Source organism: Massilia sp. CCM 8734, assembly GCF_011682155.1.
GTDB lineage: Bacteria > Pseudomonadota > Gammaproteobacteria > Burkholderiales > Burkholderiaceae_D > Telluria_A > Telluria_A rubra.
The window spans coordinates 1-56791 of sequence record NZ_WHJI01000029.1; the positions used below are offsets into that span (position 1 = coordinate 1).

A 56791-nucleotide genomic window follows, 5' to 3' on the forward strand; every position below is an offset into this window, starting at 1 on the left:
CCGCTTCATTGAATGTCCCGTTCAATTGGGTAGGGACGCTATCGCCCGCGACATTCCGATTTAAGTTGAAAAACTCCGGCATCGGAAAAGTGACGCTGCGGCGGCGGTTTATGCAACATTCAGGCTAAGTTGTGGTCGGTTGTTTTTTCTTTGCAGAAGATCTTTCTGCCAGGGAATAGTACCTGCCATTCCCCATCAAAAAACCACCCCGGCGCGACCTTGCGGCAAAGCTTGATATGCATCTAAAGCGGTGCGCCAGGCGGCCCTGAAATGTTGCGCAATTGCCGCGCCAGAGTGGCGCGGATGGTACTGCGGGGCGACTGTTGTCGGGTGTGCTATCTTGCATGCCGGAAAACTGGCGCCGCGCCGCCGGGGAGGGCAAAGCCGGCGTCCGTCGGCGCCGGCGCGGTTTCGTCGGAATCGGTGCCGCCTGCCCGCGACCGCTTGCTATAGTCGTTTTCACTTTTCCCTGACTGGATTGCCGACCATGACGAGTTTCTTTTTTATCTTCCGGATCACCCTGGCCTGGGCGATCGCCAACACGGTGCTGGCGATCACGATCGGGCAGACCATCCTCAGTGACCGCGACAGCGGCGGCTCGCTGCTGCTGCTGGTGCTGGGCGCGATGGCGTTTGCGGCGGTGAACGCGTTTTCACACGTGCGCCGGGTGCGCCTGCTGACGGGCGAGGTCAGCAGCGCCACCTTGTCCAGCCGCCAGCGGCGCCAGATCGAGGTGCCGTTCGAAGCCGGCGAAACGTTCGACATCATCGACGCCGCCATCCGCGACTTGCCCGGCGCCGAGCAGGTCGACAGCGCGCGCGACAGCTTGCAGGTGCGCGCCAAGATCCGTTACCTGCATCCCTATCGCGGCGGCTGGCTGTCGCGGATGACGGGCCACCCCGGGCCGAGCGGCAACCAGGTCATCGTCACCGTCACGCCGAATGGCGACGCCGGCAGCGTGACCCTGATCTGCGAACCGGAACGCTGGGCCTGGACCGACTGGTTCATGGTCGACGCCGGCGCCAATGTCGAAAACGCCGACGCCATCGGCCGCGCCGTGGCGCGCCGCGTGGCCGAGCGGCGCCGCAGCGAGCAGGCTGCGGCGGCGCAGACGGCCACCGAGAAGGAACTGACCGTGGCCAAATTGAGCTTGCTGCATGCGCAGGTCGAGCCGCATTTTTTGTACAACACCCTGGCCAGCGCGCAACTGCTGACCCGCAGCGACCCGGCCCGCGCCGACGAGATGCTGGGCAACCTGATCGCTTACCTGCGCAACTCGCTGCCGCGCACCGACGATGCGCTCTCGACCCTGGGCAAGGAGCTCGAGCGCGCCCGCGCCTACCTCGACATCCTGGTGATCCGCATGGGGCCGCGCCTGCGCTTGCAGGTCGAGGTGGCCGCCGGGTTGCATGCGGCGCCGTTTCCCGCCATGATGTTGCAGACCCTGGTCGAAAACGCCATCAAGCATGGCCTGGAAGCGAAGGCGGGGGGCGGCACGGTGTGGATCATCGCGCGCGTCCACGATGGCGCGCTGGCGCTGACGGTGGCCGACGATGGGCGCGGCTTGTCGGGCGAAGGCGGCGGCACCGGCATCGGCCTGCGCAATGTGCGCGAGCGGTTGCGCCTGGCCTACGGCAGCGCGGCCGGTTTTACCATCGTATCGAATTATCCGAGCGGGGTGGCGGCGACGATCAGCGTGCCGTACACGGGCGCGGCAACGACGCAGGCGGCGGCATGACTGATTGTGTGATTGCGGAAGATGAACAGCTGCTGCGCGACGAGCTGGTGCAACTGCTCGCGGCCGCCTGGCCGGAGTTGCGCATCGTGGCCGCCTGCGACGACGGCGCCGGCGCGCTCGAAGCGATCGCCCGCTACCTGCCGCAGGTGGCCTTTCTCGATATCCGCATGCCGGGACTGAGCGGGCTGGAGGTGGCCGGCGCGCTGGCCGAGGTCAGCCCGGCCACGCAGGTGGTGTTCGTGACCGCCTACGACCAGTATGCGATCGACGCCTTCGAGCGCGGCGCGCTCGATTACCTGCTCAAGCCGGTGGCGCCTGCGCGCCTGGCGGCCACGGTGCGGCGGGTCAGGGCGCGCCTGGCCAGCGGCGTGGCGGACGCCGGCGCGCTGGCCGCCTTGCTGCGCCAGCTCGGGCAGGCGGCGCCGCCGGCGCCCAGGGCCGAGCCGCTGGTGTGGCTGACCGCCAGCGCGGGCGCGGACACGCGCCTGATCATGGTCGAGGATGTGGCCTACTTCCAGGCCGACAGCAAGTACACCGTGGTGATGACGGCGCAGGGCGAGGCGCTGCTGCGCAAACCGATCCGCGAACTGCTTGAGGTGCTCGATCCGGCCGTCTTCCGCCAGATTCACCGCTCGACCATCGTCAACGTCAAGGCCATTGCCTCGGTCGCGCGCGACGACAGCGGTCGCGGGGTGCTGCGCCTGCGCACGCGGCCGGAAACGCTGGCCGTCAGCCAGCCGTTTATGGCCCTGTTCCGCGCCATGTAGGGAGAGTCTGTACGCTGGCGCACGGACTCAATCGTTGCTTTTGTTAAACTTATGGGCGTGAGCAGCAAGCCGCGTGGCGGCCTGCGGCCCACGGTGCGCCTGCCGGGCGCGCCTACTTTCTTCGTGAGGCAAGCATGAAAAACGTGATCATCGCCGCCGTCCTGCTGGGCGCAAGTGTGGCGGGGCAGGCCCAGATCAATGTCCGCATCGATATCGGACAGCCGGGATTTTACGGACGCATCGACCCGGGCGATGTTGGCCGGCCGCAGGTGGTCTATACCCAGCCGGTGATGGTGGAGCGCCATGTGCGCGGCGCGCCCGAGCCGGTGTATCTGCGGGTGCCGCCGGGGCACATGAAAAAATGGAGCAAGCATTGCGCGCGCTACGACGCCTGCGGGCGCCAGGTGTATTTTGTGCGCGATGACTGGTACACCAACACGTATGCGCCGCGTTACCGCGACATGCGCGGCGGCGGGCGCGATCAGGGACGCGACCGCGGGCAGGATCGCCATGAGCGCCACGACCGGGATGACCGACATGAGCGCGGCCACGGCAACGGGCACGGCAAAGGCAATGGCAATGGCAATGGTCACGGCAATGGCCATGGCAATGGTCACGAGCGCGACAAGAACGGATTCCGCTGACGCGGTGCTGGCGTCGCCAACCCTGAAACCGTACAGCGTGAGCGCGATTGTCCATATCGCAGTAAACTGACGTTGTCAAAAATTCAGGGAGATTCTCTTGCGCGGCGAAATTGTGATTGTCGGAGGTGGGGCGGGCGGTTTGGAACTTGCCAGCAAATTGGGCCGCAAGCTGGGTCCGTCCAAGGTGTTTCTCGTCGATAGCCGCCTGTACCACATCTGGAAACCCTCCCTGCACGAAGTCGCCGCCGGCACCCTCGATATCCACCAGGAAGGCTTGTCCTACCAGATGCTGGCGCACGACAATGGCTTCAGCTTCGTCTACGGCGCCCTGACCGGGCTCGACGCCGCAGCTAGGCGCCTGACCATCGGCCCGATCCGCACGCCGCAGGATGAAGAAGTGCTGCCCGAACGCACGCTCGAATTCGGCTCGCTGGTGATCGCCGTCGGCAGCACCTCCAACTACTTCGGGGTGCCGGGCGCGAAGGAATACACGATTTCCCTGAACGCGACCGAAGACGCCGAGCGCTTCCGCCTGCAACTGCTCAAGTTGCTGGCCCGGGCCGATGCGCGCAAGCCAGTCGAGCCGGACGCGGGCGTCGATATCGTCATCATCGGCGGTGGCGCCACCGGGGTCGAACTGGCGGCCGAACTGCGCGAAGCGAGCGCGGTGTACACCACCTATGGCTTCCAACACCTCAAACCGCAGCAGGATGTACGCATCACGCTGCTCGAAGGCGCTCCGCGCATTCTTGCGCCGCTGCCGGAACGGGTGTCGAACGCGGCCCTGAAGCTGCTGCACGAGCGCGGCATCAAGGTGGTCAACGAGTGCCGCGTGACCGGCATCGGGCAAGACCAGGTGACTGACAAGAACGGCAACGTCTATCCATCCGACCTGTGCGTGTGGGCGGCCGGCATCCGCGCGCCGGAATTTTTGGCCACGCTCGGCTTGCCGCTGGCGAAGGGCGGGCAGATCGAGGTGGACGGCTTTCTGCGCGTTAAAGACGCGCCGGGCCTGTACGCCATGGGCGACTGCGCCGCCTGCGTCGACGCCGACGGCAAGATGGTGCCGCCGCGCGCGCAGGCCGCGCACCAGCAGGCCGATTACCTGCTGGACACCTTCCTGCGTCAGCAGCGCGGCAAGGCGGCGCCGACCAAGCCTTACGCCTACAAGGATTACGGCTCGCTGGTGTCGTTCGGCCAGACCACCACCGTCGGCAGCCTGATGGGTTCCCTGAAGGGCTTGAGCTGGTTCGTCGAAGGTTTCTTTGCGCGCATGATGTATGTCAGCCTGCACCTGATGCATCACGCGGCCGTGCTCGGCTCGGTGCGGACCGGCGTGCTGGCGCTGGCGCGCTTCCTGATCAAGCGCAGCACGCCGCAAGTGAAGCTGCACTGAGCGTCAAGCCTTTCCCCGGTTGACATCTGCTGTCTTGATGCCGGCGCGCCGATTTGAAGAGCTTCAATCTTCGCGGCCGCCCTGGGCAGCCGACCCACAGCAGGCCGTGCGCCCTGCGTGAAAAAAGATTGAACTTTTTTTGAAGCGTTGGGTCTATATCCACTTTCGGTTAACGTGCGACGCACTCCGGCGAGCAAGTCTCATCGCCGTCGTCAAAAATGTGCCGCACGAGTAAGGATCGAGCATTGACGCCGCTCAGCGGCAGTAAGGCAGCATGGCCGCCCCGGCATGCACCTTGCTCAGTGCCGGTGATGGAGGTCGGGTTGAATATCGCGCCGATACGTGTTGAAGTGATCGAGGCCCGCCGCAGCCGTAAAGGTGGCGCCATCGTGTTGGCGCGCCCTGTGCCAATGAAGGTAGCGGCGGCCTGCGGTGGCGCGATCGTGCTTGCCCTCGGGCTGTTGCTTACATTTGGCGAATACAGCAGCAAAGTGCGGGTGACTGGCCGGCTGGTCTATGCCGGCGGCGCCATCAAGGCTGTCGCCCCGCAATTTGGCCGCATCGTCGCGCGCCATGTCAGTGAGGGCGAGCCGGTCAAGGCAGGGCAGGTGCTGTTCGATCTGTCTGCCGAGCGCATTGGCGGAGCTGGCTCGATCGATGCGCGCATTAGCGCTTCGCTCGCCATGCGGCGCGAACAGATCGTACAGCGACGCGAGGCGACGCTCCAGCAACTGGCCCTGCGTGCCGCTGCCCTGGCCGATCAGGAACGCCTGGTGAAGTCCGAGATAGCCGCGCATCTTGGCGGCATCGCCATCGGGGACGAACTGGTCAAGAGCGCCCAGGCCTCCGTCGACCGCAACAGCACGCTTGCCCAGCAGGGCTTTGTGTCCGTGGCCGGGCTGGCGCAGCAAAAGAACATCCTGAACGTCGAGCGCGCCCGGCGCAATGCGCTGACGGTCAACCTGGGCAACGCACGCGCGTCATTGCTCCAGGTGCAGAACGAAAGAGCGTCACTCGCCGCGCGCGAAAAGATCGCCAGTACCGAGGCCGACCAAAGTCTTGCAGCAATAGAACAAGAGGCTGCCGAGCACGAGGGACGCAGCACGCTACGGGTCACGGCGCCCGCAGCCGGCGCCGTTACAGCGCTGGGCTATGACATTGGGCAGTCGGTGCAGGCCGGAACAGTGCTGGCCACCGTCCTTCCCATGGGCAGCGTGCTTGAGGCAAAGCTGCTGGTCCCCTCGCAAGCGAAATCGTCGGTGGCGGTGGGGCAGCAGGTCCAAATGCGCATTGACGCCTTTCCGTATCAGAAGTACGGCTTGGTGGCCGGCACGGTCAAGCAGGTGGAACGGAACCCGATCAATGACGGCGCACAGGCGCCGGACACTCCCAACGCTGCCGACATCCCGATCTACCGCGCGACCGTAGCCATGTCGACCAATTCCATGATGATGTACGGCAAGCGCAGGCCATTTGAGCCGGGGATGACGCTGGAAGCCGATATTTTCCATGATCGCCGCAAGCTGATCGAGTGGATCGTGGACCCTGTCGTCAGCGCAGCAAGGGATCGTATGCCTCCGGAGGGACGGGCGAAAAACTAACGGAAATGGAAAGAATTGGGCGCCGCGTTTTTCGACAACGCCTAACCTCCCATGTGCACGCGGAACATGGTGAAAATCTTGAAATGGAGAAAGTCATGAAAGTACTAGACAAAGAATTACTGGCCCAATTAGTCGGAGGGAAAGCCGAAACGACCCCGGGGGAGACGATCCCTGGCGGTGGCGGTGGCGGTGGCGGTGGCGGGGGTTCCGGCGGCGGCAGCGGCGGTGGTGGTGGCGATGGTGGCGGTTTCGGGACAGATCACGGGTATGCCTACGACATTAAAGCGATTGGTGTCGAAAATGGGCAAGAAGCCGTCGTCACCATTCGAGGGGCAATACCGGTGTTTGACAATCCTCCTCCAAATGCGACGATCAGCCAAGAACCAGCGGCTTGGGAAGGAAGCCTCATCGGCGTTTATGTAACAAGCGATCTCTCCTTTGAGCATCAGATACGCGACGGCATAATCGCCACAACTGCGGGCGCAGAAGCCTCCGTAGCAGGGAAAGCGTTCATTAACGGCTTCCTCAAGGGGGCCGAAATCGGGAATAAGGGCGGGACCTGGGGTAGAGCGGGCGGAATGGTCATAGGGGCATTCGTTGGCTACGGTAGCTATCTCCTGATGGAGCGCGATCATCCACAAAAAACAGAAACTCAGACCTGGGTCGATAAGGATGGCAACCGCCACTATCCCCGAGCGATTGCGCCCGATGACGATAACCATGTAGCGTCGTACTCAGGGCCGGCAGGCGGGAATGCGATGCAAATGGCACTTTAATCAAAAAATCAAAGCAGCCGCAGGATTAGCGCGGCTGCTATCAAGGAGTCTATCATGCCTGCTTCGTTTCCTTTCTCCGTCCAAATTGAATCTAAAACGTCGCCGTCATTCGTTTTTTTGCCGACAGAACGTGCGCATAGATTTTGGCGCTATCTCTGGCCGTTTTTATCCATAAAACAATTTATATTTACTCTAGCAATAAGTGTAGTGATGGTGATTTTCTGCATCGCGCTGGCACCTTTGTCATTGGGAACTATTGCCGCCAATATTATCCCGATCGGTTTGGTCTTGGCAATCATTCGCATGATCCCAGCAGAGCAATTGCCCGGGAAAATAACAATTGCATCTACGCGAGGTCCAGCCCGTCAGTTGATACCAATGCTAGAGCAGATCATGCTGAAGTGCGGCTATACAGGACCCGCAGTTTCCGTTGGCAGCAACTGTATTCAGTTTCGGCCAACAGCGAATGGCTGGCTAAGTTGGCCTGCTCCGCCCAAGCAGGATGTCGAGCTGTGCATCGTTGATGAGAACATCCTTGAAGTGCGAGGCCCCAAAGGCATTCTTAACTCAATAGAGATGGACCTGCGTTGGAAGCTGATGGATTAACGGCGTACGGCATATGCCCTGTGCGACTATGCCTGAAGATGGCGATGTTCAGGAAGGGTCTGACTGGGCATGCAAGTTGTAGTGTTATGCAGATCGTAACCTAATTTCAAAATCCGTGCGGCCGCAAGAAGTTACTGCGGCCGCATTTAAGGAGTACGTTATGTCGATTTCGCTTGATCATCCTGTAGCTGTTGAAACGGTAACTCCGCCTCCGTTTTTCTTTTTTGCTACACAACGCGCGCACAGCTTTTGGCGGGACCTTTGGCCGTTTCGATCCGTGAGGCAAACTATAGTAACTCTCGCACTGACGGCAGTCGTCATAATCATTTGCAGCGTGGTGCTGCCTGAGTCCGTGAACTTCCGCGTCAAATTGCTTATCTTTCTTTGCTTCGTCATCACCGTTGTACGCGAACTCCGCGAGCAATTGCCAGGAAAAATTACAATTGCCGTATCCAGGGGTTCAGCCCGCCAATTAATACCGGATCTACAGCGCGCCATTCTTGAGCTTGGTTATACGGATACCTCGCCCTCTGTCAAGTGTGACCGTTTTCATTTTCGCCCAAACTCTGAACTTGGCTTTTTCTTACCCAAGCACGATGTCGAACTGTCCATTGCTGACGAAAACATTATCGAAGTCCTGGGCGCCATAGGCAGTCTCAAGCAGGTGATCATGAAACTGAACTGGAAGTTGGAGACGTGAAATGGCCGCCGCGCCATTCTTTCGCGGCGCCCGCCTGCCGCTGATTCTCCAGGCGGAAGTGGCCGAGTGCGGCCTGGCTTGCCTGGCGATGGTCGCTTCCTACCTGGGCTTGCGCACCGATCTGGCGGCCCTGCGCGGACGCTTCCCCACATCGCTGAACGGCATCAGCATGCTGACGCTGACCGAGTACGCGCAACGCCTCAACCTGTCCACGCGGGCGCTGTCGCTGTCGCTGGAGGAGTTGCCCCACTTGAAAACCCCGGCCATCCTGCATTGGGGATTGAACCATTTCGTCGTGTTGCGCCGGGCCACGGCCAAGGAGGTGGTGATTCACGACCCGGCTGTCGGCGTGCGCCATCTGTCCTACGCGCAAGTGAGCCGCGACTTCACCGGCTGCGCGCTGGAATTCGATCCGACCACCGATTTCAGCCCGGCGGACGAGCGGCGCAAGGTATCGGTCCGCAAGCTCATGGGCAAGCTCGATGGCTGGTGGCAGGCATTCGGGCTGTTGTTCGCTATTTCGCTCGCGGTCGAATTACTGGTGCTGGCCATGCCCCGGTTGAATCAATTCATGATCGACGACGTGCTCATGTCCAACGACGCCAGCTTGCGCAATGTAATCCTGTTCGGCCTGCTCCTGCTGATCCTCACGCAAGGGGCGTTGCTGCACATGCGCGGCATCACCATTCTGTACTTGACAACGCACGTGAATCTGCAATGGGTAGGCGATGTATTCGGGCGCCTGGTGCGTCTTCCCATGAACTGGTTTGAGACACGCCAGCTCGGTGATGTGCTATCGCGCTTCGGCTCGGTCGGCCCGATCCAGGATCTGCTGACCACGCGGGCCGTCGGCGCCGTCCTGGACGGCATCACGGCAATCCTGACCATGATCGTGATGATCTTGTACAGTCCGCTGCTGGCAAGCGTGGTCGGCGCCACTGTCCTTCTCTACGCGATAGTGCGGGCGCTGTCGTACCGGCCGCTGCATACTGCGAACCTGGAGGGCTTGACGCTCGCGGCCAAGGAACAGACCTGTTTGATGGAAACGATCCGGGCGATTGGGCCGATCAAGCTGTTTGGGCGCGAACTCGACCGGCGTGCGCACTGGCTGGCGATAAAGACCGACACCATCAACCGTAACGTGCGCACGCAGGTGCTGGGCCTGTGGTTTAGCAACATCAATATGATCATAGGGGCTATCTCGGCGGCACTGGTACTGTGGCTTGGCGCTGGCCTGATCATGGAGGGTTCGTTCACGGTCGGCATGCTGATCGCGCTGACGGTCTACAGCGGGCTGTTCACGGCTCGCATGAGCGCCCTGATCAATGTGTTCATCGACTACAAAATGCTGTCCCTGCACTGCGAGCGGCTGGCCGACATCGTGCTGGAACCGGTCGAGCCCGACGTGGAACACGCGCGCGACGTCGACCAGCTGGAGCCGAAACTGGAACTGGTCAAGGTCAGCTACCGCTACAGCGACACCGAGCCGTGGGTGCTGCGCAATATCGATCTGACCATCGAGCCCGGCGACTCGGTGGCGATCGCCGGCCCTTCCGGCTGCGGCAAGACAACGCTGATCAAGCTGATGGTGGGCAGCCTGAAACCGACGTTCGGTGAAATTCGCTATGGAGGAATGCCGATCTCGCAGCTCGGCGTGCGCTGCTACCGCCGCGCCCTGGCGGCGGTGATGCAGGACGATGTGCTGCTGTCAGGCTCGCTCAAGGAAAACATCTGCTTCTACGACGAGCGTCCCGAGATGGACCGCATTCGCCGCTGCGCGCAGCTTGCGCAGATCGACGCCGATATCGAACGCATGCGCATGGGCTACGAAACCATCGTCGCCGACATGGGCAGCAGCCTGTCCGGCGGCCAGAAGCAGCGCGTCTTGCTTGCGCGAGCGCTGTACAAGCGGCCCAAGATCCTGATCATGGACGAGGCCACGAGCGCGCTCGATGTGGTACTGGAAAGCGAGGTCAGTAGCGCAATCGCAGAACTCAACATGACGCGAATTATGGTGGCGCACCGTCCCGAAACGATTGCAAGCGCGCGCCGCCTGGTCGCACTGCAGGGCGGCGCTATCGTTTACGATGCGCCGCTGCCAGATAAAGATGCGCCATCAGAATCATGCTAATGACGGCAGTTTTTCAATATCGGAAGTAAACACCCGCGTGACCAGGTTCGCCAACAGCGCAGTTTCCGTGCCGCAGACCTGGCTGAGGCTGGGCACGGCCCTGCAACCGTCATTTATCCTTTGGGCGCCGCCTTGGGCAAGGTCAATGTCAGCACCGTGCCGCGCTGCTGGGCCGGCAGCACCGACAGCGCCCCGCCCAGGTAGCGGGCGCGTTCGCGCAGCAGGCGCAGGCCGTGGCAGCCGGACGATTCACCGGGTTTATCGCCCGGCCCCACGCCGTTATCGCGCACCGTGAGCATGATCTCGTCGCCGCCATCGTCGAGGATGACGTCGACTTCGCTCGCCCCGGCGTGCGCGGCGACGTTGCGCAAGCCTTCTTCCAGCACCCGCAACAGGGCCACGCCGTGTTCGCGCGCGTAAGCCTCGTCTTCGTCGGGCAGGCTGCAACGCGCCACGACCTGGTGCTCCTTGCCGAAATCGCCAACCAGCTCGGCGATGGCAGATTTGATTCCCAGAAACTCCAGCTTGTCGTTCCACAGCGACAATTGCATCTCGCGGTTGGTGTTGATGATGGTCAACAGGAGCTGCTTCATCTGGGCGGTGCGGTCGTGCAGCGCTTTTTCCTGAGGCAATTGCTGGGTCAGCAGGGCCAGGTGCATGGTCAGGGCCGTCATCGACGAGCCAAGACTGTCGTGCAGCTTGCGCGCCAGTTGGCGCCGCTCATCATCCCAACATGTCGTCAGATGACCGAGCAGTTCCGCCAGGTCGGCATTGCGCTCGGCAAGCTGGCGGTCCGGTGCGGCGTCGGGCGGGGAGGAGGGCGGTAGCGTCATGCTGGGCTCAGTGAATGTTTCCCAAATCATACAACAGCTTGCGGCGGCTTGTCGCCGCGTCGCGCCGAGCTCGCTTGGTGCGGTGCGGCATCGTCGGCGCGCGGTTTTCTGGTCATTCCGGCACGTCGATTATCTGCCACTTTTTTCGCATCGGGGAAGCGATTCGCGACCCCGCCGTGCCCCGCCCTTGCCTGGCTATCCTTCGATGGTGGCGCACTGGCCGATGGCGTCGAGCAGGTGGGCGATGTCGACCGGCTTGACCAGGTGCTTGTCGAAGCCGGCTTCGAGCACGCGGCGCTGGTCGTCGGCCAGGCCGTAGCCGGTCAGGGCGATGAGCTTGATGTGGCGGGTGTCGCCATCCTGGCGCAGGCGACGCGCCACTTCGTAGCCGTCGATGCCGGGCAGGCCGATGTCGACCAGGGCGACGTCGGGCAGGAAGCTGCGCGCCATCTGCACGCCTTGCACGCCGTCGGCCGCGTGGCGCACCGCGTAACCGTAGGCGCCGAGCATGGTCGCCATCATTTCGCGGCCGTCGTCGTTGTCTTCGATCAGCAGGATGGCGGGCTTGTGCTCGCCGGCCGCGCCGGCCGGCGCCACCTCGGCCGACGGCGCCGCGGGCGCCGCGCGCGGCAGGCGGATGACGAAGGTGGAGCCGGCGCTGGCGCCGTCGCTGTGGGCCGACACTTTGCCGCCGTGCAGTTCGACCAGGCGCCGTACCAGCGCCAGGCCGATGCCCAGGCCGCCTTGTGCGCGGTCGAGCGTGATGGAGCCCTGCACGAACACGTCGAACACATGCGGCAGCAGTTCGGCCGAGATGCCCACCCCGGTGTCGCGCACTTCGAGCACGATCTCGTCGTCGTTGTCGGACACCGCGATGTTGATGGTGCCGCCAGGCGGGGTGTACTTGAGGGCGTTGTCGATCAGGTTGGTGGCGATCTGTTCGAGCCGGGTCGGGTCGCCGTCGACCCAGGCCGGCTCCATGTCGACATTGAGCAGGTAGTTGCCGGTGCGGCCGGTGGCCTTGAAGGTGTCGAGACAGGCCGATACCAGCGCGGCGACGTCGAGCGTTTGCTTGTCGAGCAAAATCTTGCCGGACATGGCGCGCGACAGGTCGAGCAGGTCGTCGACGATGCGCGACAAATGCTGGCTCTGGCGCTGGATGATCTGCTTGGCGCGGCCGACCGAGTCGGCGCCCACGCCCGCCAGCCCGATCAGCGAGGCGGCGCTGCTGATGGCGGAAAGCGGATTGCGCAGTTCATGCCCGAGCATGGCCAAAAATTCATCCTTGGCGTGGCTTTTCGCTTCGGCCGCCTGGCGCTCTTCCATTTCGCGGGTGAGGCGCTTGTTGGTGGCGGTCAGTTCGGTGGTGCGCTGGCTCAGCTTGTGGGCCTGGCGCTTGAGTTCCTCGTTCTTGGTGGCCAGCGCCACGAATACCTGCACCTTGGCGTGCAGGATCTGCGGGATGACCGGCGTGAACAGGAAATCGGCGGCGCCGCGCTGGTAGGCTTTCAGGCGGTCGATTTCATCGGCCAGGAAGGCGGTGACAAAAATGATGGGAATGTCGGCCGAACGGGCGCGCTGGTGGATCGCCTCGGCCGTTTCGAAGCCGTCCATGCCGGGCATGTTTACGTCGAGCAGGATCACGGCAAAGTCGTACAGCAGGACCTGGCGCAAGGCTTCCTGGCCGGAACGGGCGGACAGGACGGAGTAGCCCGATTCATCGGCCCATTGGTCCAGAAGACTGGTCAGTGCCAGCAGGCTGGCGGCATCGTCGTTTACGACGAGAATCTTCGGCTTGTCTAAGTTGGTCACGTCATTCCTGCGCTGCGGTGGGGGTTGAATCACTTCAAATGCATTGCTGCCGGATAGCAGAACCGGAATGCGGCACCGGAGGACAGCGAACGCGGCTGTCGTGTCCGTACGGCGCCCATCATAGCAATCGGGTAATCCAATGTCAAAATGCAAGCGAATAGGGTAGCAACGCAATGCAAGGTACGCTAACGCACATACGAGGGGGTGGGCGTATGCGATAGTGACAACAGGACAACCGCTGCCGGACGGCCCAACCGAACGGCACACGGTTCATCGCCACCATCGTGGCGTGGCACATTGAAAAGGGTAAGCCATGAATATCAACACCATCGTAGATGCCGAATTTACCGGCAAATGTTTCCGTGACCTGCGCAACGCGCCGCTGTCCGCCATGCGCGGGCTGAGTACCAAGGACGCCAAGGCCCTGCACGAAGCGTTCAATATCACCACCATCGGCGACCTGGCCAACCTGAAGTTCGTCAAGTGGGCCAGCGCGATCAATGTATTGGCCGAAGAAGAGTGCGATACCTCGGAGCAAGCCGCCAAAGAAACCTTGCTTGACGATGCGGTCGAGATGACCTTCCCGGCCAGCGATCCGATTTCGGTCGACTCGGGTATTACGCGCATTGAAGTACCGCCGGAGATGGTCAACGCCAGCACCGATCACCAGCATGCGAAGTCGATCGAGGCCAGTACCAAGCAGGGTGGCAAGGGGCGTTAACATTGGCTTTTCGCTTCGACTCCCCAAGTCCGACAGGCTGCTAGCCGATCACCGTGAAACCGTCGTTCCCGCGCAGGCGGGAATCCAAGTTCGTACCGTAGCTCGTGGCTGCGCGAATAACTTGGGTTCCCGCCTGCGCGGGAACGACGGGTTTTCGGAGCAGGGTCACAGGCGCGGCGCGCCGGAAATGGCTACCTCAACGCCGTGGCGCCACGCCCACGGCATCCTGCACCAGCGGCGTGGCCGGCGTGGCCGACGTTGCGCAGAAGCGGTTCTTGCCGCCGCGCTTGGCCTCGTACAGCGCGTAATCGGCAATGCTGATCAGCGCTTCCACCGTCTCGGCGTCATCCGGATAAATGCTGATCCCGATACTGGTCGACAGGCGCAAGGTCAGGTCGTTGATGAAAAACGGCTCCGACACCGCCTCGACCAGCTTGGCCGCCGGCCCGTGCGCGTCGACCAGGCCGGACACTTCGCCCAGCACCACCATGAATTCATCGCCGCCCAGGCGCGCCACGGTATCTTCCTTGCGCGAGGACGCCACCAGGCGCTGCGCGACAATTTTCAGCACTTCATCGCCATACGCATGGCCATAGGTATCGTTGATCGCCTTGAAGCCATCGAGGTCGAGATACATGATCGCGGCCTTGTGATGATTGCGGTTGGCGTGCTGCAAGGTCGTTTCGATGCGGTCTTCCAGCAGGCGCCGGTTCGGCAGCCCCGTCAACGGGTCGTGCAGCGCCAGTTCCTGCTGTGCCTTGCTGTATTGCGCCAGTTCCTTGTAGAGCAGGCGCACTTCCAGCATGTTATGGATGCGCTTGTGTACTTCGAGCAAATCGAAGGGCTTGCTGATGAAGTCGCGCGCGCCCGCTTCCAGCGCGGCAATCTTGAAAGTCGGCTGGGCGGTGAGCGCCAGCACCGGCAAGTAACCGCCCTGTTCGATTTCTTTCAGGCCCTTCATGACCTGGAAGCCGTTCATGCCCGGCATTTGCAGATCGAGCAGGATCAGGTCGTAACAGTGCTGGCGGTGCAGCGGGCAGACTTGTTCGGGGAGCATAGTCGAGCTGACGCAGTTGTATCCTTGTTCGCGCAATATCTCTTCCATCAGTTCGATATTGTCGGACGAATCGTCTACAACCAGTATTTTTGCGTTCAGTATGTCTTCTCGGCTTGGCATACATTGTCTCGGTCAAGGCGGAGGGGCGTGCGGCAAAGAGCGCACGCGCGATTTTAATGTGTTGCTAGTGTAACAGTGTATCGAACATTTCTTGTAGGACAGCGCCGCGTGCGCCGGTAGGACTCCCATTGTAGGCTAACGAGGACCATTTCCCGCCATTGTGGCCACTGTGGCGATCAGTTCGCTCGGCTCGACCGGCTTGGCGATATGCGCCATGAATCCCGCTTCCAGCGCGCGCAGCCGGTCTTCCGAACGCGCAAACGCGGTCAGCGCCACCGCCGGCACGTCGCCGCCGCCGGCGTGGCCGAGCGCGCGCACCCGCGCCAGCAGCTCGAAGCCATCCACATCCGGCATGCCCAGGTCGCTCACCAGCAAGTCCGGCGGCGACACAAGGAACTCGGCCAGGGCATCGGCCGCGCTGGCCGCGGTGCGCACCGTGGCGTTGCAGTCAGATAATATCCGACGTATCAGATCGCGTGCGTCCGGTTCGTCGTCAACTACCAGAATGTTCAGGTGCGACAGGTCGCGCAACAGGATGTCGGGCGTGAACGGCGCCACCGGCGGGGCGGGAGCGCGGCCGGCGCGCGCGGACGGGCTCTGGCGGTTGGCAGCCGGCAACTCGATGGTGAAGGTGGCGCCGCGCTCCTCGCCCGGGCTGTCGGCGCGCACCGTGCCGCCGTGCTGCTCGATCAGGTGCTTGACGATCGACAGGCCCAGCCCCAGCCCGCCGTGCTTGCGCGTGGTGGATGCGTCGCCCTGGCGGAAGCGCTCGAACACGTGCGCCATGAATTCGGGCTTGATCCCCACCCCCGTGTCGTGCACGGAAATTTCGACATGGCCGTCGACGGCGCGCAGTTCGATGCGCACATTGCCGTCGCGCGAGGTGAACTTGATGGCGTTCGAGAGCAGGTTCCAGATCACCTGCTGCAAGCGGGCCGGGTCGCCGGCGATCATGCCCACGCCTGGCGCGACGAATCTGTCGAGGCGGATGTTCTTGGCGTCGGCCGCCGGGCGCACCGTTTCGATGGCGGCGTCGATGAACACGGTGGGCGAAATGGTCTGCATGTCGAGCAACACCTTGCCCGAGGTGATGCGGCTCATGTCGAGCAAGTCTTCGATCAGCTGGGCCTGGGCGCGTGCATTGCGCTCGATGGTTTGCAGGCCGCGTTGCAGGTCGGCCTGGTCGCGGCTGCCGCGCCGCAGCACCTGGGCCCAGCCCAGGATCGCCGACAGCGGGGTGCGCAGCTCGTGCGACAGGGTCGCCAGGAATTCATCTTTCATCTGGCTGGTGCGTTCGGCCTCGGCGCGCGCCGAGCGTTCGCTTTCCAGCAGCACCTTGCGCTCGTCGGCCGCGTGCTGGGCCGCTTCGTACAGGCGCGTGTTGTCGATCGCCACCGCCGCCTGGGCCGCGATGCCGCCCACGATGCGCTCGGTGCGCTCGCTGAAGATGGCCGTTTCGGGGTGGCTGAAGAACAGGCTGCCGAGCACCTCGCCGGAACGGGCGATCACCGGCACCGCCAGGTAGCTGCGCACGCCGGCTTGCTCGTCGGCAAGGTCGGCCTGGGCTTGGAATGCCGCATGGCGCGGGTCGGTCCGGATGTCGTCCGAGCGCAACACCTCTTCGCCGCGCAGACTCGGCCCGAACAGCGCGCTGGTGCGTACGTCGCCGTCGTTCTCGAATTCGGGCGGGGGCACGCCGGCCACCGTGTGCAGGGTGAACAGGTCGCCGTCGCTATCCTTTCCATGGTAAAAGAACACGCCGAAGCGGGCGCCGCTGATGCCGGTGGCGGCGTCGGTCACGGTTTGCAGCAGCGAGCGCAGGTCGCGCTGGGAAGCGAGCGCGCTGCCGGTGCTGTTGAGCAGTTCGAGCACGTTCGATTCGTCGCGCAGGGCTTGCTGCACGCGCTTGACCTGGTCGACGTCGGTATTCGTGCCGAACCAGCGCACCACGTGGCCGAGGCGGTCGCGCACGGCGTTTACGCGCGTTAAGAACCAGCGGTATTGGCCGTCGGCGCCGCGGATCGGGAATTCCATCTCGAACGGATTGCCGGTGCGGATCGATTCGTGCCAGCGCTGCAGCATTTGCGGCAGCACATCGGGGTCGTGCGTCGATTGCCAGCCCCAGCCCACCATCTGGTCGGACGTGGTGCCGGTGTATTCGTACCAGCGCTTGTTGAACCAGACGATGGCGCCGTCGGCCTGGGCCATCCAGGCCAGCTGGGGAATCGAATTGGCCAGCGCGCGCAGCACTTCTTCGCTTTCGCGCAGGGTGTCTTCGGCGCTCTTGCGGGTGCTGATGTCCTGCACCACGCCGGTCATGCCCAGCACGATGCCGTCGCGGTCGTAGTCGGCCCGCCCGACCACCGCGATCCAGCATTGGTCGCCGTCGGGGCGGTCGACCCGGCACTCCATGTTCAGGTCGGTATGCTGGGCGAAGGCTTGCAAGAATTCGGTGCGCGCCATGTCCTTGTCGCCGTCGTGCAGGCGTTCGCGCAGGCTGTTCCAGGGCAGCGCTGTTTCCGCCGGCAGGCCGAAGATGTCGGCGGCGCGCGCGCCCAGGGTCACGCGGTCGGCGCCGGCGTCCCAGCGCCAGTCGCCCAGCCGTCCGGCCGACAAGGCCACCTGCAGGCGGCTGCTGCCGTCGAGCAGGGCCTGTTCATCGGCCTTGCGCTTGGTGATGTCCTGGAAGTACACGGTCAGGCCATCGTCGGACGGATAGGCGCGCAGGTCGAACCAGCTGCCCAGGCTAGTGTAAAAGAATTCGAAGCTGACGGTTTCCTGGGAATCCATGGCGCGCCGGTACTGCGCTTCCACGCCGCTGTCGCGCAGCTCGGGGAACTCGTCCCAGATGACCCGGCCCAGCAGGGCCTCGCGCGGCTTGCCGCGCGCCGACAGCAGTTGCAGCGCGCGCGCGTTGATGTAGGTGATGCGCCAGCTGCGGTCGACCGCGCAAAAACCATCGGTCAGGCTTTCGAGCATGTTTTCCATGCGCGTGTTGGCCTGGCGCAGGGCGTCCTTGGTTTCGATCAGCTCTTGCTGGGCACGTTGGCGCGCGGCCAGCACGCTGTTGGCGTTGCGCAATGCCACCGAGCGCATCAGTTCGGTTTCGTCGCGATCGTCGGTCACAGGCGCTCCCGCAGGATGGCGCACGCCAGCGCGGTGCCGGCCACGCGCGCGGCGATCTTGGCAAAGGCCGTCTCGCGGCTGGTGGAACGGTCGTCGCAGAAGGGCGAAAAGCCGCAGTCGTCGGTGCTGCCGAGCTGGGAAGGGGCAATGAACTGGGCTGCCTGCAAGATGCGCTGGCACACCAGTTCGGGCGTTTCGATGCGTGGATCGATCGGGTCGATCACGCCGATGAAGACGCGCTGGCCGGGCTTGATGTACTGGGCGATGATCTTGAGCACGCGCACCGGGTCTGGCTCGCGCGCCATGGCGATGTAGAAATTGCCGACTTTCAGCTCAAACAGGCTGGGCAGGAGTTCGGCGTAGTCGACGTCCGCGCTGTGGGTCGAGTCGCGGTCGGCGCCGGGGCAGGTGTGCACCCCGATCAGGGCTTGCTCGGCAGTCGAAAAACGGTTCAGCGCCAGGTTGTTCAGGTCGATGAAGCTCGACAGCAGCTCGCCGCTCGGATCGAGCTTCATGGCCAGCCGGCCTTCGGTGAAATCGACCTGCACCTTGTGCGCGCCCTGCTCGAGGCAGCGCCGGATTTCGGTCTCGTGCTCGCCCAGCAGGTCGTCGATGAACTGGTCGCGCGAGTAGCCGGGCAAGCCTTCGGGCGGGTACATCAGCGACAGGGCCGAGGGCGAAATGACGGCCTGCTTGACTGCCACCGTGGCGTAGCGCTGCGCCAGCGCGAGGTAACTGTCGGCGTAGCGTTCGTAGTGGAACGGGGCGCGCATCAGGCGCGGCATGCGGCGCGTGTGGCCGTCCGCGAACGGGATCGGGAAGCCGTCCGGCGCGGTGTTGGGCGAGCCATGCACGCAGTAGGTCAGGAAATTGTGGTATTTGCGCTGCTCGCCATCGCTGATGACGGTCGAGCCGGTCGCTTCCATGCGGGCGATGGTGTCGCGCACGGCGTCCTCGTACAGCGCGTCGAGTTCGCTCTCGCTGAGCGTGCCGCTGTCGACCGCGTCGATCAGGGCCGCTGGCCGAGGTATGCTGCCGATTGGCTCGGTGGGAATCATCATCTGTCTGTCGGCAATCGTGAAGAAATGGGCGGGGGCGGCCCCCGCAACGTCTCCTGCTTACTGCATCGGGTGGCGCCTTGCGATTCTAGCCGACCGGCGCCGTGGCGCACCACACACTAAGTACCTTGGTCCGATCATACTCCGGCGGGCCGGCGCTGGGCGATTGTTGCCAATGCCGCTTGCAGCTGTTCGAGTTCGTAGGGCTTTTGCAGCGACTGGTGCGCGAACTCGACGTGGCGCAGCAGGGCGTCGCCGTAGCCGGAGGCGAAGATCACGTTCAGGCCGGGGTACAGGCGCACCGCCTCGCGCGCCATGTCGACCCCGGACATGCCGGGCAGGCTGACATCCGAGAACAGCACGTTGTAGCGGCTGTGCGCCATCAGCGCCAGCGCGTTTTCGGCGTCGCCCACGCCTTCGGCTTCGTGGCCGAAAGCCTTGAGCATTTCGACCACCAGGTATTGCGAATCGAGGTTGTCTTCGACCACCAGGATGCGCAGGCCGTCGGCCGGGGCGGGCACGCTGGCCAGCGGCGCGCTCGGGGTTACCGCGCACAGCACGCCGCCGACCGCCTCGCCATCGCGCACCGGGGTGAAGTAGAGATCGTAGTCGGCCGATGCGAGCGCGCCGTCGCGCACGAAACCGAGCTGCTGGCGTGCGAGCTGGCGGACCTCGCCGGCGAGGGCGAGGTCCAGGGTGGCCGGGCTGGCGGCGAGCGGGGCCGGCCAGACCGCGGGCACCCGCCCGCCCGGCGCACGCGGATGGCGCGGACCGGCCAGCTCGGCGTAGGCATGGTTGAACACGATGATGCGGCGCGGACCCCACACCAGCAGCATCGGCAGCGGCGTGTTGAGGACGATGTCGACCGCCAGGCGCAGGGTGGCGGGCCAGGACTGCGGTTCGCCCAGGTCGGTGGTGCTCCAGTCGGCGCTGGCGACTCCGGCGCTGTTACCAGGTGCGTGCATGAGAAGCCTGTTTCATGAAAAAGGGGAAGGTTGCAGTTGTAGAAACGAAAACATGAGCGAATCGTACACCAAAAGGGGTGAATCGGCCTTTTTGCTGCGGGGTGGGATGGGCGCGGGCGTGCGGTGCAACGCTGATCGGATGGCTGGGCGTAAACGCGCGAGGCCGCAGCTTTGTTCAAGCGACGGCCCTCAAAAAATACTCCTCCGATCGGTCAGCGATGAACCAGTCGGTCGCCGACGCAAGCAAGCGCTATCGCCGCTTCGCGCAGATCGATGGTCAGGCTCAGGTCATCATCCGGGGAATTTGCCGAGTCAATGACGACACCTTTGACTCTCATCGGGATGCGCTGCGTGCCGTGCACAAGGTGAACCACCGAGCCGATTGCTACCGATCCCTCAATGAGCTTCCCATCCAGCACTGCAGCCTTTTCCCGAGGAAATTTGCTGATGCCAGTGATTTCAAACGCAAACGGCACGAAGTGCGTCGCATCGTCATGAGGCGCCAGCATCGCGCGCGGACATCTCCGCAACGCGGCCTTCACGGATGGCCCGCCGGATTTGCTCGTCAGTGCGCTTGGGCGTGATCGCCAGATCTTCGACAAGGACAATTTTGCCACGACGACTGCAAAAGATATCGCGCAGAAATGCTATCTCAGGAGCGATGCCGGACCTTTTCAAGAATGCGTCAATGTTCATGACAGAAGTCCCTTTCGAGAGGCGATGTAGGCATTCAAAGTGTACCATGAGGGACTTCCGTCCGCGAGGTCGAAAGTCATTTCCTATCCGTCCCCATATTGCTTCCACCAGTTGAGGTCGGTCTGGATAACTTCAGACACCGTCGTGGCGGTGGAAAGCAACGGGTGAGTTTGGAGTTGTTGACGTATTGTCTCTTGTAGCGGGGCGTTGAAACCAAGCCGTGGCCAATATTCGTAGCCCCAAAAGTGTTCGGACCAACTGCGGCCCTTCGCACCGGTCCCGCCCGCTGCCAGAAGTTCAGTGCGCACCAATCCAAGGGTTTTGGCAAGCTGCGCCATCCGCAGGAACGTGATTGCTCCGAACCCGCAAGGGGCATTGGTGAACCAGATATAGTCCAGGTAAAGGACGTGGCCATCCCGTGCCTTACGGATTTCGATGATATTCCATTGTCGAATGAACTGTGCATGCGTCACCACCATTCGAATATCGCTGCGCATGGTGATCAGACGAACCAAGCCACCACCTGGGCAGCCGGACAGGATTTGGCTTTGTTTGCGGGTAAGTACCCGGCCGCCAATCTCAACACGTTTGCCGCCGAGTAAGACCCGCGCCCGGCGGTTCAAGCTGGCGTCAACCTGACTGGGCGGATTTCTTTTCCAGGGAAGCCCAAGGTAGTAGCACAGCGATTCAAGTAGATGCATCGACCGATGGTTGTGCGTATCAGGGTGCGCGTTGAGTGAAACGAGAGCGCGGTTTGATCGCAATCAATTCTGCGGGATGCACCTGGGGCCGTGGCGGAAGCGGCTGCCGCTGGCTTATGTGAGCGCTGAACGCGCAGGCAAAAAAAAGCCCGCTCAGAGAGCGGGCTGAATCTATTTTCTTGGAGGAGAATAGAGGAGACAGAGGCAGTATGCTGCGTTGCGGAAAATAAATCTAATTGATGTTTGTGATGTCAGTTATCCGTTCTGTTTATAGCTCAAATACAAACAAGGGGTGATTCATGGCAAGTATCGTCAAGCACAGGAAAGTCAACATCGTCGTGCTCGGGCCGGATGAGCCGATCGGCGAGCACTGCAAGCCGGGCGACATCGCCATCTCGGCCGCCGCCGACGGCTGGTGGACCAGTTTCATCGGCGACGATGGCGCCATCGACAGTTACGACATTCCCTACCCAAGCTACCAGGAAGCCTTGTGGGCGGCCAAGGCGGCGGCCGAGTTTGGCGTGTGAAGCGGCGCCGACGCCGCTTTGTTGCAAGCCGACTGCTGCGACAGGCAAGAAACCAACGGTAACGAATAGCTGTTAACGTGCTCTGCTTTGTGCATGACAGAAAATGTTCTACGATAGCAAGCATGCGTAGACTGCCATTCCTGACCATTTCCATCGCATGCGCCGGCTTGTTGCATGCAGCCGGCGCGCGCGCGGAAGTGGAGCAGTTGTCCCTGCTCGATTTTTCGCTGGAGCAGCTCTCGGACATCGTGGTCAGTTCGGTGTCGCGCCAGCCGGCACGCCTGGCCGACGCCCCCATTTCGCTGTACGTGATCGCCGGCAGCGATATCGAGCGCGCCGGCGCGCGCAGCCTGCCCGAGGCGCTGCGCCTGGCGCCCAACCTGCAGGTGGCGCGCAGCGACGGCGGCAATTACGCGATCACCGCGCGCGGCTTTTCCAGCACCATCGAAAACAAACTGCTGGTGCTGATCGACGGGCGCAGCGTGTATTCGCCCCTGTTTTCCGGCGTGTTCTGGGACTCCCAGGATGTGGTGATGGAAGACATCGAGCGTATTGAAGTCATCAGCGGTCCGGGCGCGACCATCTGGGGTGCCAACGCGGTCAACGGCGTGATCAACATCATCACGCGCAACGCCGCCGGCAGCCAGGGCGCGCTGCTGTCGATGGACGCCGGCCGCCGCGAGCGCGGCGCCACCGTGCGCCAGGGTGGCCGGCTCGACGACGGCGGCGCGTACCGCGTGTACGCCAAGGCCATCGACATCGACGATTACCCGGATGCGCCCGGCGTGGAGGCGCCCGGCGGCGGCATGGAGCGCCGCCAGGCCGGCTTTCGCAGCGACTGGAAACACGCCAGCGTCAGCGCCGACCTGTACCGCACCAGCGTATACCGGCGCGGCGGGGCCGAGATGCGTGGCAGCGGCGCCAATCTGCTGGGACGGGCCAGCGGCGCCCTGGGCGATGGCGGCGACTGGCGCGTCCAGGCCTCGCTCGACCATACCGAACGGGTGCAGGACGGCACCGGCGCCCAGCGCCTCGACACCATCGACCTCGAATTCCAGCACGGCACCCTCCTGGGCCGGCGCCACAACGTGCTGTGGGGCGGTGGCTACCGGCATGCCTGGGACCGGGTCAAGGGCGGCACCGTGCTGGAATTTTTCCCCGCGGACAAGGATCTGCGCTGGGCGAATGTGTTCGCGCAGGATAAGATAGAACTGAGCAGTACCCTGCGGATGAGCATTGGAGTGAAACTGGAACACAATACGTACACCGGCATGGAAACGCTGCCCAGCATGCGCATGGCCTGGAACGCCAGTCCCACCAGCGTGGTGTGGGCGGCCCTCTCGCGCAATGTGCGCGCGCCGTCGCGCTTCGACCGCGATTTCTACCTGCGCAACGCCAGCGGCGGCTACAGCGTCGCCGGCGGACCGGCGTTTGTCGCCGAAACGGTGCGCGTGGCCGAAATCGGCTACCGCGCCCAGCCGCTGCCCAGCCTGTCGTATTCGCTGACCGCCTACGTCGGCGCGTACGACCGCCTGCGCACCCTGGAGCCGCGCCCGTCCGCCCAGGGCGCCCAGTTCGCCAACCTGGGCGAAGCCAACACGCGCGGCCTGGAATTCTGGAGCCGCTGGCAGGCCGCGCCGCGCTGGCGCCTGGTGGCCGGCCTGGTGCTGCAGGATATCGACGCCAGCGCCGACCCGGCCAGCGACGACAGATCGGCCGCGTTCGGCGTGGCCACCAACGACCCGGGCAGCTACTGGTCGCTGCGCTCCTCGCACGAACTGTCCGACACGCTGCAGGCCGAACTGGCGCTGCGCCGGGTCGGCCAATTGCCGCAGCCGATGGTGCCGGCCTACTACGAACTCGACGTGCGCATGGCCTGGCAGCCGCGCCCGCGCCTGGAGCTGGCGCTGTCGGGCCGGAACCTGTTGCATGCCTCGCACGCCGAGTTCGGCGCGCCGGCCACGCGCCGCATGATCGAGCGCGCCGTGTCGCTCCAGCTGAGCGCGCGGTTTTGAGCGCGCTGTTCGCCATGCCGCCCCGCGCCTCGAGCACCCCGCGCCGCCCGCCGCCGCGCCTGGCCGCATGCGCCATGCCGCTGCTGCTGGGACTGGCCATGGCGCTGGCGCTGCCCGCGCCGCTGGTGCGCGCGGCGCTGCCGGCCGGCGGCGCCGTGCTGCCCGAACGCAGCATCAAGGCCGCGTTCCTGTATAAGTTCCTGGGCTACGCCGAGTTTCCGGCCTCGGCCTTTGCCGACGCGAACGCGCCGCTGGTGATCGGCGTGGCCGGCGCCGACGAGCTGGCGGCCGACCTGGCGCGCATCGTCGCCGGACGCGCGGTGCAGGGCAGGGCGGTGCTGGTGCGCCCGCTGCGCGAGCACGATCCGCTGGCCGGGGTGCACCTGCTGTTCATCGGCGGCGACGATCCGGCGCGCCTGCGCACGGCGCTGCGCGCGATCGGCGCCATGCCGACCCTGGTCGTGACCGAATCGCAACAAGGACTGCAACAAGGCAGTGTCATTAACTTCAGGATCGTCGAAGAGCGCGTGCGCTTCGATGTCTCGCTGGAAGCGGCCGACCGGAACAGCGTCAAGCTCAGTTCGCGCCTGCTGACAGTGGCCAATCACGTTCACAAGGGAGCACCGTGATGCAACACGACAGCGGCTCCGTCCGTAGCAAACTCATCCTCATGGCCGTCTCGACCACCTTCGTGGCCCTGCTGGCGGCCTCGATCGCCATGCTGCTGTACGACCTGCGCACCTTCCAGCAATACTGGGTCGACGACCTGATGACCCAGGCCGACATCATCGCCAGCGTCAGCGCCCCGGCGCTGGCCTTCAACGATGCCAGGAGCGCGCAGCAAAACCTGGCTGTGCTGCGGGTGCGCCCGCAAATCCTGTCGGCCGCGGTCTACACCAGCGCCGGGGTGCGCTTCGCGTCCTACACCCAGGGCTCGCTCGAGCCCTCGTATCCGGTCAAGCCGGGGCGGCCCGGCTACACCATCGACCATGGCGAGCTGGTGGTGTACCACAACATTGTCGACAATGGCGAAGTGCTCGGCACGGTGTACCTGCGCGCGCGCTTCGGCCTGGTCGAGCGCCTGCTCAACTACGCGGCCATCCTCGGCATCGTGCTCCTGGTCTCGCTGGTGATCGCGGCGCTGGTGGCGTCCCGCCTGCAGCAGGGCATCACACGGCCGCTGCTGGCGGTGACCAACGTGGCGCGCGAAGTGATGCAGCGGCGCGACTTCAGCCTGCGCGTGCCGGGCAATAACAGCGGCGAAATCGGGGTGCTGGTGGCGGCCTTTAACGACATGCTGGCCGAAATCGGGCGCCGCGCGCACGCGCTGCAGGAAGCGAACCTGACCCTGGAGCACGAAATGCAGGTGCGCCACCGCGCCGAGGAAGCGCTGCTGGTGGCCGACCGCCGCAAGGACGAGTTCCTGGCCACCCTGGCGCACGAGTTGCGCAATCCGCTCGCGCCGATCCGCACCGGGCTCGACATCCTGCGCATCCGCAGCGGCGACGCCCAGGCCACCCAGCGCGCCACCGACATCATGGAACGCCAGCTGCGCCAGATGGTGCGGCTGGTGGACGACCTGCTGGACGTGTCGCGCATCAATACCGGCAAGTTCGCCATCAAGATGGGCCGCGTCGAGTTGAAAGCCGTGGTCAACGATGCGCTGGAAGTGGTGCGCTCGTACATCGAGCTGCACGGCCACGAACTGGCGATCGACCTGCCGGACCGGCCGGTGTTCCTGCATGGCGACGCCACGCGCCTGGCGCAGATTTTATCGAACCTGCTCAACAATGCGGCCAAATATACCAACCGTGGGGGGCGGGTCGCCCTGAGCGCGCGCGTGGAAGAGCGCGACCTGATCATCCAGGTGGCCGACAACGGCATCGGCATCGCGCCCGACATGCTCAATCATGTGTTCGAAATGTTCGTGCAGGTCGACTCGACCCTGGAGCGCACCAATGCCGGCCTGGGCGTGGGCCTGTCGCTGGCGCGCCGCCTGGTCGAGCTGCATGGCGGCAATATCGAAGCGCACAGCGCCGGCATCAACCGCGGCAGCGAATTCATCGTGCGCCTGCCGATCGTGGTCGAGCCCGAAATGCCGACCAAGACCAGCCCGGCCGCTTTTATGACCTCGGAAACTTACCGGATTTTGCTGGCCGACGACAATGTGGATTTTGTCAACAGCATCGGCGCCTTGCTCTCGGCCATGGGGCACAGCGTGGTGATCACCCACAACGGACCCGATGCGCTGACGGCGGCGGCGCGCTTTTGCCCCGATTATGCGTTTCTCGACATCGGCCTGCCGCAGATGTCGGGCTACGACCTGGCGCGCGGGATCCGGCGCCTGTCGTGCGGCCAGATGACCTTGCTGATCGCGGTGACCGGCTGGGGCCAGGAAAAGGATCGCCAGCTGGCGTTCGAGGCCGGCTTCGACCATCACATGGTCAAGCCGGTGCGCTTCGAGCAGATCGAGGAGATCCTGAGCAACCGCAGCGTGATCAAGAAGGTGCGCAGCTAGTCTCAACGACGCGAAAAGTCTCAAACAAGGAATTATGAGCTTGGGAAAGGCGCTCTTTGAGACACCGCCTGACCGGCAATCCCATGCTCTGAGGCTAGAAATCTTGGCAGAATCCTTTCGACAAGAAGAGGTCGCAGCGACCCTCAGGCGCGCGGAAATCCGCATGATCGACACTCTTGGCGCCGTCATAGGCAAGGCACAAGTTAGTGGAGAAGTTCCAGATGAGATCAGCACCCGTCAAGCGGCCGCGACTATCATCGCCTGCGTTGACGGATTCATGAGCCGTATCGCTTTCACCCCCCAGGCGCAACTCGCAGGCTTTGTCATGCTAATAACGGCAGCCTTGCGGTTACAGCAAAGTTAATCGGACGCTTTGAACACAACTAGCGCCTTTCGGTTGTGCCGGGGGCGAAACGACAGGAAAAAGTATGACACCAACTCGAAAACTCGTCGCTGCGCTGACCTTGGTCTCGGTTCTGCTATTTGCAACTATGGTTCCAGGTGGACCAATCGAGACTAGGAACTTCGCCAATATCGGGGAGGCTTCGGTCATCCTGTTCAATATATTCCTTACGACGCTGGGCATAGGCAGCTTAGCACTCGTCTATTTTGTCCTGAAAGGCGGCCGATGGGTTGCGCATGCCACAGCCATCGCTGGTGTAGGCTTTGCCGTCGTCTACGCTCTCGATCTCCTGAGTATTTTTCCGGTTTCGCTTGATCCGATGCCAAGCCTCTTGCAAAGGCGGGAAATTATTGGAATGATCATCTCGCTGGCACTGATAGGAGCGTCCCTCGCACTGGCACGTGAAAACTCATCAGGGAATGATCCGATAACAATGATGGGCGCAAAGCCAACATTTCTGATTGCCGGTGGAGTGGCAATTCTCATCGGTGTAGGCATCGTCATCTTTGCTAGCTATCATGCAATGCATTGATGAATCCAGTAGATCGCGGTCAGCGCGGGCGAAGCGCGCCACTGACTCGATCCAAGGCAAAAGCGCACGGCGACCCTCGCTGCTGCTCGTTTCAAGCAATATGCCGTGAGCGCAAAACTAAACCGTGGCGAGGAGGGACCGCAGCTTGCCTCGTCGCTGGCAAACGCGGAGTACGCTTGCGGCGGGACGAAAAAAAACGGAAGCCGAAGCTTCCGTTTTTTTTCAGCAAAGCAAATTACGCTTGCTTGACTGCCTTGCGACGACGTGCCAGGAAGCCGAGCACGCCCAGGCCAGCGAGCATCATGCCGTAGGTTTCTGGTTCTGGTACTGGCGCCAGCATCACGGTGCCGCCGAAGCTGCCGGCGGTGCCCGACACCATCTTGCCGCTGACCTGCAGGTAATAGTTACCCAGGCCCAGGCTGTCCGCGCGCAGGCTCCAGATATCCACCGCGCCAGTGCTTTCCTGGGTGCCGGAGGTGATCAGGGTGCCAGTGCTGCTGAACAGGCTCAGGCCGGTGATGTCCATACCGGTCGAGGCGTTGCGGGTGATCGACGACACGATGGCGTCGAAGTCATGCTCCACGCGGGTGACCGAGAAACGGAACTTGTCGGCAAAGGTGTTGCCCTGGTTGTTCAGCAAGAACGAGCTGCCGAAGTTGGCAGTGTTGTCCAGCACAGGCAGCGCCTGTGGGTTGTTGGAAATATCAGCAGCGAATGCCGCCGACGAACCGAGTGATGCGGTTGCCAGGACAGCCGCAGCAATCAGGGATTTCATAAGTTTCATAAATATTACCTCGTAAGAAAAAATCAGCCGTGCAAGACGGCCTGGTTATCAAGAATCGGGGAGCTTCATGCTAGCAAAGGCGCGTTCAACATCGACATTGCGACACACTGTGTGCGCAACACCTCGGCATTCTTGCATCGACAAATTAATTACTCCCCTATAAGTCGATTTTTACATTTTCATAGGGGAGCGCGTCCGATTCTAATGCAAATAAACAAAGATTACCAAGCTGTTGTATTGATTGTAGGTTAATACCTACACAAACGCGCGCCGATCTCCTTGGAAGAGTGCGCTTCTTCGCTTAACGTGCTCGGCTTGGGCTCAAGGTTAAAGTGTAAGAGAGTGTGACACAACAACAAAGTGTTGTTGGAAAAGAAAAAAGGCCTGAAGATTGCTCTTCAGGCCTTTCAACTTACGAATAATGGTGCGGCTGGCAGGAATTGAACCCACGACCCCTTGGTTCGTAGCCAAGTACTCTATCCAACTGAGCTACAGCCGCGAAAGACAAGATTATAGCAATGATTTCGCGAATGTCAAAGTTACCTGAGTAAAAAATTTCGCCGGCCTGTGCCGTCCCGCCCGCGCCTCGATGTCGACGCCGCTTGACCCGGATCGCCAGCCAGTGCTAATTTACTAACGGCTTCATTCACCCACCGCTTCAGCACAGGAACAACACCATGACCAGCCCTGATTCTTCGGTCGATTTCGACCTCACGCGCGTGTTCGACGCGCCGCGCGCACTTGTATTCAAGACCATGACCGAGACCGAGCACCTGCGCAACTGGTGGGGGCCGCAAGGCTGCGCCATCGAGGTGATCAGCCACGAGGCGCGGCCGGGCGGCGTATTTCACTATTGCATGCGCTTCGGTCCCGGCGTGGAAATGTACGGCCGCTTCGATTATCGCGAGATCGCGGCGCCCGGGCGCCTGGTGTTCGTCAACGGCTTCGCCGACGCCGAAGGCAATCGCATTGCTTATGCCATGAGTCCGACGTGGCCGCTGGAAGTGCTCAACACGGTCACCTTGACGGAAGCTGACGGCAAGACCACGCTGACGCTGGTGTCCACGCCGCTGGACGCCAGCGACGTCGAGCTCGAAACCTTCAAGTCCGGCCACGCCTCCATGCAGCAGGGATTCGGCGGCATGTACGACGTCTACGAACAATACCTGGCCACCGTGCGCGCGGCGCAAGCTTGACCCACCTGGCATCGACCGTTAGCAATCATGAAAAAACTGTTCATTTTCCTGCTGGCCGGCATCACCGACGCGGCGCTGGCCGCACCGGTCACTTACCAGATCGACCCCACCCACACCTTTCCCAGTTTCGAAGCCGACCACATGGGTGTCTCGGTCTGGCGCGGCAAATTCAACAGCAATTCGGGCAAGGTGACGCTCGACAAGGCGGCCGGCTACGGCATGGTCGATATCACGATCGACCCGGCCAGCGTGGACTTCGGCCATGACGTCCTCAATAAGTGGGCGGCCGGACCGGACCTGTTTGATGTCGCCAGGTTCGGCGTGGCGCGCTACAAGGGCAAGCTGACCGGTTTCAGGGAGGGCGCCCCGACCCAGCTGCAAGGCGAGCTGACCCTGCATGGCGTGACCAGGCCGGTCAACCTGCAGATCAAGAGCTTCAAGTGCATCCCGCACCCGATGCTCAAGCGCGAGCTGTGCGGGGCGGACGCCTACGGCAGTATCAAGCGCGATGACTTCGGCCTGACCGCCGGCAAGGAATACGGCTTCAAGATGGATGTGGACCTGCGCATCCAGGTCGAAGCCGTGGCCGATTAAGAGCCGATATAGGCTCTAAGCCTGCAGGGCAGGGTAGTCGGTGTAGCCGTCGTCGTTAGCGCCGTAGAACTTGTCGGGACGGGCCGCGTTGAGCGGCGCGTCGAGCTGCAGGCGGCGCGGCAGGTCGGGATTGGCGATGAACCAGATGCCGAAGGCCACCGCGTCGGCTTCACCGCTGGCCACCAGCGCTTCGGCGCTGTCCTTGGTCAGCTTTTCGTTGGCGATGTACACGCCGCCGAATTGCTGCTTCAGGTATGGGCCGAGGCGGCCTTCGCCCTGCGACTCGCGCGCGCAGATGAAGGCGATGCCGCGCTTGCCCAGTTCGCGCGCCACGTAGCCGAAGGTCGCCTTCGGATCGGAGTCGCCCATGTCATGCGCATCGCGCCGTGGCGCCAGGTGCATGCCGACTTTGCCCGCGCCCCAGACGTCGATGCAGGCGTCGGTCACTTCGAGCATCAGGCGGGCGCGGTTTTCGACCGAACCGCCGTAGTTGTCGGTGCGCTTGTTGGTGCCGTCTTGCAGGAACTGGTCGAGCAGGTAGCCGTTGGCGCCGTGGATTTCCACGCCGTCGAAGCCGGCCAGCTTCGCGTTCTCGGCGCCTTTGCGGTAGGCCGCCACGATGCCCGGGATTTCGTCAATGTCCAGCGCGCGCGGCACAGGATACTCGCGCATCGGGCGCAGCAGGCTCACGTGCCCCTTGGCCGCGATCGCGCTTGGCGCCACCGGCGCGTCGCCGCCCAGCAGGTCCGGGTCGGAGATGCGGCCCACGTGCCACAGTTGCAGCATGATCTTGCCGCCGGCCTTGTGCACGGCCCCGGTCACCAGTTTCCAGCCTTCGACCTGGGCGTCGGACCAGATGCCCGGCGTGTCGGCGTAGCCCACGCCCTGCGGCGTGACCGAGGTCGCTTCGCTCAGGATCAGGCCGGCGGAGGCGCGCTGCACGTAGTACTCGGCCATGAGCGCGTTCGGCACGCGCTCGCCGCCGATGGCGCGGGCGCGCGTCAGCGGCGCCATGATGATGCGGTTTTGCAGCGTCAGATCGCCAATGGTGATCGGGTCGAATAATGTACTCATGCTTGACTCCTAAAGTCCCTCGTTCATATGGTCGAGGAAAGCCTTGATGGTTTCCTCGTTACGCTTGTAATAGATCCACTGGCCAACCTTGTGCCCGGTGATGAGCCCGGCGCGCTGCAGCGCCGCCAGGTGGGCCGAGACGGTCGATTGCGCCAGTCCCGTGCGGGCGTCGATCAGGCCGGCGCACACGCCGACCTCAAGGTTGTGTTCCTGATGCGCGAAATGGACACGCGGTTCCTTGAGCCAGCCAAGAATCTGGCGGCGCATCGGGTTGGCCAAAGCCTTGTGAATGGCGTCGATTTGCATATCGGGTTTTTCCGAATCTAATATCGTCATATTACGATATATAAAAAGATCCTGCTTGCAAGTGAGCAAAACCGGGGAGGGGAGCTGCCACCGTATGCGCCCGAAAGCTGGCGCGGGTGGCGGCGAAACAGGGCCGATGCCTACAGATCGTCGTTGATCTGGTCGAGGAAGGCCTTGATGGCTTCGTCGTTGCGCTTGTAATAGATCCACTGGCCGACCTTGCGCGAGCTGATCAGCCCGGCGCGTTGCAGCGCCGCCAGATGGGCCGACACGGTCGATTGCGCCAGCCCCGTGCGCGCGTCGATCAGGCCGGCGCACACACCGACATCGAGGTTATGTTCCTGGTGCGCGAAATGCACGCGCGGCTCCTTGAGCCAGGCAAGGATCTGGCGCCGCACCGGATTGGCCAGCGCCTTGTGAATGGCGTCGACCGGCGAATCAGCTGTGTTGGAGTCGGACGTCGTCATCGGTCTCAGTGCGACAGCAAGTACAAGGCCAGTGCGATCGCCGCCGGCACGGTCTGGATGAACAGGATGGTTTTCTTGACCGTCAGCGCGCCCCACACGCCGGCCACCATGATGCAGGCCAGGCCGTACACGACGAACGCGCGCGCCACCTCGGGCTGGGGATGGAGCAGGCCGACCGCCAGCGCCGCCACCAGGAAGCCATTGTAGCAACCCTGGTTGGACATGGCCGGCGCCATGATCTCGGCTTTTTCCGCTGTCAGGCCGAACACGCGCCGCCCGCGCGTCTTGAACAGCACCGTTTCGAGCAGGACGAAGTAGACGTGCGCCAGCAGGATCAAACCGATCAGCACTTGTGCGGCAATGGCCATTCATGGCTCCTTGGTATGGATTGTGGGAAGCGTAGTGTAACCGGGCGCAAGCCGCATGGCGACTGGCTGGAGGCGGGAAGTTGGCAGAAGAACTACTTGTTAATGTTATAATAATGTTCCCCGGTGTCTGCTGCGCCGATCGACCGCTTCCAGGCTTTGATGACCACCCATTTCTCCATCCCGGCCACCGGGGACGGCATTGCGCGCATGTCGAGGCGGCCGTCCTTGATGGCCGGCCTGGCCACGGCTGCTCGGCAGCCTGGCGGCCCAACAGCCGTCCTACAAGGCCGCGTACCACGCCGCCGCATTGATCGACTGACCTGATGAACAACAAGCATACCCCGCTGGGGCCCGTGAGCGACTACCCGACCATTACCATCAGCGAGTTCATCGCGCATTTTCCGCATGTGGAGACCAACGAGGAAGGCGCCGGGGACGGCGACTACACCTTCAGCGACTACTACGCGTCCGATAGCATCATCCTGCTTACCGGCGATGTCTTCATTTCGCAGGAGCGCTTGAAGGATCTGCACGAGCACTTTCATCTCAAGCTGGCGGTGGACGGCAATCTGCATGTCGACGGCGCGCCCGCCAACCTGTTTTATGTCAGCGGCGACGTGTTTTGCACCACTGTCGATCTGGCCCGCTTCGACTTGCACGAACCGGTCGGCGGCGCCATCACCGCCACCGACTGCGCATGGCTGATCGGCGAAGAGCCGGTCATGGTGCTCGATCCGCCCCTGGTGCGGCTGGAGACGCCGTATCTGTTCGCGTGCTGGTACCGGGTCGGCCAGATGGCGCTCTCGCCCTCCACGGTGCTGTTCATCTGCGGCGAGTGGTGGTACTCGGGCGTCTTTGCCGACCCGTGCGCGGTCTTCATCGGCGCCCCGATGGTGTTCATCCTCGACCAGCGCTTCCTGTGGCCGTTCGAGCACGCGACGGTCAACGAGCCTCAGTGGCGCAAGGGCGAGATCGAAAGCGCCCTGCGCGCGGGCGAGGGCATCCTGCGGAAGGACGTGTCGATGGCCAGTGTCCCGTTCGCGCAGGGCGCCGCCGACGCCATCCTGCTGGGCGACTACCGCAATGCCTATCTGCTGTACAAGCAGGCGGCGGCGCTGTCGCCGGGCGACTACACGGCGTGGTGCGGCATGGCCGACGCCCTGTTTTCGCAAGGTGCGTTCGCCCAGGCCTTGCCCTTGTACCAGCAAGCGAGCGCGCTGTTCCCGGACAACCAGACTGGCATGGTCAACGAGGCTGCGCAAAACGCGGCGCTGTGCGCGGTGCGCTGCGGCGATGCCGCAACGGCGGTGCGCATGGCCACGCTGGCGATCGGGCACGCCACCACGCTGCGGGAGGACCCGTCGGAGCTCTCGTTTGCGTACGAACTGCGCGCCGAGGCTTATCTGCAAATGAACCAGCTGGCGCTGGCCCAGGCCGATCTCACGCACGCACTGGCGATCGACCCTGGCACCGGCTACGGCAACTGGCTGATGGGCGCCCTGCATTACCGCCGCGACGAACCTGCCCTGGCGGCCGCGTGCCAGGGCAGGGCGGTGGCGGTCAATCCCGCCTTTGCCGCGCCGTACGCCAGCCACGCGGGGATCGACTTCCTGTATTCGCCCCAGGTTCATGTCGACTGGACCGGCGAGCCTGGAAGCGCCGGCGTGGCGCCGCTGCGCGACGAAGCATTCTGGGGCGTGTATCTGCGCTACCAGGATCCCAATTGCATCGCCCGCGTGCCGGTGGAGCTGCGCACGCCGGCCCTGTGCATGGCTGTTCTGGAGCAGTATTCGTGGGGCCCGAACGTCAGCTTCACCCAGTATTTTCCCGACGCGGCGTTCACGCGCGAGATAGCCGAAAACATGGTGCGGCGCTGCCCCTCCAACATCGCCGATGTTCCCGCGCGCCTGGTCGACGCCGCGCTGCTCGATCTGGTGGCGAACTCCGAGCGTGGCCTGCGCCTGTCCCATCTGCCGCCTCACATGATCGACCATGCCGTCTGCCTGCGCGCCGTCATGGCCGGCGAAGATCTCGCCCAGGTGCCGCCCGAGCTGCAGGGCGACGACATGCGCGCGGCCGCCGTTCTGCACATTGGCGCCAGCGCCAGCGAATTGCCTGCATGGGCCACCAGGCCCATGCTGCGGCTGGCCGTGGCGACCTACAAAAAGGCGCTCGACAGCATCCCGTGTTTTGCCTTCGACCGCGACCTGTACGAACTGGCGCAGGCCACCTGGGGCTTTGATGCGGACTGGCCCGCGATCGTGGCCAGGCACGGGCAAGCCGCCTGCCTGGACAACAATTTCTGGACCGGGGCGGCCAGCAGATGCTGGCGCGTGTTCTGGGACGAAGCGTTCATCCTGCGGCAAATGGCGCGCACCGACGGCGCCGACCTCGAGCCCAAACATATTGCGCCCGAATGCATGACGCGCAAGGTGGCCGAGGCTTGCCTTGCGCAGCATCCGGACTGCCTGGCGTACATCCCCGCCATCTGGATTTCGCAGTCCGCCTGCGAACGCTTCATCGCGGCCTACCCGAAGCGCCTGGGCAGCGTGCCGGTCGCCATGCGCAGCGCCAGCGTATGCGCCGCCGCCATGGAGGCGGCGCCCGGTCAGCTGGCGCTGGTGCCGCTTTCGCTGCGCAGCGTGGAGTTTTGCGTCGCCGCCGTGCGCGACGAACCGGCTTGCGCCGACGAGGTGCCGAATGCCCTGGCGTGCGCCGTCTTCACTGTTCTGCTCGAGCAGCACGGCGACGAGCTCTATCGCGACTGGCTGACCATGTACCGTGCCAACGGCGCCTTGTGCGCCGAGCCACCCGATATCGACCTGGCGCTGGCCGACTTTCACACCGTCGCCGAGGCCCCGGCCAGCGAGGACTTCGACGGCGACAACGTGCCCGAGGCGCAGTGGATGATCGGCTATTGCCATCATCTGCGCGGCATGCATGCCGAGGCGGTGCTGTGGCGCGAGAAGTCGGGGATTGACGACAACTACGACGAGACGAGCTTCGATGAACCGCTAGCGCCGTGCGACGCCGACACGCGCCCGGCCGACCGCGACGTGGCGCTCTCTCCCCCGGCGGCGCCGGACCAGGCGATCCGGCGCATCACCAGCTTCGACGGCTTCGAGCGCCTGTCACTCGATCAATTCCAGGAGCGCCTCCCCGATGCCTGCGTCGGCGAGCGGCGCGATCCGCAGGAACCGCGCAGTTCGTGCAGCACCGACAACGGCGCTTGCTGGCCCGACAGCGATGCGCTGCTCCTGTTCCTGCCCGGCGATGTCATGATCGACGACGCCCTCTTGCAGCACGCCGCCGACGACAGCTGGACCCACATTGCGGTCGAAGGCGACCTGTATCTGGACGGACGCGACGCCGGCGTGCGCGACGCGCGCGGCATCGACCGGGTGTATTTTGTCGGCGGCGACCTGCACGCGCGCTCGGTCGGCCTGACCCGCATCCCCAGCAATGCGGTGGCGGGGCGCATCGTCACCGACTGCGCCTGGCTGGAGGCCGAGGACGACTGCGCGATGCGCACCGCCCCCGAACTGCGCCTCGCTGCCGGTTTCCTGTTTGTCTGGTTCTACACTGTCAACGACATGACGATCAGCCCGGACACCGTCATCTTCATCCTGGGCAGCGACGATTACTGCGACGACCTGGGCCTGTCCAATCCCGCCTTCCAGTGGCATGAAGATATTTACGTGCTGGCCGAACCGTTCGTCCGCATCGTCGAGGAAGAGCGGAGCGACGCCAACGGCTGGGTCGACACGGCGATCGAACAGGCGCTGGCGCGCGGTGAATCGATTCTTTGCCATGGTGTCGACATGGCCTGCTACCCGTATCACCGCGCCGCGCAAGCGCAGGCCGGCGCGCGCGAGCATCGCAGCGCCTATTTGCTGCATAAAAAATCGGCCGCCATCTCGCCCGGCTTCTACCCATCCTGGCTCGGCATGGGCAACGCCCTGTTCGCCGCGGGAGCGTACGGGCAGGCGCTGGACATGTTCATCCAGGCGGGCACGCGCTTCCCGTCCGAACAGATTGCCATCGACAATCGGGGATTCGACCTGGCCTCGCTCAGTGCCTTGTACCTGGGCCGGTTCGATGATGCGATCGCGTGGGCTACCCTCTCGATCGCCCATAACGAGGACGCCGAGGACGGCGATGAGGCCCACGGATACGCCTACCGCTGCCGTGGCGAAGCGCACCTGCAGGCTGGCAGCCTCGATCTGGCGTTCGCCGACCTGCAACAGGCGCTCAAGCGCGACCGCTACGACTGGGCCTCGCACTGGCTGATGGGGCTCGTGCACTACCAGCGCGGCGAACATGAGCGGGCGCGCTTCTTGCACGGAGCCGCGGCGCGCGGCGCGCACCATTTCGCGCCGTATTACGATACCCGCAGCGGCACGGCGTTTCTGTTTCATGCTCCGTGCCAGGTTGACTGGGACCAGGTTCCGCTCGACACAGTGCAGCTTCCCCCGACGCCGGACCACGACCAGTAAACGAGGTGACCGGAGACACTGAAAGACCAGGCCTGCCGGGACGACTCCATGCGCAAGCAGCCGCGCAATCTGTCCATGGCCGGCAGCGTGCCGGTGCAGTTCCGCATGGCCGCAATGTGCGAATGACTGATGGCGCAATGTAGCGAGAACGCCAGCTTCGCCAGGTTCATCCCGGAGCAGGCGTTCACGCGCGCCCTGGTCGAAGCGGCGCTGGCGCGATCGGCCGCGCTGCTCGGGCACAGGCGCCCTGGCGGTGGTATACTTCAGCGACCTTTTTCTCCGGCGGGGACGACCCTGCCACTGACGGAGCCAGGCTTGGACGACCTTGCCAATCAAGGAGTTTGTCATGGCATGGATCTATTTGTTCGTTGCGGGTTTGCTGGAAGTCGGCTGGGCCGTCGGCCTGAAATACACACAGGGCTTCACGCGCCTGGTTCCCTCGGTACTGACCCTGGCTGCCATGTCCGGCAGCGTGGGCTTGCTCGGCCTTGCGCTGCGTAACCTGCCGCTGGGGACCGCCTATGCCATCTGGACCGGTATCGGCACGGTTGGCACGGCGATCTTCGGCATGCTGGTGCTGGGCGAACCGGCTGGCGCCATGCGCCTTGGCTGCATCGCCCTGATCGTCGCCGGCATCCTCGGGCTCAAGCTGCTCTCGCCGGGCTGATTCGCGCTCCATCGCCACACTGGCGCTTGTGCCAATTTCGCCGTGGCGCCGCCGTCGTCGCACAAGACAAGCGCGCCATCGCGGCGTATGCTGGTGACATGAAAACGATCTCCATCATCGACTCCCATACCGGCGGCGAACCGACCCGCCTGATCATCGACGGCGGCCCGGACCTGGGCGGCGGGCCGCTGGCCGAACGGCGCGAGCGCTTCCGGCGCGACTTCGACCATGTGCGCTCGGCCGTCGTGTGCGAGCCGCGCGGCTCCGATGTGCTGGTCGGCGCGCTGCTGTGCGAGCCGTTCGCGCCCGACTGCGTGGCCGGCGTCATTTTCTTCAATAACGTGGCCTACCTCGGCATGTGCGGGCACGGCATGATCGGCGTGGTGGTCTCGCTCGCGTTCATGGGGCGCATCGGGCCCGGACGGCACCGCATCGATACGCCGGTCGGCGTAATCGAGGCGCAGTTGCATGACGACGGATCGGTCACCATCGACAACGTGGCCTCGTACCGCACGCGCCACGCGGTCACGCTGCAGGTGCCGGGCGCCGGTCCGGTCACGGGCGACGTGGCCTGGGGCGGCAACTGGTTTTTCCTGGTCTCCGGCCACGGCCTGGCGCTGCGGCGCACCAACGTCGACGCACTCACCGCCTACTGCGTGGCGCTGCGCGATGCGTTGGAGGCGAATGGCGTCAGCGGCGACGACGGCGCCCTGATCGATCATATCGAATTGTTCGCGGAGTCAAACACGGGGGCCGACAGCCAGAGTTTCGTCCTCTGTCCCGGCAAGGCCTACGACCGTTCGCCCTGCGGCACCGGCACCAGCGCCAAGCTGGCGTGCCTGGCGGCCGACGGCAAGCTGGCCGAACACGCCCAGTGGCGCCAGGAGAGCATCATCGGCAGCGTGTTCGAGGCCTCCTACCGTTACGACGGCGAGCGCATCATGCCCAGCATTCGCGGCAAGGCCTGGGTCAACGCCACGGCGCAGCTGCTGTTCGACGAGAGCGACCCGTTCGTGTGGGGCATTCGCTGAGCCGCACCGGCGCTTACTCGGTAAAGCGCTCGAAGTCGGTGTTGGCGCGCGTCAGGTAGTACCACTCCGAGTTCGGCCCCGCGTTCACATCGGGGAACAGGATCTTGCCGTCGAATTCGGCCAGCACCGGCGTGCCGTCGGCGCGCGTGCCGATGCACTCGCCCGTGGACACCGGGTCGAAACTGGCCCACACACGGCTGAACTGGTCGCCCGCGTCGAGCTTGTCGTGCACCGCCACCATCGACAGCGCTTCCATCTGGTCGAGCGCGATCGGTTCGGGCTGCGGCGCGTCGATCAGGCCGAGGAAGGTCAGCGTATTGACGATGGCGCGGTAGGCCACGCCTGGCGCGGCCGGGTCGAGGTGCTGGCCGCATTCGAGCGTGAGCGCATAGCCGCCGGTGCTGCGCATGTATTCGGTGGTGCCCATCCCGTAGCGAAGCACCAGGTCCAGGGTCGAGGCGTCGCCGCTTTTCAGGCGCCGTTGCACGCCCTGGCCGTAGGTCGCCAGCCAGCCGTCGACAAAACGGCGCACCCCCAGGCGGCGCGCCAGCGCGCGTTCCTGTTCGGCGTGGCGAAACGGTTGCAGGGCGCCGTCGTTGTTGCGCGGGCCGACCATGACGAAGGGCTGGCTTCGCGCATTGAAGGAGTGCAGGTCGAGCAAGACGTCATGCTGGGCGAGCAGGGGGCACAGCCAGTTGGCGACCCGGTCTTCGAAGTCCCCCGGCTGCGGGTTGGGGAACAGGTTGCGGTTCAGGTTGCGCTCGCCCGAGCGCTGGTTCAGCGCGTAGGCGAGGGGATTGGTCACCGGGACGAAGGTCACGCTGCCGGCCGCCACATGCAGCGCGCCGCTGTCGATTTCTTCCATCACGCGCAGGATCGCCTTGGTGCCGCAGGTTTCGTTGCCATGCACGGCGCCGGTGACGATCAGGCGCGGGCCGGCGCTGGTGCCGGTGTAATTGATCGATTTGAACTGCAGCTCGCGTGCGGTGGTCATGGTCTGGAGTGGGCCTGTTGATTGGTGATTGTCTATTCTAGCGGACATTACTGGCGCCTGCCGACGCCCCGTGGCATCATCTGGCGCATGAAAATTCCCGCCTCCACAGAGCGCATCGAAGGTCTCGACACCCTGCGCGCGCTGGCAGTCACCCTGGTCGTGCTGCACCACTACGTGCTGTTCGTCAGCCGCGCCGATACCTTTGGCTGGGTGGGGAAAATCGGCTGGATCGGGGTGGACCTGTTTTTCGCCCTGTCCGGTTACCTGATCGGCAACCAGATCTTCGCCGCCATGCGCTCGCCGCGCGATTTTTCGCTGGCGCGCTTCTACGGCCGGCGCGCCCTGCGTACGCTGCCGGTGTTCTACGTGATGCTGGCAATTTACTATTCTTCGCCGTGGTTTCGGGCCGGTCTCGAACTGCCGCCGCTGTGGCGCTTCCTGACCTTCACGCAAAACATCAACCTGGCGCCGGGCACCGCGTTTTCGCACGCCTGGTCGCTGTGCATCGAGGAGCAGTTCTACCTGGTGCTGCCGGCGCTCGCCCTGGCGATCGCCTCGCTGCGCGCTTCCCTGCGCTGGGGCTGGGCCGCCATCGCGGCCGTCATCGTGGCCGGCATGCTGGTACGCGCCTATACCTGGCAGGAGCTGGTCGTTGATCATCCGCACGGCTCGCGCAACTATTATCAGTACATCTATTACTCGACCCTGTGCCGCTTCGACGAACTGGTGGCCGGCGTGGCGCTGGCGCTGCTGAAAAATTTTCATCCACGCCAGTGGCGCACCTTGACCTCAAGCGGCAACCTGGCCTGCGGCGCCGGCATGGCGGTCATTGGCCTGGCGATCTGGCTGTTCCTGGACGAGCGCCAGGGCTTCGGCGTGACGGTGTTCGGCTATCCGCTGCTGGCGCTGGGCTTTTCGCTGCTGATCGTGGCGGCACTGGGCCGCAAGTCGCTGCTGCGCTCGACGCGTGTGCCCGGTGCGGCCAGCATGGCGCTATGGTCGTATGCGATCTACCTGACGCACAAGCAGGTATGCATCCTGGCCGCCACGCCGCTCAGGGAACACGGCTACGGCGCCGGCTCGCCGGTGGCCATCGGCGCCATGCTGGCGCTGTCGGTGTTGTCGGGCTGGGTGCTGTACCGCTGCGTCGAACGGCCATTCATGGCAGTGCGCGGGCGCTACCTGCCGACCAACTTCAAGCCGCTTTGACGCGGCACGGCGTCGATCACGCCGAATGCGGCGGCACTGTCGCCCAGGAAGTCGAGCACGGCGCGCGGCTCGCCCTCGTTCACTTCAATCGCGGCGCGCAGGCCGGGCAGCGCATCCTTGGTGTACGGGCTGCGGTAGGCACTGATCAGCAGTGCGACCAGGTCGAGCGGCTGGCCGCCGTGCTGCACGCGGCTGCCAATCATGCCCAATATGACGCGTTGCATGTCGGGCGTGGGGTTGGCGATGTGCGAGAAAATCATCGGCGTATTGGCGATTTTTTCGCACACGGCGCGCTCGATCTGGTCCGGCTTGAGGTCGGACGCGATGTCGAAATGCGCGCCGCTCCAGTGGGTACGCGCGTGGACGTGCCCCGGAGGGAAGGAGTCGAGGGTGTCGAAGCCGCATACACGGCTCACGTAGGCCAGGGCCTGGGTCAGGATTGGGAACATGCCTCCAGTGTAGCGCAAGATGTTCTCCTTGTGGTTGCGGGGGCCTGGTGCCTCAGGCGCCGAAGCGACCGGCCCGGAAGTCCTCGACCGCCTGGAATACCTCGGCCTGGGTATTCATCACGAACGGGCCATACTGGGCGATTGGTTCGTTCAAGGGGCGCCCGGCGATCAGGATCAGGCGACTGTCCTGGGCGGCCATGATGCGCACGCCGTCGGCCTGCGCCGAATTGGCCAGGATCGCCATGCGGCCCGCCGGCACCGGTTTTTCGCCAACCAGCACCTGGCCTCGGAATATGTACATAAATGCGTTGTGCCCCGGCGGCAGCACCTGTTCGAAGCTGGCGTTGGCCGGCAGGTTGACATCGAGGTACAGCGGCTCGGTGCCTTCGCGCTGCACCGCGCCTTGCACGCCGTGGCTGGCGCCGGCGATCACTTGCACCGTTACCCCCGCCCCGGTGGTGAAGCGGGGGATCTCGGTGTTCGGAATGTCGCGGTACCATGGGGCGGTCATCTTGTCCTTGGCCGGCAGGTTAAGCCACAGCTGGAAGCCTTCCATCATGCCGTCGCTCTGTTCCGGCATCTCGGAGTGGGCCACGCCGCGCCCGGCCGTCATCCACTGCACGCCGCCATCGGTGATCAGGCCTTCGTTGCCGGCGCTGTCGCGGTGGCGCATGCTGCCGGCGATCATGTACGAAATCGTCTCGAAGCCCCGGTGCGGGTGTTCGGGGAAGCCGGCGATATAGTCGCCCGGCTTGTCGCTGCCGAAGGCGTCGAGCATCAAAAACGGGTCCAGGCGACGCTGCAACGATTCGGTGAGCACGCGGTTGATCCTGACGCCAGCGCCGTCCATCACGAACTGGCCGCCCACCAGGCGCTCGACGGCGCGCGGTGTGTGTACGATGTTCAATTCTTGTGTCATTTTTCTCTCCTGCGTTTTTACTGTGATGCGGCGTCGTCCCGGGTAAATCAGGCTACTGCGGCTTCGATCTCGGCGTTCGCTTCGGCCTGCGCCTTGACGACCGCTTCCGGACCCATGGCCATGCCTTCCGAGTACACGAACGTGACATCGGTCATGCCGAGGAAACCGAGCAGCATTTTCAGGTGCGGGGTTTGGGTGTCGTTCGGGGTGTCGCGGTACATGCCGCCACGGGCGAACGCCACGTACACTTTTTTGCCGGTCAGTTTGCCGACCGGGCCGGTGGCGGTGTAGGCGAAGGTGACGCCGGCGCGGGCAATCGCATCGAACCAGCCTTTGAGCTGCACCGAGCTGCCGAAGTTGTACATCGGGGCGCCGATGACGATGGTGTCGGCGGCCTGCGCCTGGGCGATCAGGGCGTCATCCAAGGCCACGCGGGCCGCTTGTTCCGGCGTGCGCTGGTCGGCTGGCGTGAACAGCGCGCCCAGGGTTGGCTCGTCGAGCGCCGGATGCGGGTTGCTGGCCAGGTCGCGGCGGGTCAGTTGCGCGCCGGGGTTGGCCGCTTGCAGCTTGGCGACGATGGCGTCGGCCATGCGGGTGGACTCGGAACCGGTCGAACGGGCGCTGGAATTGATTTGCAAGATGTTCATTTTATTTCCTTTTTCTACGTTGAACTGCGATGGTGTTACTTTACGCGTCCCATAATCAATGCGGAAGTCTGTAAAATGGATATCATTATTCAGCCAGTGGGACAATCAAATGGATGTGGAACCGAATGACCTGCTCTTGTTCGCACGGATTGTGGAGGCGGGCAGCTTCAGCCAGGCCGCGCTGCGGGTCGACTTGCCCAAGTCGACCGTCTCGCGCCGCATCGCGCTGCTGGAAGCGAAACTGGGCGAGCGCTTGCTGCAGCGGACCACGCGCAAGCTGATGCTCACCGAGTTCGGCGCCAGCCTGCTCGATCACGCGCGCAAGGTGGTCGAAGAAGTCGAGGCGGCGGGCGCGCTGGTGCAGCACCGCCAGCAAGCCCCGCGCGGGCGGCTGCGCATTTCGATGCCGGCCGATTTCGCCAGCCTTGGCATGACCCAGGTCATGACGCACTTCATGGCGCAGTACCCGGCCATTACCCTGGAGCTGGACCTGTCGCCGCGCCGGGTCGACCTGGTGAGCGAAAATTTCGACATCGCGATCCGCATGGGCGACCTGCCGGACGACGCCTCGCTCAACGCGCGCCGCGTGGCGCTCGAACAAATGGCGCTGTACGCGGCGCCGTCGTACCTGGCGCTGCGCGGTTTGCCGGAGCATCCGGACGACCTGCTCAAGCACGACCTGCTGTGCCTTTTGAGTCGCGGGGGCGGGCCGTCGCCATGGCGCCTCACGCGCGGCAAGACCGTGTGGGAGCGCGATTTGCCCGGCCGGCTGACCGCCAATTCGCCCGACCTGCTCACGCGCGTGGCGTGCGCCGGAGCGGGGATTGCGGCCAGTTCCGACCTGTTTGCCGCGCCCTGCGTGGCCAAGGGAGAGCTGGTGCGCGTGCTGCCCGAGTGGGACTTGCCGCAGGTGACCGGGTGGGCCGTGTTCCCCGGCCGGCGCCTGATGCCGGCCAAGACCCGCGCCTTCCTCGACATGATGGAAGGGCTGTGCTGCACCGAAGCGCGCAAGCGCATGGGGATGGTCTAGTGTCCTGAGTTAGAAATTCGTTGAATAAATATGGCGATAATCGCGCCGATACCGCGTCACAAATGCTCGCCAGGCGCTTGCCTGTCTGCGCTTTGTTCCTTGTCTCAGCACGATTTCGCCATATTTATAATCAACGAATTTCCAACTCAGGACACTAGGGCGAATTTTCCGCTCGGATACGCTGGAGCGGGGAATCGAAGATAATAGGTCCCCCGTGGCGCCGCTCTCGTGTGCGCCCTGGCCTTGACATTACCCGAACGACTATATAAGAGGACATTCCATGCTGCTTGAAAAACTCCACTGGCGCTACGCCACCAAAAAATTCGACGCCACCAAAGTCGTATCGGAAGACAAAGTCGACCGCATTCTGGAAGCCGTGCGCCTGGCGCCGACGTCGAGCGGGCTGCAGCCGTTCGAGCTGATCGTGATCAGCAACCCGGAGCTGCGCGAAAAAATGCGTCCGATCGCCTCGAACCAGGGCCAGGTGGCCGATGGCTCGCACATGGTGGTCTTCGCGGCGTGGGACAACTACACCGAAGAACGCATCAACGCCATGTTCGACCTGGTGAACGAAGAGCGCGGCATGGTCAACGAAGGCTGGGAGAACTACCGCAAGTTCATCCTGTCGATCTATCCGCAGCGCGACCCGAAGGTCAACTTCGAACACGCCGCGCGCCAGGCCTACATTGGCCTGGGCATCGGCCTGACGGCGGCCGCTTTCGAGCAGGTCGACGCGACCCCGATGGAAGGCTTCAATCCCGACCAGCTCGACGAATTGCTCGGCCTGCGCGCACGTGGCTTGCGTTCGGTGGCGATCATGGCGCTCGGTTATCGCGAAGCCGAAGGCGACTGGTTGGTCAACCTGAAAAAAGTGCGTCGCCCGAGCGACGAGTTCATTACCCGGATGGCGTGAGCGACACCGGCTTCATAGCCGATTTCTTAGGATGTCCGGCGCCAGGGCGCCGGCTCCTTCAAGCTACGCTGACGGCTTTTCCGCCAGCCGCTTGTTCATCCGCTCCAGCACCGGCACGATCTTGCCGCCCACCTTGATCTGCGGGTTCGAATAGCCGTCGTCCTTGCCGGCTGCGGTTTCGCGTTGCAGGATGATCTTGCGCGAGGCGGCATGGGCCTCGGTGAACGAGCGCGTGGTGGTGCGCAGCTGTTCGTCGTACATGGCGCGGCCGAAGAACGTCAGCGGCGACTTTTTGCCGCAGCCGTAGGACGTATGGTCGGCGTCCGACGCCGTCATCACCAGGGTGCCGTCGGCCGCCAGCGGCGCGATCCAGTTGCCGGCGAAGCAGGCCGAAATCGACAGCACCCGGTAACGGATGCCGGCCGCATCGAGCCACGCCTTCAGGTCCGGCGGCATCACCGGTTCCACATCGATCGGCCAGAAATTGGCCGCCAGTTCGCCGTCCGACGCCCCGTGCGAGGTCATATGGATGAACAGCACATCTTCGTCGCGGTCCATGATGGCGCCAATGCCTTCGATGGCGCGCTGCAGGTTCAACGGCGTGGCCCACGGCAGTTCTTCGGCCGTCTTGCGGTGGTTGATCAGTTGCAGGCCGCGGCCGGCGGCGTCGAAGCGCCTGGCCATCACGTCGGCCACCATGGTGCTCTCGCGCCGGAACACTTCTTCGCCCTGGTAGGGTGCGAAGGTGATCGTGTACATGTCGATCACGCCCGGACGCTGCGGCTTGAGCGCGTCGAGCTGCTCGTCCAGCAGGGGCAGCTGCGCTTCCATCATTTCCTGGCTGACCATGAACGGCTCTTCTTCGGGCGCCTCGGGTTGGGGCGCGGCGCGCCAGGCCATTGGCGTGGGGGCAAGGTGGTACTCCAGCACAGAGGTCAGCATCACCACGGCAATGGCGACAATGGCCCGCAGCGACGCAAGCGGGCGGGCGGCGCGCAGCAGCAACGCCAGCCTTGCAAGCACGCTCCACAGCATCGGTACGCTCCAGACGATCCATTGCGCCCAGAGGCTGGTGTCGCCGACAAGGCCTGTACGAACCAGGGAAACATGCAGAGCGAAGATCAACAGCAAGAAAATGTTCGACTGCGCGATCACCAAGGTGAACAAGTGGGCCGCACCGGGCGCGCTGTGGGCGCTGCGGCTGACGCGCGGATCGGGTTGGATCAGGTAGCACAGCCATGCGGTCAGCAGGGCGCCGAACCAGCCGGCCAGCAAGGCGCGCCACAGGAAGATGGCCTCGCCCTCGATCGACAATCGCTGGAACAGCATGCCCAGGCCGTATTGGATCAGCACCTGGCACGCCATCTGCCATGGCGACGCCGCCAGCCGTTGCCAGCGTGGCGCCAGGAACAGGGACGAACGCGCAGCTTCGACGAGCCAGTCCCACGCCACCAACACGCTTGGCCGCGGCGCGCTCTGCGCGTGCGCTACCGGCGCACTGGTAATGTCATCGACCACCTCGCTCATGCCGCTCCCTCGTCAATCAGGCGCGTTTGGCGGCCGGCTTGTTGCCCATCATCTCACCGAGGCGCACCAAGCGTTCCGGCGCCCACTCGGGATTGAAGCCGATCGTGTCTTTCTTGAACAGCATGACGATGGTCGAGCCAAGCAGGAAGCGGCCCATTTCCTCGCCTTTTTTGAGGACGATGGTCTTGTCGTCGTAGCGCCATTCCTTGACCACGCCCGGGCGCGGAGGGTTCACCAGGCCGTGCCAGGTGGTGGCCATGCTGCCGACGATGGTCGCGCCCACCAGCACCAGCACAAAGGCGCCATGCTCCTTCGAGTTGAACACGCAGACCACGCGCTCGTTGCGGGCGAACAGGTTGGGAACGCCGCGCGCGGTGGTCGGGTTGACCGAAAACAGGGCACCAGGTATGTAGATCATGCGCGTCAGGCGGCCTTCGCACGGCATGTGCAGGCGGTGGTAATCCTTGGGGCTGAGGTACAGGTTGGCAAAACTGCCATGCTGGAACTGGGCCGCCAGGGTCGCGTCGCCGCCCACCAGCGCGGTGGTGCTGAACTTGTGGCCCTTGGCCTGGAAGATCTGGTCGTCGTCGATGCCGCCGAACTGGCTGATCGCGCCATCGACCGGACAGACGAAATCGGCCTTGGCCAGCGGTCGCGCATCCGGGCGCAGGGGGCGCGTGAAAAATTCGTTGAAGCTGGCGTAGCTGGCGATGTCCGGATTGGCCGCTTCTTCCATGTTCACGCCGTATTGGCCGACGAACCAGCGAATCAGGGTGGTGGTGTACTGGCCGCCCTGGTGGCTGGCGACGCGGCCCGCGAATCGGGTCAGACCTTGTTTGGGAAGTAAATACTGGGGAATGACTTTTATGCGATCGGACACGGGCTTCAACCTGTTTAAAAAACGATGGCCAATTATAACGGCGCGCCGCGCCTGTGCAGCGCTTTCCGGCCCCTGCAAGGCCAATGCGATGAAAAATAGTCAAGAAGGAGCGGCGGTGCGGCGCGCCGCTCAGCGCTGCCGCACGCCGCCGGCCATCACGGCGGGCGGGTAATGGCGCTTGAGGCTTTCGTACACGGCGCCCGACTTGACGGCGCCCGCCAACAGGTTCTGGAGCATGGCGCGGTCGCCGGCGCTCACCGCCCGCTTCGAGATATAAATGCCGCTTTCGCCCCACGGCAGCTCCTCGAGCGGCTCGATGCGCAGCTTGGGCGTCATCCAGGCGAAGCGCTTGTCGTTGGCGATGGCGCTGGCGAAGACGGTCGGCGCCATCAGGGTCACATCGGCAAAGCCGGCATCGAGCACGCGCGCCACGGCGGCGCCGTCTTTTTCGAGCAGCAGGCGGCCCTGGGCCGACAATTGATCGATCAGTTCCAGGTAGGCGGTGCCGTAGTCGAAGCCGCGCACCAGCACCACGCGCAGCTCCTTGCGCGCGAGCAGTTCGCGGATCGAGCGCACCGGCGCTCGCGTGGCGTCGACCGAGAGCAGGGTGGCGCGGGTGCCGATGACTGGGACGAAGTAGCCATGCTGGTCGCGCCGCGGGGTGCGCACGGCCGGCAACAGCAGATGCGACTTGCCGGCTTCGAACATGGCTTCCTGGCGCGCGCGCGGCACCACCGAGAACGTGAACCTGCAGTCGCTTTTGGCGCTCACGCCGCGCAGCAGTTCGGGGTAGATGCCGCCCACCGCGTCGCCTTTGATCGTCACGCTCAGGGCCGTGGGTGCGACCGGGACCAGAAATGGTTGCTCGCAGGAAGCTGTCGCCATGGCGCTGGCGCAGGTGGCCAGGACGGCGGCGATCAGTGCGGCCGCGCGGGTCCCACTGCGAGTAGAGGATTTGCCCATTTACCAATTCTAGCGCATGCCCGCCTCACGTGCGCACCCGATGTGATTTGAAATAGAAAAGTGCAACGCCCACCGCCACCGCCTGCATCGCAGCGCACAAAAAGAAGGTGCTGCCGATGCGCCAGTCGTGCGGCGGCAGGTGGCTGGCCAGCCCCAGGATGGCGGTGCCCAGCAGCGGCATGAAGATCACCCCCAGGCTGCTGATCGATTGCAGCGAGCCCATCAGTTCGCCCTGGGAATTCGCGTCGGAACCGCGCGAAATAATGCTCTGCAAGGCCGGGCCCACGGTAAACGATAACAAATTGCACAATATGAAAACGTACATCATCCAGCCCTTGGTGGCCAGGCCGTACAGGACAAAGGTGATGCAGCCCGAGACCATTCCCAGCAGCGACAGGCGCACCTCGCCGAAGCGTTTCATCAGCATGCCCAGCAGGCCCGCTTGCACCACGGCCGCCGACAGGCCCACGCAGAACAGGGCCACGCCGTTGTCGCCCGGGCTCCAGTTGAAGCGGAAGGTGGTGTACAGCACCCAGGTCGACTGCAGCATCATCTGGGCGAAGCTGGTCAGGGCGAACACGATCACCACCGCGCGGATGTCGGTGCGGCGCACCAGTTTGAGCAGCGACGAGAACGGGTTGATTTTCGCGATGGTAAACGCCGAGCGGCGCGACAGCGGCAGCGACTCGGGCACGGCGATGTAACCGTAGACGAAGTTGGCCGCGCACAGGGCGGCGGCCACGTAGAACGGCAGTTGCAGGTTGATTTCGCCCAGCATGCCGCCCAGCGCCGGGCCGCAGATGAAGCCCAGGCCGAAGGCGGCGCCCACCTTGCCGAAGCTTTTGGCGCGCGTTTCGGGCGTCGATATGTCGGACGCATAGGCCGAGGCGACCGACATGCTGGCCGAGGACATCCCGCCGATCACGCGGCCGATGAACATGAAGGCCAGGTTGGGCGCCCAGGCGGTAAACAGGAAGTTCAGGCACATGCCGGCCATCGAGTAGAGCATCACCGGGCGCCGTCCCACGCGGTCGCTGATGGCGCCCAGCATGGGCATGAAGATGAACTGCATCAGCCCGAACACCATGGCCAGCACGCCGAACCAGAAGGCCTGTTCATCGCGCCCGTGCACGAACTGGCCGACCAGGGGCGGCATGACCGGGATGATCAGGCCGATGCCGAGCATGTCGATGAAGACCGCGACCAGCACGAAATTGAGGCTGGTCGGGGGTAGGGGGGCGACAGGTGCGGCGGCGGGACTACTGCTCATGGAGAAAAGCCCGGGGCCGGGCGCGAAAGGGCGAACCCGTATCTTAGCCTACTCCGCCCGTTGCGAGCGCGGCCGTGCCTACAAGAGCCTATCTCAGTAGATCGGGGGAAGCGGATGGCGATGCATGGCAAGCGCGGGCAAGGCGCGAGGAGGCCGCATGGCTAGCCATGCAACGACGAGGGTATTGCGCAGCAATACCGAGGCAGCCCGCGTTTGCCAGGCGCGTCAGCTGCGACTCCGATCTACTGGGATAGGCTCTAAAGTCCACTCCTGCGCGAAGGCGGCCCGGAAGGTCGTCAGTTGCGCCAGCCGGGCCGCTCCCAGCGCGCGCCCGGCGGCGGTCTGCATCATCCCTGGCAGCCTGGCCAGCTTGACTTCGATATGGTCGAGCGCATAGGCGCGGTCGTCGCGCTCGCGGTGCTCGGCCAGCGGATCGTCGGGATGGGCCAGCGCGCTGCCCATCTGGCCGGCGATATAGAACAGGCGCGCCAGGCCCACGGCGCCCAGGGCGTCGAGGCGGTCGGCATCCTGCACCAGCTTCGCTTCGATGCTGTGCGCTTGCAGCGCCGCCGAAAAGCTGTGGGTTTCGATGGCGTGGGCCACCGTGTCGAGCTTCTCGTCCGGGAAGCCGATCGCGGCCAGTTCGCGCCGCGCCAGTTCGGCCGAGCGGCGTGAGGCCATGCCGCGCTCCGGATGGTTCTTGGGCAGGTTGACCAGGTCATGCAGGTAGCACGCCGCCATCACGGCCAGCGCGTCGGCGTCCGGGTGGCTGGCCAGCAGCGCCTGCGCATTGCGCCAGACGCGCTGCAGGTGATTGATGTCGTGGGCGCCGTCGTCGCCGCAGGCGGCGCTGGCCAGGGCCTGCAGGCGTGGTTGCCAGGTACTCAGTTCGTCGGTGGTCATTGCATGCTCCTGGTAGGGGGAGCGATTATGCCATGTCCGCTGGTTCGAACGCGGCCACGGCGCGCTGCGAGAGGGCGTCGGCGGCCTGGTTCTTGTGGCGCGGCAGCCAGCGCACGCAGGCGTCGTCGATTCGCGCCAGCAGCGCCTGCGCGCGCGCCCGGTACTCGCGCAGCGATGGCGCGCCGGCCGACGCGGGGCCATTCACATCGTCGATCACGACGCGGCTGTCGCCATGCACGCTCAAGCCGCGCGCGCCGATGGCGACCGCCGCTTCGAGCACCGCGATCAGCGCCAGGTATTCCGCTTCACTGCTGTTGCCGTAGCCGGCCGGGCGGGAGATCTCGATTTTTTCCGCGGCCGGGCCGGTGAGCAGGGCGCCGATGCCGCAGCGTCCCGGATTGGGGTGCGCCGAGCCGTCGAACCAGGCGCGCCAGGCGCAAGGCGGGCCATCGTGTTTGCCGGTGGTGGCGCTGCGCGCCAGTGCGCGCCTGGCGTCGCGCGCGGCCAGGCGCGCCGTTTCGGTCGCCGCCAGCGCGGCGCGTTGCTCCAGCAGGTGCGCCAGGCCGTGCGCGCCGGCGCGTTGTTCGAGCGTGGCGCGCAAGGCTTGTTCTTCGCCGATGCCGGTGCGGGCGGCGAGCTTGCGGCTGGCGCTGCGTTCGGACTTGAAGGCCGCCGCCAGCAAATGGGTGAGTTCGGTCATGGCGACAGCATAACCGTAACGGCAATTTGTTGCCCAAATGATGCGCTTGCGACGGTTGGAAGCCCTCATCAGCACGATTGTGGCGCATCAAACTGCCGAGCCCGTCAATGCCTAGTATGGCCCTTAGCGGTCCGCACGAGGTGAGTGGAATTGCCACTCAACCAGTTTCAATTATTCAAGGAGAACATCATGCGTAACTTGACCAGCACTGAACTGCAACATGTGTACGGCGGTGGCAATTCCGATTGCCACACCAAATGCCATAGCAAGAGCAAGAGCAAGAGCCGTTGCAAGAGCAAAAGCAAGAGCAAAAGCCGTGGTTGCGGCAGCAAGTCGCACAGCCGCGGCCGGGGCCGTGGCAGCCTGCTCGGATGGCTGCTGTAAAGCGTTTCTTGCTTAAGCGTATTGCCGTGCAATTGTTCCGTTAATTGGCGGAACTACTTCTTCAGTCCGCCGCCGGACGCGGCGGTGGACTGAATTTTCCAGTGAGGTTGCAAAATGCACGATTCCGACATTCCAGCACCCGAGGCCGCGTTGGCGCGGCCGACCCACGAAGAACTGTGGCTGCTCGGCCAGGCGCCGCTGCAAAAGTATCTCGATTTCGCCGACGACCTGTGCGCCGAGTCGATCGAGGCCATCCGCCCCGCGCTGATTCGCGAATGGAGCGCGGCCAACCTGTATTACGAAGAACTGGCAAAAACCGAGGCCGGCATTGCCGACGATCTGGACTGCGCCGCGCTGCCTGCCGCAATGGCGCCGCTGGCCGCGCAGGTATGCGCCAGTTCGCAGTACACGCGCACCTTCAACAGCCTGCCGACCCGCATCGCCATGGTCGAACTGGGGCGCATGGTGGTATGCCAGAACCACGTCACGCGCACCTTTGTGGACCAGCTCAAGGCGCAGTTGGGACCCAATCCCGATGCCGCCGCGCTATTCGATTTTTGCTTCCCGCCCGACGACGTGCGCGCGCCGGTCCAGATCCGCGAGGCCGGCTCGAAGCGCTACGTGTTCCGCTCCGATTCCACCGATTTCCGCTTTCACGAACCGGTGCTGCTGCGCCCCGATCAACTGAACGACTACCGCGCTTCCGGCATGGTTGCCGGCGTGCTCGGCCTGGTGGTCGGCTACAGCGCCAACATCCTCAACGCCGTGTGCGATGACGACAGCGGCCGGCTGGTCCTCAACAACGGCTACCACCGCACCTGCGCCTTGCTCGAACTGGGCGTCACCCACGCGCCGTGCGTGATCCAGACCGTCAGCTCGCGCGACGAACTCGATCTGGTGGCCAAGTCGATCGTCGCCCAGGATCCCGGCTACTTCTTCAACGCGCCGCGCCCGCCGTTGATGCGCGACTTTGCCAATCCGCGCATCGGTAAAGTGCTGCGTATCAAAAGGATCGCCCGCATGATCGAGGTCAGTTACGATGTCCGCGACTACTTCATCGAAGAGTGAGGCCGGGCAGCCGCTGTTCCGGCCGCAGGTGCTCAGTGAACAGCAAACGCGCTGGCTCGGCACGGTCGCCATTCGCCCGCGCCTGTCGCACCGCTGGTACGCTTGCGCCTCGCTCCTGATCGTCGCCGCCATCACGGCCACGCTGTTCATGGCCAGCTACACGCGCAAGGCGCGCGTGGCCGGCTGGCTGGTGCCGGAGCAGGGCATGATCCGCGTGTTCTCGCCGCGCGTGGGCGTGGCCACCAAGTTGATGGTGCGCGAAGGCGACGTGGTCGCCGCCGGCCAGGCGCTCGTTGCGCTGTCGGGCGAGGAACGCAGCGTGGCCGTGGGCGAGACCAACGCCCAGGCGGCGCAGGAACTGCGGGCGCAGCGCGCCAGCCTGGGCGCCGAACAGGCGCGCGCGACCCAGTCGTTCGAACAGCAGCGCGCCATGCTGGTCGATCGTATCGCCGCCGCGCGCGCCGAGCAAGAGAACATGGTGCAGGAAATCGCCCTGCAAAAACGCCGCGTGGCCCTGGCCCGCACCTCCGAAAAGCGGCTCGAAGAACTCAAGGCGCGCGGCTTCATCTCGGCGCAGCAGGTGCAGAACACGGCCGAAGCCACGCTCGACCAGGCGGGCAAGCTGCGTTCGCTGGAGCGCGCCTTGTCCTCGCTCGGGCGCGAACGCATGGCGCTGGAGGCGGAACTGAACGACATGCCGCTCAAGCTGGCCACGCAAAACGCGCTGGTGGCGCGCAGCACCAGCGCCATCGACCGTGAACTGGCCGAGGTGGCGGCCAAACGCGAACTGCTCATCACGGCCCCGCAGGCCGGCACCGTGACCGCGATCCATACCTCGCGCGGGGCGGCGGTGAACACCGGCGCACCGGTGCTGAGCATCGTGCCGCGCGGCGCCACCCTGGAGGCGCACCTGTACGCGTCGAGCCGGGCCATTGGCTTCGTGCGGGCGCAGCAGCAGGTCCAGCTGCGCTACCTGGCCTATCCGTATCAAAAATTCGGGCACTACCTCGGCGCCATCAAGAGCATTTCGCGCACCGGCATCGAGCCGGCCGAGCTGCCGGCCCAGTTCGGGGCGGTGACGGGCGACGGCAAGGCCGGCGAAGCGCTGTACCGCATCACCGTCACGCTGGCGCGCCAGGATGTAACGGCCTACGGCGCGCGCGTGCCGCTTGCCCCCGGCATGCAGGTCGACGCCGATATTTTGCTCGAGCGCCGCCGTTTGTACGAATGGGTGCTCGATCCGGTCTACACCATCACCGGGAGACTGGGACGATGAGCAAACCACTTGACGCCGCCGCCGGCCTGGGCGTACGCCTGCCGTCGATCCTGCAAACGGAAGCTGCCGAATGCGCTCTGGCCTGCCTGGCGATGATCGCCGCATATCATGGCAACGGCAGCGACCTGGCGCACCTGCGGCGCCGCTTCGGCATGTCGCTGCGCGGCGCCACGCTCAAGGACCTGGTTGGCATCGGCGTGCACCTGGGACTGGCCTCGCGGCCCCTGCGGCTCGAACCCGAAGAACTGGAGATGCTGGCCACGCCCTGTATCCTGCACTGGGACCTGAACCACTTCGTGGTCCTGAAACAGGTGAGCGCCAAGGGCGTCGTGATCCACGATCCGGCGGTCGGCGTGCGCCGCCTGCCGCGTGCCACCGTGCTGAAACACTTTACCGGGGTGGCGCTGGAACTGAGTCCCACCGCCGCTTTCGAGTCGGGACAGGCGCGCCCGCGTGTGCGCCGCGCCGCGCTGCTCGGGCGCATGACCGGCGTGAAGCAGTCGCTGTTCGCACTGGCCGCCATGGCGCTGGCGATCGAGGTGCTGGCCGTGGTCAGCCCGTTCTTCATGCAGTGGGTGGTCGACGAAGCGCTGGTCAGCGCCGACCGCGACCTGCTGCTGACGCTCTCGTTGGGGTTTGCATTTTTGCTGATCATCCGGGTGGCGGTGACGGCGGCGCGCGGCGCCACCCTGATCGCCATTTCCAGCACCATCAAGGTGGCCGGGCGCGCCAGCCTGTTCGGCCACCTGGTCAGCCTGCCGGCGGCGTATTTCGAAAGCCGCCACCTGGGCGACATCATGTCGCGCTTCGGCTCCCAGGAAGTGATCCTGCAAGCGATCACCACCGACATGGTCGAAATCCTGCTCGACGGCCTGATGGCGGCCATCACCCTGTGCGTGATGCTGTTCTACGCGCCCCAACTGGCCATGCTGGTGGTGGCGGGGAGCGTGCTGTATGCGCTGGTGCGCGCCGCGTCGTACACGGCGCTGCGCGATGCCTCGGTCGAAGCGATCGTGTGGGGCGCAAAGCGCGACAGCCACTTTCTCGAAACCCTGCGCGGCATGCGCACCATTAAACTGTTCAACGCGCAGGCCTCGCGCCAGGCCCACTGGCTCAACCTGCTGGTGGAAACCGTGAACCGCCAGGTGACCACGCAAAAACTGGGGCTGATGTTCCGCACCGTGAACTCGCTCCTGATCGGCATTATCGCGATCCTGGTGGTGTGGCTGGGGGCCGAGCGCGTGTTGAACAATACGTTCTCGGTCGGGATGCTGCTCGCTTTTATCAGCTACAAGGACCAGTTCATGGGGCGCGTGAGCGCCTTGATCAACAAGGCGCTCGACCTGTTCATGCTGCGCCTGCACGCCGAACGCCTGGCCGACATTGCGCTCACGCCGCCGGAAGTGTGCGAAGTGTGCCACCTTCCGCTGCCGTCGAACCAGGAGAGCAAACCGATGGCGATCCGCCTGCGCGATCTGCGCTTTCGCTACGGCGCGGGCGACCCCTGGGTGCTCGATGGGATCGACCTGGAAATCGCCCCCGGCGAATCGGTGGCCATTGTCGGCCCGTCCGGCTGCGGCAAGACGACCTTGCTGCGCCTGTTGGCCAGTTTGCTCGAACCGGTAGAGGGCGAGATCGAGGTCGATGGCCGTGCGCTCAACCGGAGCGGTCTGGGCGAATACCGCGCCCAGATCGGCGTGGTGATGCAGGACGACCAGCTGTTCGCCGGCTCGATCGCCGACAACATCAGCTTCTTTGCCGATGCGCCGTCGATGGAACGGATCCGCGAATGCGCGCGCCGCGCCGCCGTGGAGGACGACGTGAACGCGATGCCGATGGGTTTTCATACGCTGATCGGCGACATGGGCACGGTCCTGTCGGGCGGGCAGAAACAGCGCATCCTGATCGCGCGCGCGCTGTACCGCGAACCGGTCCTGCTGTTGCTCGATGAAGCGACCAGCCATCTGGATGTGCAGCGCGAGCAGGCTGTCAACGCCGCCATCGGCGCCTTGCCGATGACCCGCATCATCGTCGCGCACCGGCGCGAAACGATTCTGTCGGCCGGGCGCATCATCGTGCTCGAAGAGGGCAAGGTGGCTTGCGACCTGCGCGGGGAAGAGGGCAGGGCCGCTTATCTTGCGCGCATGGCGCCGGGCGACGCATGAAAAAGCGCCAGCCGGGTAGCCGGGCTGGCGCTTGTTGAAACTACACCGGATTAGTCGCGGCGTGGATTGTCGGGACGGCTGTCGCGGCGGTTCGGGACGCCGTCGCCATCGCGGTCGCGGTCGGCGCGGTTCGGCACACCGTCGTTGTCGCGATCGCGGTCGTAGGCGTCGGGCACGCCGTCACGGTCGCGGTCACGGTGTTCAAGGCGGTCCGGCACCCCATCGCGGTCGCGGTCGCGGCCTTCCAGGCGGTCCGGGACGCCGTCGCGGTCACGGTCGCGGCCCTCGAGGCGGTCCGGGATGCCGTCGCGGTCACGGTCGCGGCCTTCAAGGCGGTCCGGGATACCGTCACGGTCGCGGTCGCGGCCTTCGCCATGGCGGCTCCAGCGGGCCGGTTCCATGTACCAGTTGCCATCGCGCTGGATCCAGGCCGGCTGCGAGTACACATAGCCCGCCCGGTCGCGCATCCACTGGCCGCCGATCCAGGCGTGGCGGTTGCCGCGCCATTCCCAGTGACCGGGAACCCACACATGACCGGCGCGCGGGCGCGGCATGCGTTCGTAACGTGGCGGTGGCGGCGCGACGCGCACTACCGCATAGTTTTGCTGCGACACCTGCTGCCAGCCGCCCTGGTTGAGTCGATAGCTGTTGTTATCGCGGATCCATTCGGTACGGCGGTATTCGTAGCCGCTGCGCGCGTTTTCCCAGTGGCCGGCGGTCCAGACGTGGCGGTTGTTTTCCCAGTTCCAGAAACCGGGCGCCCACACGTAGCCGTTGCGTGGCGCCGGCACGCTTTCGAAGCGCGGTGCGGGCGGGGCGGTGTTGATGATCACGCGGAAGTCAGTTTGAGCGACCGACGGCAGCGGCATGAAACCGGTGGCGCCAAGGGTGATCAGTGCTGCAAAGGTCAGGGTGCGCTTCATTTTTACTTCTCCTTGTGAATTCCTATGAATCCAATATAGCAAGGCGCCCGACGCTTCCGGACCATTGATTCACCTGCTTACAATTGAAACAGAATCCGGGGCAAACGTAAGTTCCGTAACGTGGGCCGGCAAGCTTGCACAGTTG

The 56791-nt window shown here is 64.3% G+C and carries 53 protein-coding genes and 1 tRNA gene; 28 read left to right on the top strand and 26 right to left on the bottom strand.

What is annotated here, in order from left to right; all coding sequences use genetic code 11:
• Positions 1-487: 487 nt before the first annotated feature.
• The 9 genes from F2P46_RS23345 (at position 488) to F2P46_RS23385 (ending at position 10359) form a co-directional block, all read left to right on the top strand.
• On the top strand, positions 488-1738 hold the full coding sequence (locus F2P46_RS23345; protein WP_166894677.1) for a sensor histidine kinase: 1251 nt from the start codon (positions 488-490) through the stop codon (positions 1736-1738).
• Complete coding sequence (locus F2P46_RS23350) at positions 1735-2505, top strand: LytTR family DNA-binding domain-containing protein (RefSeq protein ID WP_166894679.1); 771 nt, start codon at positions 1735-1737, stop codon at positions 2503-2505. The genes F2P46_RS23345 and F2P46_RS23350 overlap by 4 nt, the downstream gene beginning before the upstream one ends.
• A gap of 134 nt (positions 2506-2639) precedes the next feature.
• On the top strand, positions 2640-3149 hold the full coding sequence (locus F2P46_RS23355) for a hypothetical protein (protein ID WP_166894681.1): 510 nt from the start codon (positions 2640-2642) through the stop codon (positions 3147-3149).
• Between the two features lie 97 nt (positions 3150-3246).
• Entirely contained in the window at positions 3247-4545 is a 1299-nt protein-coding gene (locus F2P46_RS23360; RefSeq protein ID WP_166894683.1) for an NAD(P)/FAD-dependent oxidoreductase, read from the top strand.
• A gap of 323 nt (positions 4546-4868) precedes the next feature.
• Complete coding sequence (locus tag F2P46_RS23365; protein ID WP_166894685.1) at positions 4869-6146, top strand: HlyD family efflux transporter periplasmic adaptor subunit; 1278 nt, start codon at positions 4869-4871, stop codon at positions 6144-6146.
• A gap of 95 nt (positions 6147-6241) precedes the next feature.
• Entirely contained in the window at positions 6242-6922 is a 681-nt protein-coding gene (locus F2P46_RS23370) for a hypothetical protein (protein WP_166894675.1), read from the top strand.
• A 54-nt stretch (positions 6923-6976) separates the two neighbouring features.
• On the top strand, positions 6977-7528 hold the full coding sequence (locus tag F2P46_RS23375) for a hypothetical protein (protein WP_166894687.1): 552 nt from the start codon (positions 6977-6979) through the stop codon (positions 7526-7528).
• 160 nt (positions 7529-7688) lie between these two features.
• Positions 7689-8228, top strand: a complete 540-nt coding sequence (locus F2P46_RS23380) for a hypothetical protein (RefSeq protein WP_166894689.1) — start codon at positions 7689-7691, stop codon at positions 8226-8228.
• Between the two features lies 1 nt (position 8229).
• On the top strand, positions 8230-10359 hold the full coding sequence (locus tag F2P46_RS23385; protein WP_166894691.1) for a peptidase domain-containing ABC transporter: 2130 nt from the start codon (positions 8230-8232) through the stop codon (positions 10357-10359).
• A gap of 113 nt (positions 10360-10472) precedes the next feature.
• On the opposite strand, the gene F2P46_RS23390 is transcribed toward F2P46_RS23385, so the two are convergent.
• Positions 10473-11192: an ATP-binding protein gene (locus tag F2P46_RS23390; protein ID WP_166894693.1), complete on the bottom strand. Its 720-nt coding sequence runs from the start codon at positions 11190-11192 to the stop codon at positions 10473-10475.
• A 195-nt stretch (positions 11193-11387) separates the two neighbouring features.
• Entirely contained in the window at positions 11388-13004 is a 1617-nt protein-coding gene (locus F2P46_RS23395) for a response regulator (RefSeq protein ID WP_166894695.1), read from the bottom strand.
• 313 nt (positions 13005-13317) lie between these two features.
• Here F2P46_RS23395 and F2P46_RS23400 point away from each other — a divergent pair, with 313 nt between their 5' ends.
• The gene (locus tag F2P46_RS23400) at positions 13318-13725 is read left to right on the top strand and encodes a hypothetical protein (protein WP_166894698.1); all 408 of its coding nucleotides are present in this window, start codon (positions 13318-13320) and stop codon (positions 13723-13725) included.
• 196 nt (positions 13726-13921) lie between these two features.
• Here F2P46_RS23400 and F2P46_RS23405 read toward each other — a convergent pair whose 3' ends face one another.
• The 7 genes from F2P46_RS23405 to F2P46_RS23435 all read right to left on the bottom strand — a co-directional run bounded on the left by F2P46_RS23405 (position 13922) and on the right by F2P46_RS23435 (position 21448).
• Positions 13922-14902, bottom strand: a complete 981-nt coding sequence (locus tag F2P46_RS23405) for a diguanylate cyclase (protein ID WP_166894700.1) — start codon at positions 14900-14902, stop codon at positions 13922-13924.
• 135 nt (positions 14903-15037) lie between these two features.
• Positions 15038-18028: a PAS domain S-box protein gene (locus F2P46_RS23410; RefSeq protein WP_368737948.1), complete on the bottom strand. Its 2991-nt coding sequence runs from the start codon at positions 18026-18028 to the stop codon at positions 15038-15040.
• A complete protein-coding gene (locus F2P46_RS23415) occupies positions 18025-19089 on the bottom strand; it encodes a cobalamin-independent methionine synthase II family protein (RefSeq protein WP_166894702.1) in 1065 nt (354 codons plus the stop codon). The genes F2P46_RS23410 and F2P46_RS23415 overlap by 4 nt, the downstream gene beginning before the upstream one ends.
• A gap of 134 nt (positions 19090-19223) precedes the next feature.
• On the bottom strand, positions 19224-20051 hold the full coding sequence (locus F2P46_RS23420; protein ID WP_166894704.1) for a response regulator: 828 nt from the start codon (positions 20049-20051) through the stop codon (positions 19224-19226).
• A gap of 212 nt (positions 20052-20263) precedes the next feature.
• Positions 20264-20560, bottom strand: coding sequence for a hypothetical protein (locus F2P46_RS23425; protein ID WP_166894706.1), 297 nt, complete (start codon positions 20558-20560; stop codon positions 20264-20266).
• On the bottom strand, positions 20544-20747 hold the full coding sequence (locus F2P46_RS23430) for a hypothetical protein (RefSeq protein WP_166894708.1): 204 nt from the start codon (positions 20745-20747) through the stop codon (positions 20544-20546). The genes F2P46_RS23425 and F2P46_RS23430 overlap by 17 nt, the downstream gene beginning before the upstream one ends.
• A gap of 83 nt (positions 20748-20830) precedes the next feature.
• Positions 20831-21448 (bottom strand): hypothetical protein, encoded by a 618-nt coding sequence (locus F2P46_RS23435; protein ID WP_166894710.1) that lies wholly within the window; start codon positions 21446-21448, stop codon positions 20831-20833.
• Positions 21449-21747: 299 nt separating this feature from the next.
• Between F2P46_RS23435 and F2P46_RS23440 the strand changes: the two genes are divergently transcribed.
• The 6 genes from F2P46_RS23440 to F2P46_RS23465 all read left to right on the top strand — a co-directional run bounded on the left by F2P46_RS23440 (position 21748) and on the right by F2P46_RS23465 (position 27443).
• The gene (locus F2P46_RS23440; protein WP_166894712.1) at positions 21748-21975 is read left to right on the top strand and encodes a hypothetical protein; all 228 of its coding nucleotides are present in this window, start codon (positions 21748-21750) and stop codon (positions 21973-21975) included.
• A gap of 122 nt (positions 21976-22097) precedes the next feature.
• A complete protein-coding gene (locus F2P46_RS23445; RefSeq protein WP_166894714.1) occupies positions 22098-23990 on the top strand; it encodes a TonB-dependent receptor in 1893 nt (630 codons plus the stop codon).
• Entirely contained in the window at positions 23987-24619 is a 633-nt protein-coding gene (locus tag F2P46_RS23450) for a YfiR family protein (protein ID WP_166894716.1), read from the top strand. The genes F2P46_RS23445 and F2P46_RS23450 overlap by 4 nt, the downstream gene beginning before the upstream one ends.
• Positions 24619-26508 carry an ATP-binding protein gene (locus F2P46_RS23455; RefSeq protein WP_166894718.1) on the top strand — a complete coding sequence of 630 codons (1890 nt, stop codon included), beginning with the start codon at positions 24619-24621 and terminating at the stop codon, positions 26506-26508. The genes F2P46_RS23450 and F2P46_RS23455 overlap by 1 nt, the downstream gene beginning before the upstream one ends.
• Before the next feature lie 34 nt (positions 26509-26542).
• On the top strand, positions 26543-26872 hold the full coding sequence (locus F2P46_RS23460; RefSeq protein ID WP_229509426.1) for a TetR family transcriptional regulator C-terminal domain-containing protein: 330 nt from the start codon (positions 26543-26545) through the stop codon (positions 26870-26872).
• 64 nt (positions 26873-26936) lie between these two features.
• Positions 26937-27443 (top strand): hypothetical protein, encoded by a 507-nt coding sequence (locus tag F2P46_RS23465; RefSeq protein WP_166894722.1) that lies wholly within the window; start codon positions 26937-26939, stop codon positions 27441-27443.
• A gap of 235 nt (positions 27444-27678) precedes the next feature.
• Here F2P46_RS23465 and F2P46_RS23470 read toward each other — a convergent pair whose 3' ends face one another.
• Both F2P46_RS23470 and F2P46_RS23475 read right to left on the bottom strand, forming a co-directional pair.
• Complete coding sequence (locus F2P46_RS23470; protein WP_229509427.1) at positions 27679-28218, bottom strand: FxDxF family PEP-CTERM protein; 540 nt, start codon at positions 28216-28218, stop codon at positions 27679-27681.
• 431 nt (positions 28219-28649) lie between these two features.
• Positions 28650-28726: transfer RNA gene (locus tag F2P46_RS23475), tRNA-Arg, on the bottom strand.
• Positions 28727-28904: 178 nt separating this feature from the next.
• On the opposite strand from F2P46_RS23475, the gene F2P46_RS23480 reads away from it, so the two are divergent.
• Both F2P46_RS23480 and F2P46_RS23485 read left to right on the top strand, forming a co-directional pair.
• Complete coding sequence (locus F2P46_RS23480) at positions 28905-29423, top strand: SRPBCC domain-containing protein (protein ID WP_166894726.1); 519 nt, start codon at positions 28905-28907, stop codon at positions 29421-29423.
• Between the two features lie 27 nt (positions 29424-29450).
• Complete coding sequence (locus F2P46_RS23485) at positions 29451-30017, top strand: YceI family protein (RefSeq protein ID WP_166894728.1); 567 nt, start codon at positions 29451-29453, stop codon at positions 30015-30017.
• Positions 30018-30032: 15 nt separating this feature from the next.
• Here F2P46_RS23485 and F2P46_RS23490 read toward each other — a convergent pair whose 3' ends face one another.
• The 4 genes from F2P46_RS23490 to F2P46_RS23505 form a co-directional block, all read right to left on the bottom strand.
• Positions 30033-31091 carry an alkene reductase gene (locus tag F2P46_RS23490; protein ID WP_166894730.1) on the bottom strand — a complete coding sequence of 353 codons (1059 nt, stop codon included), beginning with the start codon at positions 31089-31091 and terminating at the stop codon, positions 30033-30035.
• 9 nt (positions 31092-31100) lie between these two features.
• Positions 31101-31397, bottom strand: coding sequence for a helix-turn-helix transcriptional regulator (locus F2P46_RS23495; RefSeq protein WP_166894732.1), 297 nt, complete (start codon positions 31395-31397; stop codon positions 31101-31103).
• A gap of 140 nt (positions 31398-31537) precedes the next feature.
• On the bottom strand, positions 31538-31864 hold the full coding sequence (locus F2P46_RS23500) for a helix-turn-helix transcriptional regulator (protein ID WP_166894734.1): 327 nt from the start codon (positions 31862-31864) through the stop codon (positions 31538-31540).
• Positions 31865-31869: 5 nt separating this feature from the next.
• Positions 31870-32232, bottom strand: a complete 363-nt coding sequence (locus F2P46_RS23505) for a DUF1304 domain-containing protein (RefSeq protein ID WP_166894736.1) — start codon at positions 32230-32232, stop codon at positions 31870-31872.
• A 323-nt stretch (positions 32233-32555) separates the two neighbouring features.
• Between F2P46_RS23505 and F2P46_RS23510 the strand changes: the two genes are divergently transcribed.
• The 3 genes from F2P46_RS23510 (at position 32556) to F2P46_RS23520 (ending at position 38426) form a co-directional block, all read left to right on the top strand.
• Positions 32556-36728, top strand: coding sequence for a tetratricopeptide repeat protein (locus tag F2P46_RS23510; RefSeq protein WP_166894738.1), 4173 nt, complete (start codon positions 32556-32558; stop codon positions 36726-36728).
• 346 nt (positions 36729-37074) lie between these two features.
• Positions 37075-37395, top strand: coding sequence for a quaternary ammonium compound efflux SMR transporter SugE (gene sugE, locus F2P46_RS23515; protein WP_166894740.1), 321 nt, complete (start codon positions 37075-37077; stop codon positions 37393-37395).
• Positions 37396-37493: 98 nt separating this feature from the next.
• A complete protein-coding gene (locus F2P46_RS23520; RefSeq protein WP_166894742.1) occupies positions 37494-38426 on the top strand; it encodes a 4-hydroxyproline epimerase in 933 nt (310 codons plus the stop codon).
• Between the two features lie 13 nt (positions 38427-38439).
• Here the strand turns inward: F2P46_RS23520 and F2P46_RS23525 are convergent, their stop codons facing one another.
• Positions 38440-39420: a succinylglutamate desuccinylase/aspartoacylase family protein gene (locus F2P46_RS23525; protein WP_166894744.1), complete on the bottom strand. Its 981-nt coding sequence runs from the start codon at positions 39418-39420 to the stop codon at positions 38440-38442.
• Positions 39421-39507: 87 nt separating this feature from the next.
• Between F2P46_RS23525 and F2P46_RS23530 the strand changes: the two genes are divergently transcribed.
• The gene (locus F2P46_RS23530) at positions 39508-40629 is read left to right on the top strand and encodes an acyltransferase (RefSeq protein WP_166894746.1); all 1122 of its coding nucleotides are present in this window, start codon (positions 39508-39510) and stop codon (positions 40627-40629) included.
• Here the strand turns inward: F2P46_RS23530 and F2P46_RS23535 are convergent.
• The 3 genes from F2P46_RS23535 to F2P46_RS23545 are packed head-to-tail and all read right to left on the bottom strand — an operon-like array spanning position 40599 to position 42644.
• Positions 40599-41096: a hypothetical protein gene (locus F2P46_RS23535; protein WP_229509428.1), complete on the bottom strand. Its 498-nt coding sequence runs from the start codon at positions 41094-41096 to the stop codon at positions 40599-40601. The two genes, F2P46_RS23530 and F2P46_RS23535, sit on opposite strands and share 31 nt — an antisense overlap.
• A gap of 34 nt (positions 41097-41130) precedes the next feature.
• Positions 41131-41997 carry a pirin family protein gene (locus F2P46_RS23540; RefSeq protein ID WP_166894748.1) on the bottom strand — a complete coding sequence of 289 codons (867 nt, stop codon included), beginning with the start codon at positions 41995-41997 and terminating at the stop codon, positions 41131-41133.
• Between the two features lie 47 nt (positions 41998-42044).
• Entirely contained in the window at positions 42045-42644 is a 600-nt protein-coding gene (locus F2P46_RS23545) for an NAD(P)H-dependent oxidoreductase (RefSeq protein WP_166894750.1), read from the bottom strand.
• A 109-nt stretch (positions 42645-42753) separates the two neighbouring features.
• Between F2P46_RS23545 and F2P46_RS23550 the strand changes: the two genes are divergently transcribed.
• The gene (locus F2P46_RS23550) at positions 42754-43674 is read left to right on the top strand and encodes a LysR family transcriptional regulator (RefSeq protein ID WP_166894752.1); all 921 of its coding nucleotides are present in this window, start codon (positions 42754-42756) and stop codon (positions 43672-43674) included.
• A 280-nt stretch (positions 43675-43954) separates the two neighbouring features.
• Positions 43955-44587, top strand: coding sequence for an NAD(P)H-dependent oxidoreductase (locus F2P46_RS23555; protein WP_166894754.1), 633 nt, complete (start codon positions 43955-43957; stop codon positions 44585-44587).
• A gap of 63 nt (positions 44588-44650) precedes the next feature.
• Here the strand turns inward: F2P46_RS23555 and F2P46_RS23560 are convergent, their stop codons facing one another.
• From F2P46_RS23560 to F2P46_RS23585, 6 genes are all read right to left on the bottom strand, one after another.
• Positions 44651-46114: a C13 family peptidase gene (locus tag F2P46_RS23560; protein ID WP_166894756.1), complete on the bottom strand. Its 1464-nt coding sequence runs from the start codon at positions 46112-46114 to the stop codon at positions 44651-44653.
• A gap of 16 nt (positions 46115-46130) precedes the next feature.
• The gene (asd, locus tag F2P46_RS23565) at positions 46131-46994 is read right to left on the bottom strand and encodes an archaetidylserine decarboxylase (protein WP_166894758.1); all 864 of its coding nucleotides are present in this window, start codon (positions 46992-46994) and stop codon (positions 46131-46133) included.
• A 129-nt stretch (positions 46995-47123) separates the two neighbouring features.
• On the bottom strand, positions 47124-47957 hold the full coding sequence (locus F2P46_RS23570; protein WP_166894760.1) for an amino acid ABC transporter substrate-binding protein: 834 nt from the start codon (positions 47955-47957) through the stop codon (positions 47124-47126).
• A 25-nt stretch (positions 47958-47982) separates the two neighbouring features.
• The gene (locus tag F2P46_RS23575; RefSeq protein WP_166894762.1) at positions 47983-49227 is read right to left on the bottom strand and encodes an MFS transporter; all 1245 of its coding nucleotides are present in this window, start codon (positions 49225-49227) and stop codon (positions 47983-47985) included.
• 225 nt (positions 49228-49452) lie between these two features.
• On the bottom strand, positions 49453-50130 hold the full coding sequence (locus tag F2P46_RS23580; protein WP_166894770.1) for an HD domain-containing protein: 678 nt from the start codon (positions 50128-50130) through the stop codon (positions 49453-49455).
• Positions 50131-50155: 25 nt separating this feature from the next.
• Complete coding sequence (locus tag F2P46_RS23585; protein ID WP_166894773.1) at positions 50156-50830, bottom strand: ribonuclease HI family protein; 675 nt, start codon at positions 50828-50830, stop codon at positions 50156-50158.
• Positions 50831-51019: 189 nt separating this feature from the next.
• Here F2P46_RS23585 and F2P46_RS23590 point away from each other — a divergent pair, with 189 nt between their 5' ends.
• The 4 genes from F2P46_RS23590 (at position 51020) to F2P46_RS23605 (ending at position 55723) form a co-directional block, all read left to right on the top strand.
• Positions 51020-51214: a hypothetical protein gene (locus tag F2P46_RS23590; RefSeq protein WP_166894775.1), complete on the top strand. Its 195-nt coding sequence runs from the start codon at positions 51020-51022 to the stop codon at positions 51212-51214.
• A gap of 114 nt (positions 51215-51328) precedes the next feature.
• Complete coding sequence (locus F2P46_RS23595; protein ID WP_166894777.1) at positions 51329-52282, top strand: hypothetical protein; 954 nt, start codon at positions 51329-51331, stop codon at positions 52280-52282.
• Entirely contained in the window at positions 52254-53558 is a 1305-nt protein-coding gene (locus tag F2P46_RS23600; RefSeq protein ID WP_166894779.1) for an HlyD family efflux transporter periplasmic adaptor subunit, read from the top strand. The genes F2P46_RS23595 and F2P46_RS23600 overlap by 29 nt, the downstream gene beginning before the upstream one ends.
• On the top strand, positions 53555-55723 hold the full coding sequence (locus F2P46_RS23605; RefSeq protein ID WP_229509430.1) for a peptidase domain-containing ABC transporter: 2169 nt from the start codon (positions 53555-53557) through the stop codon (positions 55721-55723). The genes F2P46_RS23600 and F2P46_RS23605 overlap by 4 nt, the downstream gene beginning before the upstream one ends.
• Before the next feature lie 50 nt (positions 55724-55773).
• Here F2P46_RS23605 and F2P46_RS23610 read toward each other — a convergent pair whose 3' ends face one another.
• Positions 55774-56646, bottom strand: a complete 873-nt coding sequence (locus F2P46_RS23610; RefSeq protein ID WP_166894782.1) for a thrombospondin type 3 repeat-containing protein — start codon at positions 56644-56646, stop codon at positions 55774-55776.
• Positions 56647-56791 lie beyond the last annotated feature (145 nt).

Bases quoted from the DNA above. Each gene is read 5' to 3' on its own strand.
- F2P46_RS23380 (WP_166894689.1), top strand. From the start codon at position 7,689: ATGTCGATTTCGCTTGATCATCCTGTAGCTGTTGAAACGGTAACTCCG.
- F2P46_RS23440 (WP_166894712.1), top strand. From the start codon at position 21,748: ATGGCAAGTATCGTCAAGCACAGGAAAGTCAACATCGTCGTGCTCGGG.
- F2P46_RS23545 (WP_166894750.1), bottom strand. From the start codon at position 42,644: ATGAACATCTTGCAAATCAATTCCAGCGCCCGTTCGACCGGTTCCGAG.
- F2P46_RS23430 (WP_166894708.1), bottom strand. From the start codon at position 20,747: ATGAACATTGACGCATTCTTGAAAAGGTCCGGCATCGCTCCTGAGATA.
- F2P46_RS23520 (WP_166894742.1), top strand. From the start codon at position 37,494: ATGAAAACGATCTCCATCATCGACTCCCATACCGGCGGCGAACCGACC.
- F2P46_RS23470 (WP_229509427.1), bottom strand. From the start codon at position 28,218: ATGAAATCCCTGATTGCTGCGGCTGTCCTGGCAACCGCATCACTCGGT.
- F2P46_RS23595 (WP_166894777.1), top strand. From the start codon at position 51,329: ATGCACGATTCCGACATTCCAGCACCCGAGGCCGCGTTGGCGCGGCCG.
- F2P46_RS23445 (WP_166894714.1), top strand. From the start codon at position 22,098: ATGCGTAGACTGCCATTCCTGACCATTTCCATCGCATGCGCCGGCTTG.
- F2P46_RS23600 (WP_166894779.1), top strand. From the start codon at position 52,254: ATGTCCGCGACTACTTCATCGAAGAGTGAGGCCGGGCAGCCGCTGTTC.
- F2P46_RS23355 (WP_166894681.1), top strand. From the start codon at position 2,640: ATGAAAAACGTGATCATCGCCGCCGTCCTGCTGGGCGCAAGTGTGGCG.
- F2P46_RS23500 (WP_166894734.1), bottom strand. From the start codon at position 31,864: ATGACGACGTCCGACTCCAACACAGCTGATTCGCCGGTCGACGCCATT.
- F2P46_RS23610 (WP_166894782.1), bottom strand. From the start codon at position 56,646: ATGAAGCGCACCCTGACCTTTGCAGCACTGATCACCCTTGGCGCCACC.
- F2P46_RS23550 (WP_166894752.1), top strand. From the start codon at position 42,754: ATGGATGTGGAACCGAATGACCTGCTCTTGTTCGCACGGATTGTGGAG.
- F2P46_RS23485 (WP_166894728.1), top strand. From the start codon at position 29,451: ATGAAAAAACTGTTCATTTTCCTGCTGGCCGGCATCACCGACGCGGCG.
- F2P46_RS23530 (WP_166894746.1), top strand. From the start codon at position 39,508: ATGAAAATTCCCGCCTCCACAGAGCGCATCGAAGGTCTCGACACCCTG.
- F2P46_RS23575 (WP_166894762.1), bottom strand. From the start codon at position 49,227: ATGAGCAGTAGTCCCGCCGCCGCACCTGTCGCCCCCCTACCCCCGACC.
- F2P46_RS23390 (WP_166894693.1), bottom strand. From the start codon at position 11,192: ATGACGCTACCGCCCTCCTCCCCGCCCGACGCCGCACCGGACCGCCAG.
- F2P46_RS23420 (WP_166894704.1), bottom strand. From the start codon at position 20,051: ATGCACGCACCTGGTAACAGCGCCGGAGTCGCCAGCGCCGACTGGAGC.
- F2P46_RS23385 (WP_166894691.1), top strand. From the start codon at position 8,230: ATGGCCGCCGCGCCATTCTTTCGCGGCGCCCGCCTGCCGCTGATTCTC.
- F2P46_RS23375 (WP_166894687.1), top strand. From the start codon at position 6,977: ATGCCTGCTTCGTTTCCTTTCTCCGTCCAAATTGAATCTAAAACGTCG.
- F2P46_RS23510 (WP_166894738.1), top strand. From the start codon at position 32,556: ATGAACAACAAGCATACCCCGCTGGGGCCCGTGAGCGACTACCCGACC.
- F2P46_RS23560 (WP_166894756.1), bottom strand. From the start codon at position 46,114: ATGAGCGAGGTGGTCGATGACATTACCAGTGCGCCGGTAGCGCACGCG.
- F2P46_RS23415 (WP_166894702.1), bottom strand. From the start codon at position 19,089: ATGATGATTCCCACCGAGCCAATCGGCAGCATACCTCGGCCAGCGGCC.
- F2P46_RS23435 (WP_166894710.1), bottom strand. From the start codon at position 21,448: ATGCATCTACTTGAATCGCTGTGCTACTACCTTGGGCTTCCCTGGAAA.
- F2P46_RS23345 (WP_166894677.1), top strand. From the start codon at position 488: ATGACGAGTTTCTTTTTTATCTTCCGGATCACCCTGGCCTGGGCGATC.
- F2P46_RS23425 (WP_166894706.1), bottom strand. From the start codon at position 20,560: ATGCTGGCGCCTCATGACGATGCGACGCACTTCGTGCCGTTTGCGTTT.
- F2P46_RS23570 (WP_166894760.1), bottom strand. From the start codon at position 47,957: ATGGGCAAATCCTCTACTCGCAGTGGGACCCGCGCGGCCGCACTGATC.
- F2P46_RS23495 (WP_166894732.1), bottom strand. From the start codon at position 31,397: ATGCAAATCGACGCCATTCACAAGGCTTTGGCCAACCCGATGCGCCGC.
- F2P46_RS23540 (WP_166894748.1), bottom strand. From the start codon at position 41,997: ATGACACAAGAATTGAACATCGTACACACACCGCGCGCCGTCGAGCGC.
- F2P46_RS23555 (WP_166894754.1), top strand. From the start codon at position 43,955: ATGCTGCTTGAAAAACTCCACTGGCGCTACGCCACCAAAAAATTCGAC.
- F2P46_RS23370 (WP_166894675.1), top strand. From the start codon at position 6,242: ATGAAAGTACTAGACAAAGAATTACTGGCCCAATTAGTCGGAGGGAAA.
- F2P46_RS23460 (WP_229509426.1), top strand. From the start codon at position 26,543: ATGAGCTTGGGAAAGGCGCTCTTTGAGACACCGCCTGACCGGCAATCC.
- F2P46_RS23400 (WP_166894698.1), top strand. From the start codon at position 13,318: ATGAATATCAACACCATCGTAGATGCCGAATTTACCGGCAAATGTTTC.
- F2P46_RS23455 (WP_166894718.1), top strand. From the start codon at position 24,619: ATGCAACACGACAGCGGCTCCGTCCGTAGCAAACTCATCCTCATGGCC.
- F2P46_RS23350 (WP_166894679.1), top strand. From the start codon at position 1,735: ATGACTGATTGTGTGATTGCGGAAGATGAACAGCTGCTGCGCGACGAG.
- F2P46_RS23525 (WP_166894744.1), bottom strand. From the start codon at position 39,420: ATGACCACCGCACGCGAGCTGCAGTTCAAATCGATCAATTACACCGGC.
- F2P46_RS23490 (WP_166894730.1), bottom strand. From the start codon at position 31,091: ATGAGTACATTATTCGACCCGATCACCATTGGCGATCTGACGCTGCAA.
- F2P46_RS23405 (WP_166894700.1), bottom strand. From the start codon at position 14,902: ATGCCAAGCCGAGAAGACATACTGAACGCAAAAATACTGGTTGTAGAC.
- F2P46_RS23590 (WP_166894775.1), top strand. From the start codon at position 51,020: ATGCGTAACTTGACCAGCACTGAACTGCAACATGTGTACGGCGGTGGC.
- F2P46_RS23505 (WP_166894736.1), bottom strand. From the start codon at position 32,232: ATGGCCATTGCCGCACAAGTGCTGATCGGTTTGATCCTGCTGGCGCAC.
- F2P46_RS23605 (WP_229509430.1), top strand. From the start codon at position 53,555: ATGAGCAAACCACTTGACGCCGCCGCCGGCCTGGGCGTACGCCTGCCG.
- F2P46_RS23480 (WP_166894726.1), top strand. From the start codon at position 28,905: ATGACCAGCCCTGATTCTTCGGTCGATTTCGACCTCACGCGCGTGTTC.
- sugE (WP_166894740.1), top strand. From the start codon at position 37,075: ATGGCATGGATCTATTTGTTCGTTGCGGGTTTGCTGGAAGTCGGCTGG.
- F2P46_RS23465 (WP_166894722.1), top strand. From the start codon at position 26,937: ATGACACCAACTCGAAAACTCGTCGCTGCGCTGACCTTGGTCTCGGTT.
- F2P46_RS23585 (WP_166894773.1), bottom strand. From the start codon at position 50,830: ATGACCGAACTCACCCATTTGCTGGCGGCGGCCTTCAAGTCCGAACGC.
- F2P46_RS23580 (WP_166894770.1), bottom strand. From the start codon at position 50,130: ATGACCACCGACGAACTGAGTACCTGGCAACCACGCCTGCAGGCCCTG.